This is a genomic window from Reyranella soli, assembly GCF_007992495.1.
Lineage (GTDB): Bacteria > Pseudomonadota > Alphaproteobacteria > Reyranellales > Reyranellaceae > Reyranella > Reyranella soli.
The window spans coordinates 1-44,386 of sequence record NZ_BKAJ01000118.1; the positions used below are offsets into that span (position 1 = coordinate 1).

The following is a 44,386-nucleotide window of genomic DNA, read 5'->3' on the forward strand; positions in this document are numbered from 1 at the left end:
AAGAGCCTTCCGTGCAAGCTTTCTCTTTAACGACTGGCGAAATCCCAACCATTATTTGTCAGGATGATAAGACTCGGATCATCGGCTCGCTGTTCCACCAGACCGGCGGCCACGACATCCGCCACGACCCGCTCAAGGTCGGCGCCCTTGATGCCTGTTCGCGCCCCTATAGCGCTAATGCGCCGCCACGATGTGGGATTGCGTCTGCACGCGTCGTGAAGCGCAATTACGAACTTCGTCGCCAAGGCCAGCCGGTCAAGCTTGGGCATCCCCAGTCGCTGCATCGCGACCTTAAGGGTGCAGCCCAAGGTCGCTGTACATCCGTTCGAGCAGGGCGTGATCGATGTTGGGCTGGGCAGCGCCTTCCGTCGCGTCCGTTTTGCCGCTGGTCCACGCAGCCGGGTACGACTGCAGCATCTTTCGGGTTCTCTCAATGCTGGCGTGTGCTTCTGCCACCAGTGCCTGCGGCAGGTGCTCGCCGCCGCGCGCTATATCCTCCAGCTCACGGATCAGCCAGGCGATGTGGGCGATTTGCTGGTCGGCACTCTCCCTTTCAGCAGGACCCGGGACAGCGCGCTTAGTTCGACGATGGGGCGCCGGCTCTTGGTAATCGAGGCGAGCGTTCTTGAGCTGATGATGCGCCCGGAAATCGATAATCATGGCAGTCATAAATCATGCACCCCACATGAAGTAAGTTCGAAGGTCTTATTCTTCATTGAGACGCCCTGGGGGATCGGGTTGTCACATGGCTACGAGAAGCGGCCATCTGTGACTTTCTTGTGATCCTCATTAAGTATTACTAGCGATCCCTTCGAGTCGGTTTGTCACAGAGCTACTGCTTTTTTATTGCAGCGCACATTATGCGATGCGGGAAGAAAAAGTCGCGCACCGGGATTAACTCGCCCCACTTCCACATGAATTCAGGTGGAGGAGCGCCACGCCAGTCAATCGGGGTCGCAGGCTTTGCACGGCGCCCATTTGCCCGAGCTGTCGAAGTTCCGCCGGAGGCTGCGCGCCTATCGCGGTAGTGATCAAGGGACCCTTGCGATGGTTCCGATTCCGGCGAATTTGACAGCGGTTCAAGTATGACTGGAGCTCGGATAGCAAGCGGCGGGCCCGCGGGCTCCGAGCCCGCGAACAGTGGTGTGGGTCACTGCGGTCGCACCCAAGGGAGAAACCACCCGCCTGCCCTTTGGGTGGGGCTGCAAACCTAATATCAATGTAGGAATCCGCTGAACAGATCAAAAAATGACGCAGTCGTCAATTTCTGGGTTAGGCGACCGCGATCAAATTTGGAACAGCGACCGACCCACCGCACTGGGGCTTGGCGGTGCCGAACACTGCAATAAGAACCATTGCTAGTGCGAATTGATTGGAGCGCCCGCAGGTCTTCTGGTCGCTTGGAAACTAATTGATGCATCGGCGAAGAAAGGTCTATTCCAGCCGCTTCACGTGGGGCATGTGGCGTGTGGGATGAGGCACGGGCGGGTTTGTTCCGCAGCTTACGCCTCTTGGGTGTGGGACGGTGCAGCTAGGCTGCACCGCCCTACTCTCAGATCCCAAACCACCATCCATTGATGGTCGCCGTCGGCGGAGTGAGCAGACCAGACAGGCCTTCATTGAGGCGTACCTCGACCTCGTACGAGCGAATCAAGAGCCGCCTACAGCGCAGGAGATTGCGAAGCGAGCAGGCATTTCCACGCGATCGGTGTTTGAGCGCTTCACGGGCTTGCTCACTCTCAGCCTTGCGGTTGCGATTGCGCTTTTGAGCAAGCCCTGGCGCAGGCGCGGGTGCCAAATGTCGATGCCGACTTCGATCCTCGGCTCAAGGCCCAAGTTGAAGTGCGGGCCGCCATTTGCGAGCAGTGGCTGCCGTTGTGGCGCACACTGCTGCGCTACAAAAGCCAATCGGAAAAGCTGGCAGTTCGGATCGTGCGCATTCGCGCGGCGACGATGGCGCAGCTCGCACTGGTGTACGGGCCAGAATTGTCGATGTTGCCGGAGCCTGAGCGCGCTCAGCTTCTGATTAGCTTGGACCTTCTGACTGGTTTCGAGAGCTGGGCCGGATGCGCGAAGACCACGGCCTCTCAAGCGGCTCACGAACTTTGGGCCACCTCAATTGGGCGACTACTGCCGCCGCCCCCCTTTGGCGCGTCGCCCTGCCGTGATAGCAGCCCTGGTTTACGTGCCGATGACCTGCGCACGGGTGGCCATCTATCGGGCGTGCCATACGTGACTAACCGCCTCGGGCCAGCAGCCCACACTCCGCCGGCATCCCGATCCGATCGCAATAATCTGGCAGCGGCTTGCATCGTCCGTCCCGTGACGACCCGGTGACTAGCGCGCTGTGTCTAAAGCTTCATGTTGCTGTTGGGGAGCATCGATCAAGCATCGTTGGCCGCGCGCGTGGGAACTGAAAATCAGTGCGTCTTGCCAAGCTTCGGTGCAGCACCGATCTTCTCGGCAATGTTCTTCAAATCCTCACCGAACCACCGCAGTACTTCCGGGCTTACGTTCGTACGCAAAATTACTTTCCTATCCGGCGTCACGATCGCAAGAACAGGCGAAACCATGAGTCGGGCTTCCTGTAACCGCCGGCAAATGAGTTCGTTAGCCTCTCTTAGAATTGAGCTAATTGCAGCGGTCGGATCGTTCATGTCGCGCGGCATAGTATGGGAACGTCGTCGCTTGTCTTTGTGTTGCCCGCGTTACGCGCGTGCCGCTGTGACTTCGGCGGGCTTGTAGTTCGGGAAGGCGTCAGAATTGAGCATCCCGGCAGCCAAACCGTGCGTTCGTGCAGTGATCCGAGAAATTGCTACTAGCCCTCACGGCAAATATTTCTGCGAAGGCATTAGGCTCGATTCTCGGGGTGGGCCCGCATGCCTGGGGTTGGTGAGGGTGAAGGCACCTTGGCTGACGCTATGGCGCTGTTAGAGGCCCTAGCGGGCGCGAAGGCTCTGTCTTATCGCAAGCTGTTTGATGGACGAGCCGTACGGTCCACGATGACTGGCGAGGAACTGCGGGCGGTCTGCGCCAAGATCAGGGCGTCATCAAGAGGGGCCTGTTGGGGCGGAGCGCCTAGCAAACATACTGAAGCCCTGGGCAGTGCCGAAGATGGCCCTTGCAGTGCCACCGCCGCGTGACAGTCGATTCGGCTCGCCCCTGAAGCTGTCGCGGGCGCACCGAATGCGGCCGGAGATGGTCGTTGAAGTCAGCTATCTGACATGGACGGATGACAATTTGCTGCGGCAGGCGTCTTATCAGGGTCAGCGAGAGGACAAGCCGGCGAGGCAGGTTGTGCGGTTGATTCCGCATCCGCCACGACGGAGTAAGGAGCCATCAAGATACCCTGGCGTTCCGAAGCCGAGGGAAACCGCCCACGGTGTTGCATCCGGAAAGCCATGAAGAAAGGACAGCCGCCCCTCACTTCAGAACAAGAGAGTGCTTTGCGCCGCATTAGAGACGGCGGGGAGAGCCTGCTCGGCGGCACCGTGGATGTGAGCGGGCTGCACAGACTTTTGGTACTTCATTTCATTCAGTGGGATGGTATTGGCGCTTGACGGATCTTGGGGAGGTTGTACCCGCGCATTATTCGGTGGGGACCCCTAGCACTGCCCGGCAACAGCAGCGAGCCTCGTGTGGCGTGGGATGTTAACCCACGAGCAGTACCTCGTTTGTGTTGACGTGTAGCAGACGAGAAACTGTGTGTCGTTTGTATTGCCGATCAGGCGGTGTCGATATGGAACCCGTCGACGCTCTTGACGCGGGAGCAGCTAAACCTTTTCCTGCGACAATCCACGTCGAGCAGAGCTCTAAGCCGCCGGCAGGCGTAGCGCCCGCAGGTATCGCATAGCACCCACATAGGGCCGAACGTCTTTTGCAGCGCGCGAAAGGTGTAGGGCTTGCACGGCCATGGCCCGGTCATGATCGACCGTAACGCTACGGGCCGTCTCCGGTCTCGTGCATGCACCTACTAGCAGTGTGGGGCGTGCGGGCGCGCTGCCGTGCTGTCAAAGAACGCGATTGCGAGGTGCACTGGGTGAAGCCCGATCTGGTCGTGGAAGTGACCTACCTAACCTGGATCGAAGACAATCTACTTCGCCAAGTCTCCTGCTAGGGGCAGCGCGAGGACAAGCGAGCCCGCCAAGTCGTGCGGCCGGTGCCGCATCGACTTTGAGCGAAATTTAGAGGACTAGTTGCAACACCAAGTATGCTGCGAAGAGCAACAGCGCCACCGTTATGGTGTCCAGAACCAAATACAGCCAGCCGTCCTTGGCTTCGGTCCTCCTCGGGTCGCTCATTCCCCCTTAGAGCATCTCCGCATGGACGGCTCCTGGGTGCGTTGTTGGTAGCTCTCTTGCTCCGACCGACGTTAGCTCATGCTGAGGGTACGCTTCGCTTAGCCCTCGCTGCGCCCCACGCAAGACAAAGGCGAGTGGCTAGGCCCCGCATAGACACCTCGCCCTTTGGTGCCTATGCGGGGCCGCCGATAACCTACACGAGTCCTCGCTAAGGATGGTCGATTCCGGCCGGTGCCCGGTGAACGGATCGGCCGACGGCTTCCAAAGCCCGCTGACCCGGAAGACGGCCAGCCGCTCCTCAAAGGATGGCCAGGCGCGCACGGCAATCGCCTGGGCGATGACGTTGGCGTCTCTCTCGTCCGCGCCGGCGAGCAGGGCGTCGACGTATGGCGAGCGACAGCATGTCCGGGCTCGAGCGCCGGATGACGCCGTCGACCTCGACGCAATCGGGACGATCCTGTAGCGGGAGCGGTCGACCTTGAACATGGGCGAAGGTGGAACGCCGACCTGTGCGCGGGTCTGCAGCCTGCAGTGACGGCATCGCGTCACGATTTCGGCAGTGATGATGGCGCCGACAGCAGCGTTCGGCATGCAGGGGCGCTGCAGTGCAGGCGTTGGCACACCTCACCTATTTCGACGGATGCCTTGCAGTCACCGGTGCACCGAACGTTCGAAATCGCTGGGTCTTCCCGGCGCCCATGGAATGTTCAGGTGAAGATCCGTTGGCGCGTTCCAACTCGAGCGAACAAGCTGCAGCGTAACTTTGCCTACGTCCGGAAGTAAGAAACGTTCGCGCTGTCACTCATGTTCGCGTGTCGCTTCAAGTCAGGCTGCGTGCGAGAAGTGAGCCACACATAGATCACTTTCTCCCCCTTCTCATCGAAGGCGGTGTTCGGTAGGGCTAATGAGCGACGCGGGAAATACAGCCCCCCCGAATGTCGCAACTACCGAGGACTATCGAGCGTGACGCGACGGTTGAAGGCGGTAACGCCGACGCCACCGCGACACTGAAGCCGAACATAACGTCAGCCTTTTAGAAGTGGCTGCGCGGAGTGGCACGGCATGACCGAAACTCAAAGGGGACTAACGTTTAATGGCAACTCTCAATGTCGGGGCCGGACAGGCCTATAGCACTCTCGCCGCTGCGGTCGGCGCCTCGCGTGACGGCGATACCATCGCCGTACAGGCCGGCACCTATGTGAATGACTTCGCGACAATCTCCAAGGACATCACCATCGTCGGTGTCGGTGGCACGGCGAATTTCGTCGCCACCGTGGCGCCGCCCAACGGCAAAGGCATCTTCGTCACACAGGGTGACGTGACGATCCAAAATCTTAGTTTCTCGGGTGCTGCCGTGTCCGACATGAACGGCGCGGGTATCCGCTACGAAAGCGGCAACCTGGTCATTATCGACAGCTATTTTCACGACAATCAGGACGGCCTTCTGGCGAATGCCGATCCCAACGGCACGATCCGCATCGTCGGTTCGGAATTCGCCAACAACGGAGCCGGCGACGGCTATTCGCACAACCTATATGTCAACAACATCGCCTCACTGGTTATCGACGACAGCTACTTCCACGACGCCGATGTCGGCCACCAAATCAAGAGCCGAGCGCAATCCACTACCATCACCAATTCGCGCATCTATGACGGCGACGGCACGGGCAGCTACAGCATTGACCTGCCCAATGGGGGCGTCGGCGTCATCCGTAACAACGTGATCCAGCAGGGACCGAATTCCGATAACCCCGTCATTATCCACTACGGCGGCGAAAGCGCGGCCTATGCTGGTTCCAGCCTGCTCGTCGAGGACAACGTCGTCGTCAACGACATGTCCGGCAGTTCGAGCGCGCGACTGCTGAACAATGCCACCACGGTCACCGGTATCGTAGACGACAATTCGGTTTGGGGCCTCACCGCGGGCCAGATCGCGAGTGGCAGCGCCACAGTGTCCGACACCATCTTCCTCTCCACCCACCCCACGCTCGACACCAGCCCAGGTGGCGGCGGTGGCGGTGTTGGCGGCGGCGACGATGGTGGCCCAGCGGCCGTTGGCGTGGTGACCGGCCTGAGCGAGGACACTGGCACCCTGGGGGATTTTATTACCAGCGTTGCCACTCAAACGGTCCACGGCGCTTACACGGGCACACTGGCAGCCGGCGACCTCCTACAGGTCAGTGCCAACGATTCGACATGGGTTAGTGCAACAGCCGATGCGGGTACGTGGACCGCAGAGGTTACTCTCTTACCCGGTGAGCACACGCTCTCCGTGCGGACCGTCGACGATGGCGGAAACATCGTGAACGGCACCGGTCATGCCTACAATCTCGAAAACACCGGTGGCGGTGATGGTGGTGGCGACGCCGGTGGTGGTGGCACCATCTTCGGCACCCCTGGTGCGGACATGCTCGTGGGCACGGCTGGGGCTGACACGATGTCAGGCCTAGCGGGCAATGACGAGTATGTTGTGAACCATGCCGGCGACGTGGTGATCGAGGCGAATGGCCAGGGCACTGACACGGTGTTGAGCTCGGTGAGCTATCGTTTGCCGTGGGGCCAGAGCATCGAGGACCTGACGCTTACGGGCGACGGCAACATCGACGGCAGGGGCAACAGCTTGAACAACGTGCTCGAAGGCACGACCGGCAACAACGTGTTGAGGGGCGGCGGCGGCGACGACACGTTGTCGGGTGGCCTTGGCAACGATGTCTTGGCCGGCGGCTCTGGCCGAGACATTGAGATCGGCGGCGCAGGCGCCGACCGTTTCGACTTCAATGCGTTGAATGAGAGCGGTCACACCTCCGACACTCGCGATCAGATCGTGGGGTTCGAGCAGGGCATCGACAAGATCGACTTTTCAACGATCGACGCCAACACCATAGCGCGGGGCAACCAGGCCTTTACTTTCATCGGCGATAGTGCCTTCCATGGGGCCGCCGGCGAACTCCACCAGCAGGTCATGGACGGCAACACAATCGTTTCAGGCGATATCAATGGCGATGCTGTTGCCGATTTCCAGATCCAGCTGAACGGAGCATTCACGCTAACACCAAGCGACTTTATCCTTTAGCCCGCGAGGCAAGACCGCGCGGTGAAGTGGTTGTGGGACGGCACGGTTACCGTGCCGATCCTACGCATCACGAAAAACTTGTCAGAAAAAAACCCTCTCCGAGCTGTCCGGCTTGGTGTCTTTACTGTCCTCGACGTCCTCTGAGGGCAAGCAGGCCATGACAGACGCCCAATTTGACAGGCAACGGCTGCTGAATCGACCTAAGGCGGCTTGGACGTACCACGGGCAACCGCAGCCGAGCCCCGACGTCCACAGACCATGAATAAGAGGATCAGAAGTCCTGCGGTGGCTTTTGAGGACCTGATGAACGTGTCCCAGACATAATCGGTAAACCGAGGTTTGGCGGAAAGACGCACTGACAGCCCAGCAACATCAACGCGCTTGCCGTCAGGCTACCATGCCATACCCTGGCGGAATCCAATCGGCAGGTCACCCAGCCTCAGGACGTACCCGTTCAAGCCTCGCGGGCGTCGATGCCCCATAGGCGACAGGTGACGCCGCGCTGCCCTTGTTGTGTCGCCATCGGTGATGATCCATGCCGCGCAAGGCACAGAGCTGCCGCGAGCAAAAGAAGCTTACGCATCGCAGGGCAGTCCGCCGCCTCAGCCGCCTTTAGCGGATCTGCGCTGTTTGCTACCACCCAGCGCGTCAGCATGGCTCGCCGCCCCCACGGCCTTGATCATTTCGAAGATGCGCTTGCGCACCCGGTTTTCCCGAATCTTGTGGTAGGCCCGCATCAGCTCTAGCGTCTCGCGCTTGACCAGCGGATCCTTCTCCTGCTCGAACGGCGTGCCGGCCTCGCCGAAGCCCTTGCGGCCGCGGCCCGACATCGGCCGGCCCGACAGCGCGTTGGAAGGCATCTCGTCGAAGAAGTACGACACCGGCACGTCGAGCAACTTGGCGAACTCATATAGCCGGCTCGAACCGATGCGGTTGGAGCCGCGCTCGTACTTCTGAATCTGCTGGAAGGTGAGACCGACAGCATCGCCCAACTTTGATTGCGTCATGGCAAGCAGCGTCCGCCGTTGCCGAATTCGAGTGCCAACATGCAGGTCTACAGGATGAAATTTTGCCAAGGTTTGCCTCACTGTTCTTGGCCCGAGCGTACACCTTGGTGCTGGTCGCTCAAGTAGCCGCGCCCTCGGCTGTTCAGGTCAGACAATCAAAGCACAGGCCGGCTCCCCCCACCCGCTTGCCGCTCGCTGAGTCGGTTTTCTGACTCACTGGACGGCTTTGAGGCTGGAAGAGTCCTCGGCTGCAGGACGAAGCCTAAATCGATTCCACGGGCAGAAAAACGGGGCCAGCGGCTAAGGGTGCTATTGGGGCGCGGTGTCTGGCGGATTTTGCTTGTCCTCGTAAGCCGTAAGGCCTTCCCAAGTCTCGGCCGTATCGAGCATGAGCTTGCGGGATGCAGCATCCGCGTTGGCGTCGGAACGGCACTCCTCCCGCTAGCCTGCGGTACTGTTCCGCGCGATTTGGCAGGTTTCGATACGGCATTTATCAGTTTCCGCCCTTCTTCCCGGCGTCCGGCGGCGGGTATCCGCTTCATCGACCCTCTTCTAGCCGAAGAGTTGCAAGCTTCTCCAGGAGCGCCTGGTGCGAGGCGTTGCACTTTGCAAACGACCTTTCCGCTTCAGCCGTGCGGTGCCCTTCTCTACGCAGGCCCTCGATCGCGATACGCTGCCGCGCCAAGGCTCTCGCGCCGCTTTCCACCGCCGCCTGAAGAAGCTCAATCCTGGTCGCAAATGGGCGGTGCATACAGGTTCAAATGCCCAACCGGCGCAAAATGTGACGTGACCAATCGAGGTGGCCGACAATCGCGCCCGCGGTAAGACCGCCTCGTCAGAGGGCCGACCGGCAAAGCGCCCCCGCCGGTAAGAGCGGGCTAGGTATTCGGAGATATCATGAAGATCCGAGTGCCCGCGGCGAAGCCATCTGCCGGCTCGTCGAGCTGGAATTCAATGCGAAGCGGAAGGCGCGGCGATCTATCAGCGAAAGTCCCGCCCCTGCGGTGAGGCGACCGGCAGCTTGTTCAGATGGCGGCACGACTGTTGGTGGCCCTGGAGTCCGGCCAACCTCTCTCGACGGCGTGGATTTGCTCGCGGATCACTACTGGGGCGATCTCGCGGAGGCTCATCCCGGCGTCGTCGACGCAACCCTCGACGACATGGGGTAAACTCCGTCGGCGCGCTCATGCTCGAGATGGAGCACTGGGCTGACGATAGAGCTGCAGACAATGGGCCCAGGGAATGGGAGCTTCGCGGCGCGTCACTGCCGGCGCTTGCCAGGGTTGTCCGCGGCGATCGGTCAGATGTTGGCGGGGCTAGACCCGCGCCACCGAAACCAGCTGTCGCATAATGTGGGTGAAGGGCGTGGTCGAGGGCATATGATTCGCAGCACTCAGTGGTTCAGGTTTGAGCTTCCCGACGAGTGGTGGGAAGCCGCCGGCATGAACGGCTTCGCAACGTAACGAACGGCTTACCGCCGACCGGCGAACCCCAACACGCTGATATTATCGATCGCCGAAATTGGCGTCCAACAGCGGGCGCCAGAAGCCCCTGACTTGGACAGAGACCGATTGATAAGCGTGCTCGAGGCGATTCGCTTCGAACGCCCGCTGCCGCTTATCGAGGTGACTGTCTCTCCTGGCGGAGCCCAGCCTCAGTATTGGCTTTACCATGGCAGACATCGGCTTGCTGCCTCCGTGGCTACCGGCCTCTCCCTGGTGCCAGCCGTCGTCGTAAGAACGCTCGAAGACATCAAGCGCGATGAAGGCGTGACTTGAGATCAATTGCCTGAGGTGGCGTCTATGATAGCCGGCTACTTTGCGCCTATCCAACTTTTGGTAGCAGAGCGGAGCGACGCTCGACGAGGTCGACGGCGACGAGGATCTCATGGAGTTCGCGGGTGCGCTTTCGCGGCGCGATTCAGATGACGCCGAGGACTAAGAGTCGCTCCTGCGCGTCTGCTCAGCAGTCCAAGCAAGGGCCTTAGCCCAGGCAACCCGACGGCGCCACGTCGACGCCGACGAACTGCTTGATGTACCAGCCGACCGTCGCCCACTGGAACAGCATGCAAGCACAAGGCTCGAGCCCGTTGTTCAGGTGGTAGGCCTGCCCCAGGCCTCGGTTGCTCAAGTCCTTGCACAGGCCCCAGCCGAAGATGGTGTTATCCTTCTCCGCGCCCTCGGTGACATTGCCGATCCAAATGCCGGCGCGCAGCGTCGCGGAAATCGTGTTGCTTTAGATATAGACCGGCTGTTGAGCGCGGTGTTCACGGCCTGGCCGTAGACGTCGTAATACATCACCTCGGATCGTGTAGGCTCATTTTGTCCAATTGGTCTTTCCCCCAAAGGTCGCGCATCCTACACCTCTCGAGGTTCGGCGCACCCTCTTCGATGCAACCTTACGATCCTGAGGCTGTTGGGGAAAGTATGGGCGCGTAAAGGTCGCGCTGGGCCAGTTGGAAGCCAGCACCACGGCTGGTTCACCGATTGCTTCGACACGCCGGTCCTGCAACGGGCAAAGTGTCTCCTCGACGACTCGCCCGCGCTGATCCGGCGGCCGGGATCGTTTAGCATTTGGTCAGTTCGGTGCCGGTGAAGGGTGCCTGTGCCGGCCCCCCAGCCTTGCAACGATCGGCGATTACGTTCGGGGTGTTGGCACTGAGGCGGAGAAGCTGGGCGATGAATGACGCGGCGCGCTGGAGACGGTCTCGGATCGGGATCTGCCCAGCATGGCACGGCGCTGGGATCGGCCACAAAAAGGCCCATTGCAGGCCCTCGTGGGGAGGAACTCATAAGGTACCTTTTTTGCCTCGACCGTAAATCGTTGAGCACCGCATTAATGGTACATCAGCCCTCACTGCTCACCCCAATCGCAGCCAAGGGCTAGGCCACGCATGGGAACGCCCTGTAAGCCGTGCGGGGCCGCCTCGTTACAGCGGACATTGCCCATCGGGCGATGCCGACGCCCTACAGCGGGCCGCGCGCAGCCTCGGGACCAGCGCATAGGCGTCGGTGAGGATGGGGATGCCGCCCTCATCCGGTGCGTATGACAACAGGTTCCTGATGACGTGGCGTGTGGGCATATGGACCGACGGGCTCTTGAACAGCACCTCTCGCAGGTCAATGCCGACCTCACCGTCGGAGCTCGGTACATAGAGCGACAACGCCAAATCGTGTTCCTCTTAAAGGAAGCCGATCCGCGCGCTTCTACTGCAAAGCGGTTGTTGCAAGAGGCCGAAGAAAAAATCAGGCAGTCCTCGCCGCTGAGGCGGACCGGCTTGCGAAGGAATTGGCAGCGCTGTCTTAGGTGCGCTTTATACTCAATTGCGTGAAGATCGCTGTGTAAGCCGCGTGCTCGCAGCGGCGGGCGGCCAGCCACAGCATACAGCGGCTGCGCGGCATCGAGTTGGTACAGGATCCAGGCACGCCCCCGCCACGCCGTCTCCCCTCGTCCCTGGGGACGCTCGCCTACTTGCGGCGCGCTTTTCTGGCTGAAACGCGAAGCGAGCGGTATGCGCGGGCTTTCACCTGATCTTGGGTAACGTTCTAGGTGACGCCAGATCCTATCCTGGGAGACTTGCACGCTTCTTGCATAATCGTTGCTCGGCGACCGTTATTGGTAGGACGCGACCGAACACTGTTGTCTCGTGAGGTGATCGAAGATGACAACCGCGATTGGCCTTGAGCTGGTGCACCTGCGCGCATTGGGGAACTCTGGCCGCGCTGCGGCATTGACGGCCTTGCGCCAACGGCGCGAGGCCATGCCTGCGGCAAGCAGACGAAGCAATTCGCGTCAGACCAGCGGGGCCGTTGCCGAGTTGGACGCTGTTGGCGGACGCAAGGACGAAACAGCGTCCCAATGAGGTCAAAGGCCCTATTTGCGCTCGAACGCCGCTCTCTTGTCGTTGCTTCATGCCAGGATATAGAGCACCGGCCACAGGGCCAACAGCAGCCCCACGGCGGCGCCGAACACCTCGCCTATGACCCGCGTGCTGGCTCTCGTGGCCTGCGGCGAGTTCAACGCTATGCCGTGCAGCCATATCAGCCGCCGGCCAGTAACACCTCGATGACGACGACTCCGATCAGAGTGCGTGTACGTCTCGACATGACTGCCTCCCTGATCAATGCCGCGAAGCTTGGCGGACGACTAGATAAACGATGGCGCTGCCCAATCCCCGGGACTTGGGCCAAGTCCGCTCATCGAGAAACGCTCGATTCGCCGAGCACTTTTCCGCCGGTGTGACTAACCAGCACCTGCGCTCCCACGTTTTCGACTAAGGGTTGGCCTCGCGGGAAGCAGAGGAATCGCTGTCATGTGGGTGGTTAGCTGAAGAATGGCCTTCCTTTTGGGATGGGGCGGTGCGGTTGGGGCTACACCGCTTCCAACCAGCAATCGGCGCGAATGCTAGATTTCGAACGGCGGGGACCTCGCTGGCGCCCGATCGCTCGCGCACCCGCCGCCCAAGCTCAGCGCCGCAGATCGACCTTCAGCTTGTTGGCGTGCTTGGAATGGCACCGCCGGCTATCCGACGCGCATCTGTGGGGTTGAACTATGCCGGCATCGCCGGCCGGCAACGCCGCCGCGGTCGATCTCATGGCGCGAGCCTTCGCCCACAATGTGAGAAACCGCACATCGCGCCGGCCGCGCTCGGTGTTACGTGCCGCGCCATGGTTCACGAAGACACTTTCGGCAAGTGGTCGCTTTGTGCGACACACCCGCACCGTCTCGGCGGTATCGCTGAGATATTTGCTATTGAAGCCACCGCCGATGCGCGGGCCAACCACCTCCGGTGCGTGGGCGACGTCGTTGGAACGTTCCAGTCGCGACCGGACCACTCGCAACGAGCGATGCCGGGGGCCATGGCAGCCGCCCACCCGGCTTTACTGCGCCACCGCTAGGGCGATTTATGCCGCATCCACGCCTCGTCGGCCGGTTTGTCGTGGCGCTGTACGAACGCGTGGGAGGGGCGGCCAACCCATGGCGTCGCGCCGATGACGTCGCGCGCTACGACGGATTACCAATGGGGAAGCTCGGCGAGGTGCTGGTGGCGGCAACCTCGGCTGGACTGGTTGACCGGAATGCCAATGATCCGGATCTAGTCACGCTCACGGCGGCGGGGCTATCAGCGGCTCGCGGCAAGACAGCTCGATGATCTCTGACTCAGCGGTCGCTGATGCCGCCGCGCTTGACTTAGCCCTCTGGGTTGTCACCTCGGAAATCCCACTGACAACCGCCAGTGCGGCGATTACGGTCAGAGCTGCATATACCAGCGGTTTTACACTGGGTTGCCCTCCCAATGCCAGCTAAACGCGCAACAACCCTCGCGGTTCCCCTTGCGACCCGCTGAGGCCGCCGCCCAAGCCTCGTTCGCTCCGGCGGCGAGTTGCCGGGCAGCAAGGTTGACCCACGGCGCTAGTCCAGCTCGCGACCTGACGGCTAACTAGGCTGGCCGGACTGGTCGTGCGCCCCAGGCCATGGCCGAGCAGTGGCCATCGCCCAGCCCCGGCTCGTCAGCTTGACGAGGATCGGGTCATCGGCGCGCCGCTCCACCAGTCCGGCGGTGACGACATCCGCGACAACCTGGTCGATCTGTTCGCTTGTGATACCAGTGCGCGCAGCTATAGCGCTGATTCGCCGCCACGACGCTCGGTTGCGGAGGCTGACGTCATGAAGCGCCGCGAGGAACTTTATCGCCGCGCGAGGCGGTCAAGCTTAGACATCGGCCCCAGCACAAACGCAGCGCCAGCCGACGATTCTTCTTCTACGTCGGTTTGTTGGGCTTGCCGATGGCCGCCCGGCGCCTCCCGACACTAGGCCTCCCGAGGGCGCCGTCAGAGAATTGAGGCGGCTCAGTACTCAGGGTCGCGCCAACGGTAGCCGATTTTGTGCACGTTCCTAATCGCCGAGAAGTCGGGGTCGACCGCCAGGAATTTTCTTCGGATCCGTTTCATCATCGAGCGGACATTTGTAGTGTATCCAAGAGTGCCGGTGCCAGCGACGAACCCGGGATAATGCATGACGTCGTAGATCGCGCGGTAGGTATGGATGCCCTTGCCCAATACCAGCAGCGCCACGATCTTATATTCGGTGTTGGTCAATCCGACATCCCGCTGCCGCCATAGGGCGCGCTCCGTGGAAGGATACAAAGCCAGTTCGCCCTGGCGCTCGATTTCGGGAACCGGCGCTGTGGCGCCTTGGCGATGCCCATCGAGGATCACGCGCAAGCGGTGGGCCAGCACATCTATACCCCGGGCCTTGTCGACAAAGTCGACGGCGCCGCGATCCAGCGCCTGCATCTCCCACTCAACCTTGGAGGATCCGGTCAGGAAGACGACTGGCAGTTTGATCCCGCGCTCTCTGAGAACGTCCAGGAGCTCAAATCCTGACATCTTGGGCAGGGCCAAGTCGAGCAGCGCCACTTTCGCTTCGATGCCATTGCTCAGTGCCTCGAGAAAAGTAGGCCCATCGGCAAAGCACGACACCGAAAATCCTCGGTCAACCAGGTCTGCGGACATAACCTCCCGATAGTCGTCATCGTCATCAACCAGCAAAATATCGGGCACGTGACACGTCCCCTTCAAGGCAGGCGCGCCTCGTCTCAGTGTTCGGGGGACCCAATTTCTAATGAGAAGGGTCCCAACAACCAAGCATCGGCGTTAGCGCGTTGGTGGTACCCCTGCTCGCCAGGGGCTGGCTTGGCGTGGTGAGGCGAAGAGCACAACGGCGCCTCGTGCTGCTCACCGACCGCGGCCTGACGCTGGCGGAGCGCGAGAGTCCTGAGCTGGACCCGAACGACCGAAACGTCCCACAGACACCAATCGGTCACGATTGCTAGGCAACTTTTGTCTTTGGGCGGCCGTTCCTGGAGTGCTTTTCACCTCCCCCATGAGGTGGCGTTTGCCACATGAGAAGCGCTAGCGCCGTCCGTGCCCCAAGCCGGACGGCGCTTGTATTGGTGATCGGGGCGACAACACCGGCCGCCGCCGCCACTTGAATTGGGCTAAGCGTGCATTCAATCACATTCGACCCAGCTAGGTCCTGCGGCCGTTGGGGTATCTCCAGGATGGAAGAGAGTGAAGAAATGGCGGGTCGTGTGTGGACGACCTCGCCGTCTCCGGCAGCGCGCCCAATCGGGCCGCCGCTGTCGGCACTACCAACCCTCGCGATCGTGAGCGGGCCTATGTCCAAGCCATACCCGGGCGCCATCAGCGCGCATCGGAAGTAACTCCTTACGGCGTGGGCCTGCGGCGTGCGGGCACGACATATGCTGTCGCTGCCTCTTGCTCTTTCCCCAATCGAGCACCGATGAAGGGGTAGCGGGCAGGCCCCACACCCACTGCCACGGGGTGGGCCGCTTTGTTTGCGCCCGACTGATCAGGAGCCAGGCTCTTGACTGAGTAAGGATCGCCTGATGACAGACCCCAAGATCCTCGAGGAAGTGCTTGCCGAGGCCGACGTCTTGATCCGTCGGCGGCTCAAGGAGCACGGGATCGAGTTCCCGCACCTGGTCGTCGCCGTGACCCCAGATGGCCAGGTCATCTGGCATAGCAACGTGAGTCCCGATGGCTTGCGGTCGTTCGGCAACGACCTGATAAACGTCGCCGACGGGCTGTAAGTGCCGCTCCGGGCGACACCGACGCCCAAACGCACGGGCGCGACCGGCCCGTCCGCCGGGCGGCTCTGCAGGACTAGTCTTTTTCGCTGCCGGCCCCCGGTTGGGGTTTAACCGCTTGCCAGAGTCAAATCTGACTCATTGGAGCGTTTTGTCGGGTCGGTGGGTCACCGGAAACCAGCCAGAGGCCAAAACCGCTGTACGAGTCAAAAACCGGCTTTAGCGTCGATGCTACGTCCAGGCCCCTGCCCGGTCCCTGCAACCACCTGAGAGTGGGCAGCGTAGTTGGCTGATGGTTGACCAGAACGACAGGTCCGCCCGTCTCCCGGTGCGGGCATTGTACTATGCGACAGACGGCGAACACCACTGGTGGCTGCTACCGACCGAGTTAAATGACCTAACAAAACAGGCAATCGCAGTAGCAGTCGATCGCGGCTGGATGGTGAACCGTGGCGACAGCGTCAAGCTTACGGCCGCCGGTCGGGATCTCATCAGGCGCGGCTGAAATCCATCAGCAGTCTATCGCAAGCTGCTTGCTTATGCGTCCGCCACTCGCCGCAAACCCGTGATTGCGCAGGCGTACCGCGATAGCGAGTTCAAACCGGGACAGGAGCTGTGTCCACGCCATCCGCAAGATTAGGTCTTCCGCAATAATCGCTTGTATCTCTGCGCGCCGATCTGTTCGAGCGCGTCCCAAAATATCGCCACGGCATTATTATTAAGTGCGTTCATAAGCCCGCGTGCTCGCTAAGCACTACTTACAAGCACTCGTCAATCGATCGTGAGCTTCGCGCAAGCAGCGTCCGTGCAGCGGAGCCACCGCTGCGTCATTCCAAGGCTGCCGAACTGCGGGTGCGGCCTTTCGTACACGAGCGTGAGATCGCGATTGCCGCAACGCCAGCAGCGCGGCCGATCATCCGCGCTTGCGGATGGTGGTGTATGGATCTGCATCGCCATCGGTTCCCTCCCACGGTCCGGGGGCTTTATTGTTAAATCCCCGTCGATCCGTCGATCTTACTAACTAGCGCTACTCCGAGAACGGCCGAGGAAGGCAATTGTCATCACCCAAAAGTACTACCCTTTCGGAGGCCCAGCTTCGGCGCAGCCTGCGGTGTCGAGACCACCACCTACGCTATGCCAGAAAGTGCAGTCAGCCGTGGAGGTGAGCCATGAGCGCTCCAATGCTGCTTAACGCTCGCCAGATCCGAGCGCCCGATCGGCTGAACGTCTCGGAGCGCGGTCTGCGCGATCTCTTGAAACAGGGTCTGCCTTTCCTCAAGGTCGGCAAGCGCAAGATGTTCAGTCCGGCGAGATCGAGGACTGGATCAAGGAGCGATCACGGTCATGTACAAAATCGATCGGCGCCCCGCGTCGCCGAACTGGAACGTCTCTTGCACGATTGACGGTCATCGCGTTCGACGAAGCCTTGGCACGGACGACGAAGGGGTCGCCGGGATCAAGGCGGCCGACGAGCACCGGCGCGCGCTGATCGGCGACATCACCGGCGAGAAGGAGACGATCTCGCTGGACCACGCCTTCGGGCGATACTGGATGGAGCATGGTCGCCCGCTTGCCGGCGTGGTGCCGGTCACGGCGTCTGCGACGGCTTCACGATCTTCTGGTAGCCCGTGCAGCGGCAGACATTGCCGTGCAATGCCTCGCGGATCTCGGCTTCATCGTCGGTCAGGGCCGTATTGGACCAGGTAGTGGGTCATAAGGATCGTGTCGCTGGTGCAGAAGCCGCATTGGAGGCCGTGCTTCTCGTGGAAGGCCTGCTGAATCGGGCCGAACACGCCGTCGGAGGAAAGGTCTTCGATAGTGAGAAGACTGCAGCCGTCGGCGCGTGCGACCAGGACGTTGCAAGACTTGACCGCCAGTTCATCGACCAACAGCGTGCAAGCGCCGCACTTGCCTTCATTGCAGCCCCGCTTGGCGCCAGTCAGGCCAGCCTGCTCCTGCACGAAGTCCAGGAGCAGCATCCTCGGGTCGACCTCGGCCGTGAACGGCCGACCATTGATCGTCATCGAGACGGCGAGCGCGGGCCACGGACAGCGCCAGCGCCTTCCTGACCGTCGTGGCGACGAGCGCGCTTGTATGCGACCGAGCCGAAGAGCGGATGCACCATCGGCGAGCATTCGCCCGGCGCGATCTCGGCCGCTTCGGCGACAACACGGTCGTCGGGATCCGCACGCCGAAGCCGCACCTCGGCAGACACTGCCCTGAACGGGCCGGTTCCAAGGAGAACCGAGGACGACGGCGGCCTTTTCAACGAGCGGATCGGGCCCGAGGTGAACGTTGACGGCAGCGGAAGCGATCGCGTAGTCGCCACGACGCCATGCGAACTTCTCGTGCGCCGATCCCATGCCGAACGCGGGCCGCCGAATGGCGATTGCCAGGACGACCTCATGATCCCCCAGGTTCACCTCGTAGGGACCCCAAAAAGGACCGCCTTCCCTGCCCGACGCCAACGCGCCCAACAACGATGCCGGCAGGTATTGGGCCTTCTTGCCGAGATCGGTGCTGCCTATCGAAGTCGATGAGCCTCAACGTACCTCTGGCTTTACCTCGACAATCTGAGCTTCACGGCACCGACTTTTGCCGCCGCGCATCAAGGCAATTTGGCCTCCAGGACTAGATGAGCAGGTGGTGCCGAACGACTTCCGGCGTGCGCAGCCGGTCGCGGCCGATCTCGGCGACGACAGCGCCCTTGTCAATCACGTAGCAGCGTTCGCTGATCGCCAGGATGGTGTCGAGATTCTGTTCCACGAACAGGATCGTCGTGCCCAACTGGTCCCTGACAGACTTCAGGACCTCGCAGATCATGTCGACGATCGACGGCTGGATGCCTTCGGACGGCTCGTCGAGCAGCATTAGCCGTGGATTGCCCACAAGGGCGCGGCCGATCGCGAGCTGCTGCTGCTCGCCGCCGCTCAGCGTGCCGGCCGATTGCCGCCGCCGCTGCTTGAGGATCGGAAAGTACTGATAGACTAGATCGGTCAAACGCCGATCCTTGCCGGGCGACGCCAGCAGGCTCACCGCGATGTTCTCCTCGACGGTCATACGCGGGAAGACCTGGCGGCCCTGTGGGATATAGCCGATGCCAAGCCGCGCGCGCTCGTCGGCTGGCAGCTCGGTGATCGACTGGCCCAGGAAGACGATCTGCCCCGACGTTGCGGGCAGCAGGCCGATCAGGCAGCGCATGGTCGTGGTCTTTCCCACGCCGTTGCGCCCGATCAGGCTGACGATCTCGCCTTTGGCGATCGTCATGTCGACGCCGCGCAGGACCGGCGTGCGGCCGTAGGCGGCGCACAAGTCGGCGACCTCGAGCACGGGTTCAGTGGCCATGGCCCTTGCCCAGGTAGATTTCCTCAACACGCGGATCGGCAATGATGGCGTCGATGCCGCCCTGGGCGAAGACGCGGCCAAGATGCAGCACGGTGATGCGCTGCGCGATCTGGCGCACAAAGGTCATGTCGTGCTCGACCACGAGCATCGTCATGCCCTCGGCGTTGAGGCGCTTAATCATCTCGCCGGTGCGCTCCGTCTCGAAGGGCGACATGCCAGCCGTCGGCTCGTCGAGCAGCAGGAGGGCGGGTTCGAGGGCGACCGCCATGCCGATCTCCAGCCACTGCTGCTGGCCGTGTGAGAGGATGCCAGCTGGCCTGTCGGCATCGTCCTGCAGCTGCAGGAACTCGAGCAGGCGCTGCTTCTCCCGTTCCAGTGCCCGGCCCGACGATTTGCGCTGTAGCGCGACCTCAAGGTTCTGGGCCACGGGAAGCTCGCGGAAGACACTCGGCACCTGGAGCTTGACGCTCATGCCCCGTTCGACCCTCTCGTAGGTCTTGCGCCGCGTGACATTCTCACCGCGGAACAGCACCTCGCCATCCGACGGCGCATAGGTTCCGGCCACCAGCTTGAAGAGCGTGCTCTTGCCCGCACCGTTGGGCCCGATCAGGCAATGAATCTCGCCGGCAGCGACCTCGAGGTTCACGTCGGAGACGGCCGACAGGCCGCCGAAATGCTTGCCGAGCGCGCGGGTCTGCAGAATGGCCGTCATGATGACGGACCCTCCGCCCCTGCCCTCAGCACAGGTTCCGGCCCCGGCTTGTCGCGTCGCCCGATCAGGCTCAGGGATCGGGCGATGCCGTACACGAAACCCGAGGGCACCAGCAATACCGTGAGCAGCAGCAGGAAGCCCATGAGGATGAGGGCATATTGCTGGCTGTAGACCGTGATGGTCTGGAACATCAGCAGCAGCAGGAACGTACCGACCATCGTCGCCGTGAGATCCTGGCGGCCGCTGAAGGCCACCCAAATGATCGGCATGGCGGCCGCCGGCAGGCCCATCGACGCCGGAGGGATGAACTGCCCCCACGCCGTGTAGAGGCCACCGCTCAAGGCCGCGAGCGAGCTGCCGATGACGAACGCCACGAGCTGATACTTGCGCACGTCGTAGCCCAGCAGCTCGGTGCGCAGCGGATCCTCTCGGATCGCCACGAGCACGTTGCCGAAGCGGCTGTTCACCAGCACACGCAGGCCGAGGTAGATCACGAGCAGAAGCCCGAGGACGAAGTAGTAGAGCGCATTGCCCTCAAGGACGATAACATCGCCGGACCACGGCAGCTCGAGCGGCGGCATGCCGATCATGCCGTTGAAGCCGTTGAAGCGCGCCTGACCGATCGCCCATTCCGGACCGGCGGTCTGGCCGAAGAAGGCCGCCAGAGCCAGCGTCGTGGCAAAGGTCACGATGCCGAAGAACACGCCGCTGACCCGGCCATAGATCAGGAAATACCCCAGCAGCAGGGCGAACAGCGCAGCCACGGCAATCGCGCCCAGCAGGCAGAGCAGGGTCATGGCTCCGCTGGCGGCCAGGTTGATCGAGATCACGCCGTAGCTGTAGCCCGCCACCCCGAAGAACGCCGTCTGGCCGAACGAGAACATGCCGGTGTAGCCCCACATCAGCGAGAGGCCGAGCGCCGTCAGCGTGAAGATCAGGAGGTAGGCGACGTTGCCGACGTCGTACGGATCGGACACCGCCGGATACAGGAGCGCGATGGCCAGCATCGCGACGAAGCCCGCCCAGAAGGCGCGGCTGTTGCCCATGGTCTGCGGTCCATTCAGCTTGCGCAGCATCGACATGGCGGCCTTAGCGCTCCCGGCGCGACAGCCAGCCGGAGACGCCCTCGGGCAGGATCCGGATGACAATGATGACGGTGATCAGCAGGCCGATCTGGCCGGCGATCTGGCCGTACCACGCGTTGAGCGCCGTACGCACGATCGCAAGCAGGATGCCGGCCGGCGCGGTGCCCAGGAGCACATTGGCGCCGCCGACCACCACGGTGACGAACGATTCGATGATGAAGGTGATGCCCATGGTCGGGATGAGCGTCATGGTCGGCGCGTAGAGCGCGCCGCATAGCCCGGCCAGCGCCGCACCAAGGCCGAAGCTAATCGCATACATCCGTTCGGTGCGCACGCCGAGCGCCTTGGCCATTGCAGCGTTTTGCATCGTCGCCCGCGCCATCACGCCATAGCCAGTGCGCATGAAGATGAGATAGAGCCCGGCGAGCACGCCGACGGCGGCGCCGAACAGCACCAGGCGATAGGCCGAAAAGGTGTAGTCGCCCACCTTGAAGCTGCCGAGTGGCGTGCCGATGCCCTGCCAGCTGGAGCCCAGCACGATCAGCATCCCCTGGGTAACCATCAGGCTGATGCCCCACGTCGCCAGGATGGAATCGAGCGGACGATGGTAGAGATGCCGGATGATGGTGCGCTCGAGCGCGATACCGACCAGGCCCGCCGACACCGCGCCGAGCGCCTGGGCGAGCGGCAGCGGCACGCCGTGCTGGACCGCGATCACCGTGACGTAGATGCCACAGGTGATGAACTCGCCGTGCGCCATGTTGATGATGCCCATCATCCCGAAAATGATGGCGAGCCCGGCAGCGGCGAGAATCAGGAAGGCGAAGACGTCGGCGAACTGGAACGCGATCGAGAAGGCTTCAGCGAACATGGCGCACGGAATCGATGGACGCGGACCGGCGCGCCCGAAGGCGCGCCGGCAGGTTCGGGGTGAGCACCAACACTACTTCTTCGGCAGGTTGGACGGCGAATACTGCGTCTTCGGATCGTTCTTGGTCAGGTCGCAGCCGACCTCGCCCAGCCAGTAGGGCTGTATCAGGCCGAAATCCTTGATCACCCGCACGGAGTGGTCGGGATTGACACCGATCAGCCGCATCTGATGCGAGGTGTGCTGACTTTTCGGATCGATGCAGATCTTGCCCTCCGGTGCATCGATGCAGGCCTCGCCGGTGGCGATGACCTTGCGCAGGTCGGCCTTCTTGGTCGACTTCGCCTTCTCGACGAGCGCCTTGTACATGTAGAGCGCCGTATAGGCGTTGTAGCCCATGTCGTTGATGTAGCCCTCGTTCGGGAACTTGGCGCGCCAGCGCTTCTTGAAGTCGTTGGCGGCCGGCGTGTCGATCTCCTCGAACCAGTTGGCGGTGGCATGCATCTTGGCCAGTGCCGGCGGTGGGAAGCGCTTGTGCTCGAAGCCCAGCATGACCTTGATCGAGCTGCCCATCGGATAGCTGAGCTTGGCTGCGGCTGCCTGCTCGAAGAACGAGTCCTGCGAGGCGCCGACATTGAGGGTCATGATCCAGTCGGGATTGGCCTTCTGGATGTTCTGGATGGTCTGGCCGAACTGCGAGACGCCGAGCGGGATGAACTCCTCGCCGATCACTTGGCCGCCCTGCTTCTTCATCAGGTCGCGCGTCCACTCCGCCGAAAGCTGGCCGAAGTTATAGTCGGCGGCGATCGTGTAGACCTTCTTGCCGAATGTCTCGGTCATCCACGGGATCAGCGTCGAGAACTGCTGCTCGGGCACGGCGCCGATGCTGATGGTGCTGGCGTCGCATACGCCACCTTCGTACTGGTTGGTGTAGAAGTACGGCACGTCGGTGCGATTGACGATCGGGCGGATGGCCTCGCGCGAGGCGCTGGTGATGCCACCGATCAGCACGTCGACCTTGTCACGCTGCAGCAGGCGCCGCGCGAACTCCTGGTAGCGCGCATTGTCCATCTGCGGATCGAGATGGATCAGCTCGATCTTACGGCCCATGATGCCGCCAGCGTTGTTGATCTCCTCAACTGCCAGCAGCGAGCCGTTGAGCTTGGGCTTGCCCATCAGCGCAATGTCGCCCGATACGTCCTCGAGCAGGCCGACCTTGATTGGCGGCTGCTGCGCCCCGGCCGGCGACACTGCAAGGGCTGCCGCCAGCGATGCCACGGCGGCCACGCTACAAAGCCTCGTCGTTCGTGCAGACTTGCTCATGCTCTCCTCCTTTACCCCCTCGCGGTCGATGATCGACCCGATCGCTATGCCCCTCAGGGCAGGTACTTCTTCAGGATGCCGGCGCCGACCGTGTATTTGGGATCGACGAAGTTGCCGAGCCGGACGCGGCCGCACTGGCTCAGCATCATGTAGGCATCGAACTGTTCGTAGCCGTAGTCGGCGACCATCCAGCGGATCAGCTCGCGATAGGCGATGCGCGTGGCGTCCTCGAGCGGGCGCGTGCTGCCGATCGCCATGATGAAGTCCTCGGCCTCCAGCCGCGGCCATTCGATGGTCCAGCGCTTGACGAGGTCAACGCGAATCGTCGTCGTGCTGGCGTGCTCGACGGCCACGCCGCAGACCTCGCCGTCGCCCTGGCAGGCATGGGCGTCGCCGATGAACAATCGCGCGCCGGGCACGCGGACAGGCAGGTAGGTCACCGTGCCAGGCCCCATGTCCGGCAGGTCCATGTTGCCGCCGTGATTGTCGGGCGTAAGGGAGCTGATCGAATCGATCTCCGGCGAGCAGCTCAGTGTGCCGATATGCGGCTTGTAGGGTAGCTTGACCTTGTCGCTCCAGTGGACCGTCGTCTCGTCGACCAGGACCTTGCGCACGATCTCGGGCAGCGGCTGGTTCAGCGTCGCCGTGTAGTAGGTGCCGGTCAGCGCGCCAAACTCGGGAATGAGCGCGCAGGTACCGCGGGGCTGCTCGCCGCGCGGAACCATGTCCTCGATATGGACGGCCAGCGCATCCCCGGGCTCGGCGCCTTCGATCATGATCGGGCCGTTCTGCGGATTGGCGAAAGGCAGGCGGATCTTCTCGCTGGGCTTGTCGGCCTCGGTCTTGATGCGGCCGCTGAAGGCATCGCGCGTGTCGATCACGATGCGGTCGCCAGGAGCGACACTCAGCACAGGCTTCGAATAGGGCCCGATGGTGAAATGGAACTCGGCCTGCTGCTCTTCCGTGAGCGTATGCATCTTGCCCGTCTTGCCGGCGGCACTGCCGCGGCGGTTCATGATCGATTGCGAGACCCAGTTGTTGTAGCCCATGGTCCTGCCCTGCTCCCTTTTCAGATCGGCGGGCGGCGCTTGTGCCAGTCCGTGGCGAGTTGGAACGCGTGACCGCCGCGCAGGAGTAGGTCCTCCTCGAAGGGACGCGATACCAGTTGGAAGGCGATCGGCAGGCCCTTGGCTGTGAAGCCGCCGGGCAAGGTGATGGTCGGGCTGCCGGTGACGTCGAAAGGCGAGGTGAAGCGCAGCAGCATTTCTATCGCCTTGGGATCCTCGCCCAAGGTCGCCATCGCGGCGGTGGTCGGCGCGGCAGCGTACTGGGCGGGGATCACCAGCAGGTCGACATCCTGGAAGAACGCCTCGACCTCGCCGCGGAAAGCGGCGCGTGCGATCAGGATCTTGGTCAGGTCGAGGCCCGACAGGCCGCGCCCGATTTCGATGAGGCCGCGCAGACCCGGCCCGTACTGGTCGGCGTGCTTGGGAAAAGTCGCCTCGTGGGCGACGGCGGTCTCGACGGCGCAGAGCGGCAGCCAGTCCCTCACGATGCGATCCGGCGAGGGAAACTTGGCTTCGCGGATATCGGCGCCGAGGTCACCCAAGACGGCGATCGCGTCGTCGACGACCTTGACCATGTCCTTGTCGACGCCGGTCGTGTTGAAGGCGCGGTCGACGGCGATCCTGACGCCGCGGATACCGCGCGGCAGACCGGCGAGGTAGTTGGGAACCGGGTGCTGCACGGCCGTCGGATCGTTGGGGTCTGCGCCCGCGATCACGCCCAGGACGACCGCGGCATCGGCGGCGCTGCGGGTCATCGGGCCGATGTGATCGAGCGATTCAGCGAGCGCGAAGACGCCGTAGCGGCTCACCCGCCCCCAAGTCGGCTTCAAGCCGGTCACGCCGTTGGCGGCGGACGGGAAACGGATGGAGCCTCCGGTATCGGAGCCCAGCGAGGCGAAGCAGAGGCCGGCGGCCGTCGCCACCCCCGATCCGCTCGAGGACGCGCCGGACCAGTGATCCTTGTTCCACGGATTGACCGGCGGCGGGATCGAAGGATGGTGATCGGCAAAGGCGCCTTCGGTGAGCTGCAGCTTACCCAGCAGGACGGCGCCGGCCTGGGCGAAGCGCACGACGACCGTCGAATCGCGATCGGGCTTAAAATTCTTGTGGATGGGCATGCCGGCGGCAGTGGGAATGCCCTTGGTGTAGCAGAGGTCCTTCACGGCGATCGGCACGCCGTGCAGCGGCCCCCGCCAGGCGCCGCGTTTGATCTCGGCCTCGGCTTCGCGCGCCTGGCTGCGGGCGACGTCGGCAGTGACGGTGGCGTAGCTCCTCAGGCTACCGTCGAGCTTGTCGATGCGCTGGAGCATGGCCTCGGTCAGGGCGACCGGCGAGAGCGCGCCTACCTTGATGCGCTCGGCGACGTCGACCAGGCCGAGATAATGGGGATCGTTGCTCATCGTTTCCTCGCTTCGAAGGCCGACGCGGCCTGGATCAACCGGGCTTCCTCGAAGTGGCGCCCTACCAGCATCAGGCCGACCGGCAGGCCGTCCTTCCTGCCACATGGAATGGTGAAGGCCGGATGGCCGCTCACGTCGAAGGGACAGGTGTTGGCCTGCATGTTGAGCGCGCGGTCGACATAGACCTCGCGTGCGCAGTCGGGCTCGGGAATGGGCGTGGCGGTGAAGGGAATGGTCGGCATCGCCAGCATGTCGACGTCCTTCAGCGCCTGATCGTAGGCATCGCGCAGCAGCACCCTGAGGTTCTGCGCCTTCGAGTGGTAGCGGTTGTGGTAGTGCCGATGGAGATATTCGCCCAGCAGCAGCACCAGCTTGACCGTTTCCGAGGCATCGTTGAGGCGCGAGGCCATGCCGCGCGCAAACGCCTCCTGCATCGACAGCGGATAGTAGGCGGCGACATTGTTGCCCACGCCATAGCCCTTCAGCATCATCTCCGCCGCGCCTTCGAGGATGATGCCGCTCCAGATGTGCGGACCCTCGTAGTGCATCGGGATCGAGACCTCCGAGACCGTGGCGCCGGTCGCCGCGAGCGAGTCGATGGCGGCACGGGCGATACGGTCGACCTCGGGATCGCTCTCGGGATGGCCGAAACCCTGCTTCAGCACGCCGACACGCAGACCGGACAATCCCTTGCCCAGCGCAGCGAGATAGTCGTCGGTGCGGGCGAGCTGGGTGCGCGGGTCGAGGCCGTCATGGCCAGCGATCACGGTCAACAGCCGCGCCACGTCCTCGGTCGATGCGCACATCGGGCCGCAATGATCGACCGAATAGGAGATCGGCATCGACCCTGTCGTCGGCACCAGCCCCCACGTCGGCTTCAACCCATAGATCCCACACCAGCTCGACGGCGTACGGATCGAGCCGCCCTGGTCGCCACCCAGCGCCATCGGCACGTCGCCGGCGGCGACGACCGCCGCGCTGCCACCGGAGGATCCTCCGGTACTGTGCTTGACGTTGTGCGGATTGAGGATGGGACCGGTGGCCGAGGTGTGGCTCGCGCCGGAAAAGCACAGGTCCTCGCAGGCCGCCTTGCCGGCGATCGTGCCGCCGGCTTCGAGGATGCGCGTCACCACCGTCGCATCGATCTCGGGCACGTAGCCCTCGAGCAGTTGCGAGCCGTTCATCATCGGCACCCCGGCGACGCAGATATTGTCCTTGATTGCGACCGACTTGCCCGCCAGCAGGCCCGAGGATGCGCCCTTGATCTCGGTCTTCCAGTACCAGGCGTTGTAGGGGTTCTCCTCCGACGACGGCCGGTATCCCGGTGCGCGCGGGTATTTCACAGGAAGCTTGGGCTCGACCAGCCGGTCGAGCCGCGCGCAGGACGCAATCGGCCCGCGCATCAGCTCGCGGAAGGACAGGAGGTCGTCGTCGGCGAGCGCGAGGCCAAACGTCTGCGAGATGTCCTTGAGCTGCTCGATGCTGGGAAGCCTCACCGTCATCGCCCATCGCCTCCGTGGCGCCTCGTCCGCGGCGCCAGACAAAACGCGTGCCAAAACGAAAAAAGGCCCGTCGGCTCCTCGCGGAGCCTCCAGGCCTTATTGCCGTCGAGGCTGTTCAGCCTCGATAATTTTGTGTCTCGGATGGCGTGTCCATCCGCATCGACCGTCGCGCGCCATGGTGGACGCCGTTGTCCGGCGCGCGTGCGGTGTGTGATACTCTCGTCCACTGCCATAGCTGTCAACCGCGTTCGCCGCCGCGAGCAATGCGCCTTGACGCAAGCTGCTTTGCGCTGCCACCGTCGGACGCGGAGTGACACGCACCATGGCAAAGCGTCGACGCGAAACCGTCCATCTCGGCGTGCTCTATTCGCTGACAGGACCTTACGGTCTGGTCGGTCGCGAGATGCTCAACGGCCTCACGCTCGCCGTCGAGCAGGTGAACTCCAGCACCGAGTTCGACTTCCAGTTCGCGCCCCTGGTTTTCGATCCGGGCGGCGACCTGCAGAACTACCAGGAGCATTGCGAGCTCTTGATCCGTGACAAGGGCGTGCGCCACATCGTCGGCTGCTACACCTCGGCATCGCGCAAGCAGGTGTTGCCGCTGATCGAGCGCTACGACCGCCTGCTGTGGCACTCGGCGCGCTACGAAGGCTTCGAGAACAGCGACAACGTGATCTATGTCGGCGCCGCGCCCAACCAGCATGTCGTGCCGCTGGCCCGCCACATGATCGAGAACCTGGGCACCAGCGTCTATTGCGTCGGCGCCAACTATCTGTGGACTTGGGAAACCAACCGAGTGCTGCAGGAAATCGTGACAGCGGCCGGCGGTGAAATCATCGCCAAGCGCCTGGTCGCGCTGTCAGACAGCGGGATCGATCACATCGTGCGCGAGATCATCGAGCGCCGGCCGCCCATCGTCTTCAACACCCTGGTGGGCGAGGCAAGCTATCGCTTCTATCGCGACCTGCATCGCGCCCTCTCCCGCGAGCAGGCGCGCAGCCCGGGCCTGCCGCGTCCGACCATTCTAAGCTGCAGCCTGTGCGAGCCCGAGCTGCGGCTCATCGGGGGGCGCGCCTCGGTCGGCCACATCACCTCATCGGTCTATTTCGCGAGCATCGACACGCCGGAAAACCGCAGCTTCGTACGCCGCTACCGCGAGATGTTCGGCAGCAGCAACCTGCCGTCGGTCGACGCCGAGGCCTCCTACCTGTGTGGCCTGTTGCTGGCACGCGCCATCCGCCGCGCCGGCTCGACCGACGTCCAGGCCGTGCGCGCAGCGGCCTGGCGCGACGAGCTGCAGGCGCCGCAGGGTCTGGTCCGGGTTGATGAAGAGAACAACCACTGTTACCTCACGCCGCGCCTCGCGCGGTCGCGCTCAGGCTTCAGCTTCGAGATCCTCGACACGGCACCGGCGCCCGTGAAGCCCGACCCTTACCTGACCTGGCTCGACCTCGACGACCTGGCCCGCGGCGCACGCCGCCGACCCGAGCGCGCCGCGATCGCCGGCCAGACCCTGCGGGTGATCAAGTGAATCGCCGGCACTCGCGCTCGTTCCGCGGCCTGCACGCACTCATCGAGCATCCGCCGGGCCGGGACCGCACGGTGCTGCAGACCCAGCTCGAGTTGCTGGGGCTCAAAGTTACTGTTCACGATTCGGCGGCGCCCTCGCACGACTCCATCGACATTCTGTTCTTCGACGCCGACGGCGAGCAGGCCTTCGAGTCCGAGGAGGCGCATCGCGACCTCGGCCTGCCAGCGGTGGCTCTGATCGGCTCGGAAACGCCGAGCCGACTGCAGGCCATGCTGGCGCGCCAGCCGTCGGCCTATCTGATGAAGCCGATCCGCTCGACTGGCATCTATGCATCGCTCGCCATCGCGACGCACCAGTACGCGACGCTGCAGGCGATGCGTCGCAAGCTGGCGTCGGCCGAGGAACGGCTGCGGTCGCGGCGGCTACTGCTAGCGGCCATGCTGCAGATCATGAACCAGGCGCAGGTCGGCGAGGCCGAGGCCTTCCGGATGCTGCGACGCGCAGCGATGTCCCGCCGCCAGACGGTCGAGGCGGTGAGCGCGCAGATCCTGGCCGGCGACTTTCCTGTGCCGCGTCTGCTCGCGGGGTAAAGGCCGGCACCTACATCTTCTTCCAACCCCCCACCTGCTCGAAAGCTGCCTTATAGATGGTCGGCTCGTCGAAGTGCTTGCCGACAACGCATCGACGACGCCGGTAGCGGCCAGACATGCCACTGGGCCTGAGCGCGACGAGCTTCAGCCGCCTTTGTCAGAGCAAGGGTTGCCACCAGATGGCAAGAGGGTGAGGCCCGAGAGTAGACCCCGCCCGGTTCCCGGGCGGGGCTCTGGGGGCGTCGGCTTACTCGCCGTTCTTCTTGCTGCTGCGAGACCAGATCAGGGTGTAGCTCTCGCCATCCGGATCATCGAACAGGTTGGCGAAGATCGGCGCCGTGAAGCTCGGGTCGTCGAGCTTGAGGAAGAGGTAGTCCCTGCCCTCGCTCGACTGGTTCGACCAGGCCGCCCCGATCTCGGCGCGACCGACGAAGACCCGGTGGCCGGGGGGCGTTGTCGTTGGAGCGATTGGCCTCGGGAACCATGCGGACGCCCTTGGCCTGGACGCTGAGCGTCACGATCTCACCCTGGTACTCGTTGCCGGACTTCTTGAAGGAACCGATGTTAGCCATGTCACTTCTCCTTGTTGTTTCGAACCCGCGACCATCGCGGCCTCGATGGCGTTCTGCAGGCCGGAAGCGATCGACGACGCACCCGCTCGCGGGCCGGAGCAGAGCGGAGGATAGCGGCGCTGAGACTTTCTTGCCTCGCGAGGAATGGGCGAAGCCCAGGGGAAGAAAGTCTCAGCGACGCCGTTGCGGCTCAGGCGATCGAGGCGCAGCCGTCCTCTGGCCAGATCAGCCAAAGAGAGGCCGAGGTCGCGCCGAACAGCATCCTCGGAGAAGACGCGCCTGACGTGAAAGGTCCTGCACAAGAGAGCCGGTACACCAGGCGAAGAGAAAGAGGCTGTGGCGTAGGAAAAGGACGGCATCCCGTCAGACGCCAACAAGCCCAACGACAATGCCGTCAACCGGGCCGTCGTCGGGCGTGCCGAGATCGGAGCAGCCTGGTCGAAGCAGTCGAAAAGGCCGCTCCACCAGGCGTAGGGTCCGGAGCACCTCGATAAACCCGTCTGATTGTATGAGGAGTCGAAGCTGACCGGCACGCTCATCTAAGCGGCGCAAGTACATTCCAGACCAGCACCCCGCGCCCTGAACAATGGGTGTGCGACCTGTTCGTCGTTCCTAAATAGCTAACCTCCAGTACGCAACTCCGAGGGAACCATGCCGTAGCGTCGGCGAAACGCCCGATTGAAATGGGATAGGTCCCTAAACCCCGCGTCGAGCGCTATGGTGCTGATCTTCTGGCGGGCATGGAGGGGGCTCGTCAGCAGCCGATGCGCGCGGGCAAGCCGCTGCGCCAGCACATACTCAGTAAAGGTCGTGCCTTCACTTTCAAATAACCGCTGGATCTGCCGCGCTTTGATCCGATGGCGCGCGGCGATTGTCCCCACTGACAGGTTAGCTTGGTCGAGCCGACTCGCGATGTCCTCCTTGATCACGGGCAACCGCGCCGCGCGTCCGCCGCGGGCGTTGGCAAATTCGGTTGCGTCCCGCGTTGCTCCGATAGCGAGCGCGATCAGATCGTGAATGTGCACAACAGCCTGCCGTCGAAGTTCGGGCACCGCAAAGGTTCCTGCTTCCTGGAGAATGCCAAGGTAGCGTGTCAGAAGCTGCAAAGCAGGACTATCGGCCGGTATCGGCCGACCATACGCATTGTCGAGGCCGGAAACGAGCGGCGAGAGCAGGCGCACCGGCACGCGCAGCAAGCTAACTGAATTCTGAGCGGGGCCTCCGAACGAAGCGGGCTCAGCCCCCGTCAGGACGACCGCTTCGCCGCATTTCATGTTGAGCGTGCGGCCGAGATGACGGACCTCGTAGCCGGGCGTCAGCCCGGCGATCAGGAAAACATCATCGTGCTCGATGAACTCGCGGGAGCGGCGATAGATCGCTGCCGACCGGGAAGCCTCGTACAGCGCAAGACCCGGCATTCGACGGAAGGTTACAGCTGTATGAAAGTCGTTTTCTACGAGCGGCTCGACCTGCACCTTCTGTAGGTTTCGACCGAAGACCTCGTGCAAAACCTCAAGGCGTTCGCGCGGCGCATAATCGTCAGTCGAGAACCGAACGACAGCGCAGTCGTCGTCAGGTGCAGCGATACCACTCGAAGCGCTCATGGCAGACTCCAACTCAGTATGCGTCATCTGCTCGTAGCAAAGCCTGCATTCTATAATGGTCGGCTGTTCGTTCGAATGTGCGCAATGCCACATCGACGAAAGGCCCATCAGATGGCCGTCCCAGTCCTACCTCATTGTCGCGGGAGTCCAAGATCAGGCGCGCAATGATCGCTAGAACATCCGTCAACTGCGACGATGCGAGAGATAGGCCCAGGCACCTCGCAGATTTCTGCCCCAGCAGGAAGGCAACCCGATGAGCAACCTGTCGGTCATCGACGGAATAGGCTTTGGCGCCGCTGGCCTTGTGCTTGCGACGTTCTGCATGGGCTCGATGAACGCCCTGCGTTGGGTTGCGATCGCAAGCAACGTGGCGTTCATAGCCTACGGCTATCTCGGACATCTTGCACCGGTGCTGCTGCTTCATGCGCTGCTGCTGCCGGTCAACATCTACCGATTGACGCAACTGCGCGGCGCGCACCCCCCACCCGATTTGGCCGAGTTGCAGCGAGAGGCCGGGCGCGGCTCTCAGCAACGCGCCTCTTCGGGCTTTCTGCGGGCTGCGGAACCGAAAGCTCGATGCAGATGACCTCGACGAGATGGCGGCGGTCTCATCCGAGAACTCTAGTCCAAGAAAACAGGAGCGCCTGGCCTTGTCTCGCATCGAAGAGCCCCCGCATGAGCTTTTGGACCTCATCTATGACGCTGCCGCAGATGACCACCTATGGGTGCCGGTTCTTGAGGAGATCGCCAAGTTGACCAACAGCGCCGCGGGCGTTCTGTTGTGCCAATCGATCCGGGACCGCACGATCTTCTTCGAGCACCACACCAATACGAGCGAAGAGTGCATTCGCATTCTCAAAGAGCGGCATATGGTCAATCCCTGGACCGTTCACATGTCCACTCACAGTCCGGTCGGGGTCGTGGTGCCTTCGGATACAATCCTGCCGCTGTCGAACCTGCAACGGACGGCGTTCTTCGATGAGGTCATGCGCCCCCAGGGTTTGGGTCACAGCGCCATGATCGGCCTGGCTCAGAAGCCAGACTTCGGAGTGGGGTTCAGCGTGAACCGCGGACCGCGACAAGGTCCCTACGGTGACCAGGAGCTTCGCCTTCTCGAGAAGCTGGGGCCCCATATGCTTCGGTCGGTGAGGCTCGGCCTTCGGATGGACGCCTACAAGGCATTGCAGCGCGCCGAGTGGCAAACGCTCGAGTCCCTTGCGGTCGGCGTGATCCTGCTCGACCGCAAAGCACGGGTCCTCTTCGCGAACAGAGCGGCTCGACTTCTCGGCGGCGAGCATGGACCACTGCGACTCCGCCATTCGAAAGTGGCCCACATCTCGCCGTCGCACTCGCGCCGTCTGGACGAGATCGTTCAATCGGCCCTGCGCGGCACGCCGACAGCAACGATCGCCGTACCGCACGTCGACCGTGGCAGTCCGCTCACGATTCTTGCCTCCTCCGTGCGCGCGCAGGACGTGGACAGGTTCGCCGACGCCAACCTGAAAGGCGCTGCCGTCCTGTTGTTTATCATCGACGCCACCAACAAATCCGGCGTACCTGCCAGCGTACTGATGGATGCATACGGCCTGACACCTGCCGAAGCCAGAGTCGCCCTTGCGATCGCCTCGGGCCTCAGCATCCCCGAAACAGCCAGCGCGCTCAGCCTCTCGCTCAACACGATCAAGACGCAACTGCAGGCCGTGTTCGGCAAGAGTGGCCTGAACCGACAGACAGACCTGGCGCGCATGATTGCGTCCATCGGATTGGTCAATGCGGGCAAACCCGAAACCAAGTGAACGCTTTGGCAAAACTCAGGGATTGCTTCCATGTCTGACAGCATAGGCACGCTCTCGTCCAACGTGGTCCAAGCGAATTGGCGATGACGCGGCACCGGCCTCCATGTCCACACTTGCAAGCACGACGGGAACGCGGCGCCGTTTGGCCGCCGTGAGCGCGATCACCGCCAGACAGCACAATGCATACAGGACGCTGGCTGCGCCCAGCAGAAGATCACTGAGGTTGATGATGGCGTAGAGCCCGGTGGAAAGGTGGCAACCGGTCCAAAGCGCCCACGTCGCATACGAGATGGCTGATGCGCCGTTGCGGTCGCGTACCACTTTATAGATCTGGGGAAGGTACGACACCAGGCGCAAGCCGCTGAATGCCGTGAACCCCAAAAGCGACGCTTCTGACAGTGTCATCTGGTTCCCTCACTACAGGCGATGCGCTCGGTGCCAACGGCTGTGGGATCGACCAAGAAAGTTGTCGGCGCCCAACCATTTTGAGTTGAGAAGACCACTTTAGGTCGACGTCACAACGCGCACATCACCTGACCGGGTGATGACGGAACAAGCAACTGCTCACGCCTTGACCAAGAATGGACATGGTCGAGCCGGTCCTGATGCCGCTCGTGCCGCTCCGCACTGCGCAAGGTCGAGCAACCGCAGGCACTCGGGCGCAATGGCCGCACCTAATGTGGCGCGCCATGTCGTCGAGAACCAATTCGCACATCGCCAGCCGCATGCGGTGAGCGCCGGTGAGCACCGCGGCGCGGCTAGTCGCGGTCAACGGGACTTGAGGTGCTCGGCGCCGAAGGGCTCAAACGCGACACGACGTCATCGTCACCCAGATTGCGGACGTAGAGACGGCCATCTTTGGGCTCCAACTTCATCGCCACCTTGAACCACGCCTCGTCTTCGTCGAGCACGTGGCCACGCGTGCGATGATGGGTAGATGGCTCCGGGCAACCATGTCGGGCGGCTGGCCTACCCGCCCCTCAAGCTCGACGATCCGCGCTTAACGGCGCCCATCGTGCGCAACTTGTTCGACGATGAAGATCGTTTAGACCACTATCCTCGCCCGTCGTGTGATCGCAAGTCGACAGCTGCGTGAGCCGTACCCTGCAGGGGATCATGCGAGGCTGATGGCGGGGTGACAACCGCCATGCGCGCAAGAGCAGTCACGCCAACAACAAGAGCGCCAACGGCCGCAAAGGCATGCTGCCAACTTGCGGCAGGCACGCCGATGCCGGCGAGCGCAAAGCATAGCTGATAGCCGGCGACGGCCGCGGGCACGGCATAGACCAGCCCAATGATGAGGCGGATCAACGGTGCGCGAACGGCGGTCAGGACAATCTGTCCGAGCACCAAGATCGTGACGCCGACAAGGAAACCGACGACCAGTGCGCCGATGAAGCCGGAGCCACTGTGAAAGGCAGCCAAGCCTGCGCTCAGTCCAGCGAAGAAGGGAAGTGCATAAACGGCCAGCGTGAACAGCAGCCAGCAGAAGAAGCCGAGGCCGAAAACGCTGAGAACGATACCGATGGCCATGGTGGATCTCCAGACACAGGTTGAGGACCTGCGCGTTCCACCACCACCTCGGCGCGCCAGGTGATAATCGAAGGCAAAGTTGGCCAAAAGGCGGTGCTCACGCGCCGCCCGCACCGAAGCGCCAGACGGGAATGCCGAGCTTCCTGGCCTTGTCGGCGAGGTTCTCCTGGATGCCCGAGCCCGGGAAGACGATGACGCCGATCGGCAGGATCTCCAGGATCTGGTCGTTGCGCTTGAACGGTGCCGCCTTGGCGTGGCGCGTCCAGTCGGGCTTGAACGGGATATGCGTCACCTTGCGGGTATCGGCCCAGCGGGCAGCGATGCGCTCGGCGCCTGTCGGCGATCCACCATGGATCAGGACCATGTCGGGATGCTTGGCGCGGACCTTGTCGAGGGTGCTCCAGATCAGCTGATGGTCATTGAAGTCGGCACCACCAGTGAAGGCGATCTTCGGTCCGGCGGGTACCAGCAGTTCGGTCTCGGCCCGCCGCCGTGCGGCCAGGAACTCACGGCTGTCGACCATCGCAGCGGTAAGAGCGCGGTGATTGACCATCGAACCGGTGCGCGGCCGCCAGGCGGACCCAGTGTGGGCCTCGAAGCGATCGGCAGCCTGGTCGCGGAAAAGCTCCATGGCATTGCGACGTTCGATCAACGTCAGGCCCTGGGCGATCAGACGCTCGAGCTCGACTGAGCGGACCTCCGAACCATTTTGCTCGCGCTGGCTGCGATGCTGCGTGCGCTCGTTGTCGTCGAGCGCGCGTTCGATACGTTCGACGCTGCGATGGAAAGGTTGACGGTCGACCACAGCAGGTCCTCGAGGTCGGGCTCGAGGCGCGTGTCCGTGAGTGTCGAGACGAGCACGTCGAAGATGTCGACGATGGCGCCAGTGATGGTTTGGGCTTCTGGTAGCGGCCGGGCGTCGGGTTCGTCCTCGAAGGGACGGTGGCCAAAGAGTTGGAGCTCGGTGAGGACGTGATCGGTCGGGGATGCGTCGTGCACGGGCTCGAAGTCGGGATCGTCGTTGGTCGCCATGGTGATGTCCTTTCTCGGATCGGCCGCGCCCACCGCGGCCTTCGTGGCGATCACTCAGACGGCGGGCAGTCCGGTCCTGCACCGCGCGCGGCCGGAGCGCAGCGGAGGACGGCGGGCCGAGGCTTTCTTGTCTCGCGAGGAATGCCGGCGCAGCCGGCAGGGGAAGAAAGCCGCAGGCCAGCCGTTGCGGGGCCGGGCTGACTGCCGTCCGATCGCCCTATAGAAGGCCGGGGCGAGGCCTATTCCGATCCGAAGGGCATCTAGGCGACCGACCGCGAAGCGATTGGCCGTGGCCTCGTCATCCCGTCACGGTCATGTCCGAGGTCATGAAGCGCACAACGTCCTGCGGGACGAGTTGCCGGCGCACAGACGCCCGGAAGTCTTCGATGTCTAGCCGGCTTAGATCCTCGTTAAAATCGTCCAAGCTGGGCGACAGGCCAAACGTCTCGATCCCGGCAGCCGTTGCCCGATGGTGCAGACTGGCCATGGCGGCATCGCCCGCCGGGTCGCGGTCTCGTGCGACGTATAGACGGCGCAATGTCGGTGGGAAGAACAGGGCTGCCAAGTGGTTGGCAGAGAGGGCAGCGACCATCGGCAATGCCGGCAGGATCGTACGCAGCGACAGCATGGTCTCGACGCCTTCGCCCGCGGCCATCACTTCGTCGACCACGGCAAAGCGGACGCCATGCCCCAAGAGATGGCCCATGGCCCGTCGCGGCGAAGCGATGGGTGCCTTGTCCTGGCCCGACGAGTCGAGCCAGGTGCGATGCACTCCGGTGATCTTCCCGCCGAGATCGGTGACCGCGGCGATCAGGGCTGGCCAGGTCTCGGTCGGGCTCTCCTCGTCCGCACGGTAGTAGCAGCGCGGATGGAAGCGCAACGGGTCACCGACAGACGTGGTGAGGATGCCGCGCCCGCGCAGATAGGATTCCGCAAACGTGCCCGCGATGGGTTTGGACATGGCGTAGAGACGGCGCGCGGACTCCGGCGAGCCACGCGGCGCCGGGAATCGGTCGTGCCGTTGGACTGGTCCGGGAGGCAGGGCAAGAAACGCGCGTGCCTCGTCGAGCGTGTCGCGCAGCCGGTCGAGCCCGCGGCTGAGTGCAATCAGGTCCAAAAGGTCGCCATGCTCCCCGGTGGCGGCATCTGTCCACTTGCCGGCAGCACCTTTGCCATGGTCCGGGCCGCTCAGGCGGACAAACAGGCTGCGGCCTCTCGAATTGGCGACATCGCCGACCAGCCAGTAGCGACCCTCCCGATGGCCATTGGAAAGATAGTGACGGCACACCGCCTCGGCATTGCGCGCGAGACGGCGGGCCAGGTCTGCGGCGTGTGAGGGCATGGCGGTCTCCCTACGCCGCCCGGTCGGCGACCCGGACAACCGGGTAGCGCTCCATCAACTCTGCAAGGATCCCCGACCCGTTGGCGCTGGTCGGAACGAACGGGCGCAGCTTCCAGGTGATGATCTCGGAGATCAGCCCCATCGCCTTGAGGCGGTCGACCATGCCCTCGGTGAAGCCGCAAAGCTCGACCCGGAACACGCCCATCACCTTGGCGCGGCGCAGGCTCAGCCCATCCTGCAATTCGAGGATCGTGCGACCGTCGAGAACGGCCGACCAGGCATCAGCGGGTGCGATGCCCACGCCTTCGGCACCGACCGCCTGGGCGACCCAGGCCGGCGAAACCAGCCGACCGATGACGCGTTCGCCCGGATCGGTCTGCAGGCGGTAGACCCGCATGGATTCGTTGGGCAACCGCTTCCAGATCGGCAACAGCAGTCCGGTGACGATGTGGAGATCGCTGTCCGTGAAGGGAGGTATCTCGGTGAGTTCCCGCTCCCAGGCCTCGGCGAAGGCGGCACGCTCGGCCCTTTCCCAGTGGGTGTGCGCCAACGCAGCCACGGACAGCGCTGTCCGTTCCATCGGTCGCAACAGGCGGACACGACGTTCGACCTCACCATCGTCCAGCATGACGCTCGGCGCCGGGACCTGGACGGCTGCGCGGCCGGACTGCGTGTTCACCAGGAAAGCGGCCCGCGGGTCGTCCGCGCGGTCCAATGCCTCCGAGAGGCTGAACGGCCGATTGCGCTCGCGCCGGCGGACGGTGAAGACCTGAGTCTCGGCACCGGTCTGGGGATGGACATAGACCGCACGCCGATCGATCACCGCCAGGCTCTCGGCGATCAGCGTCTCAACCCCGACATCGTAGGTGCCTGAGGCGCGCGCGCCCTCGATCTTGGCCTGGAGCAACTCCTCGAATGCGCCGAACAGCATGTTCTGCAAGTCGATGGTGAGGGCCAGCAGCCGATTGAGGAACGTCGTGATCGGCGGCAGTTCCTCGCGCAAGCTGCCATCCTGATCGGTCAGACGTAGGCCGGTGGCCGCCTGGAAAGCCTCCAGCGAACAGCCTTCGACCTTGCCGGCAAACAGCAACAGGTAGAGCTGGCGCAAGGCGGCTCGGCCATAGGGCGATTCGAGATTGTCGTTTCGGAACAGGCCCTGACCACCGGTCTGGCGCTGGCCCTTGGTGATGGCGCCCAGCGTGTCGAACCGGCGGGCGATGGTCGACAGGAAGCGCTTCTCGGCCTTCACATCGGTAGCAATCGGCCGGAACAAGGGCGGCTGCGCCTGATTGGTCCGGTTGCTGCGCCCCAGGCCCTGGATGGCCGTATCGGCCTTCCAACCCGCCTCCAGCAGATAGTGAACACGCAGGCGTTGGTTCCGGGCTAAAAGGTCGGCGTGGTAGGAGCGCCCGGTGCCGCCGGCATCGGAGAACACCAGGATGCGCTTGTCGTCGTCCATGAAGGCCTGCGCCTCCGCGAGATTGGCTGAGCCAGGACGGTTCTCGACTCAGAGCCTGTCAGCCTTGCGCACGATCCGCCGTGAACGGCCCGTCACCTCGGCCACCATGTCGGTGCCGAAACGGTGCACGATCTGGTCGAGGGCACCCTGAACAGGGGCAAGCGAGGCCAGTCGCTCGATCAGGCGGTCGCGGCGCTCCACGGCGACGCGGCACTGCACGGGCTGGCCATCGCGATAAACCGGCCTCGAGGACAGGTTGCCGTCGCCATCGGTGAAGGGCTCGAAGAGCTGCGTCGGGAAGCTGTGCGCCAGATAGTCGAGCCCGTACTCGCGCGGCGTGATGTCGATCTGGACGTCACCCCTCCTCGGTCGGGATGTCGGCAAGCCGTCGCTCCATCAGCGCCTCGCCCGTCGAGACGATCTGGACGACGGCTGGCATGACCCTCCTCAAGATCTCGCCCGATCGCCGCAATCAGCGTCGGCGTCTTCATCGAGGTGATCAGGTGCGAGAAGAATCGCTGCTTGGCGGATTCGAAGGCCGAGCGGGCTGCCGACTTGGCTTGCGCATTGAGCGTGCCACGTTCGCCGGTGACGTTGGCGGCCTGCAGGGCAGCGTCGAGGTTACTATGAATGGATTTGGAAGGCGCCGGCATAGGCATCGTAGATGCGAATCTGCTCGGTCGTGAGCGTGTGCTCGACCAGTTCGTACTCGACACCATCGTAGGATAGTGACCGGGCGGCGTAGAGGCCGAGTGCCTTGAGATCGCGGGCCAGCACCTCCATCGCGGCAACGCCACCGGCCTCGATGGCCTGCACGAACTCGGCGCGGGTGGCGAAGGGAAAGTCCTCGCCGCCCCAGAGGCCCAGCCGCTGCGCATAAGCGAGATTGTGCACAGTCGTTGCACCCGTCGCCGAGACGTAGACAATCCGCGCATTGGGAAGCGCGTGCTGCAGGCGCAAACCGGCACGGCCTTGCTGGGAAGGCGCCTGGTCGCCGCGCTCGCTCTTGCCGCCGGCCGCGTTGGCCATGGCATGGCTCTCGTCGAACACGATCACTCCGTCGAAGTCCGATCCCAGCCAATCGACGATCTGCTGGACCCGCGAAACCCTTTCCTCGCGCGCGTCGGTCCGTAGAGTGGCGTAGGTGGCGAAAAGGATGCCCTGCTCCAGGCGGATCGGGGTGCCCTGACGGAAACGGGCAAGCGGCGTGATCAGCAAGCGCTCCATGCCTAAGGCCGACCAGTCGCGCTGGGCATCCTCGATCAGCTTGTCGGACTTCGACACCCATACGGCGCGCCGGCGGCCCTGCAACCAGTTGTCGAGAAGAATGCCCGCCACCTGGCGGCCCTTGCCGGCGCCGGTACCGTCACCCAGCATCCAACCCCGCCGGAAGCGCACCGCATTCTCGGCGCCATCGGGTGCGGCCGAGACAACATCGAAGGTCTCATCGACCTGCCACGATCCAGCCAGATGGCCGCTATGGGCCTCGCCGGCATAGATGACGCTCTCCAGCTGGGCATCGGACAGCAGCCCAGCAGTGACGACGTTGGGCAGCAGGCGTGGCCGATAAGTCGGCTTGGGCGGCGCCACAGAAGCCATTGCCGAGGACTGCACAAGCGGCGTGGGATGTGGGCACGCACCTTCGATACGAACCGACGGCATGCCGTATGACTCGTACAGCGCCTCGGTCAGCAGGCCGTCCTCGGCCGGCTTCGAGCCGACAATCTCATAGGCCAGCTCGGTGCCGCTGGGTTCGAGGGCCGTCGCCGCGCTCGAGGTGGGATGTGGCGCAGATGCGGGCTTGGCGCCGACAGGAACGGCACGCGCAGGCTCCCGGACGAAGCTGATCCCATCTACGGGCAAGCGCGGTGGAAGGAGCTGCAGGACCCAGGAGAGCAGCATGGCCGCGTCAGGCGCCATGCCCGGGGAAGCTGGAAACGACCCTGGGTCGGCTGCCGGCGCCCGATCGATGACCGTCAGGCGGGTGGCGACCGCCGTTCCGTGCCGGGCATAGACACGCCCGTGGATCGCCGCCGAGAAGACGACGCGCCCGCATTCCTGGAGGCGGACGAAGGCGTCACGCCACGACGGATGATCCGGAGAGAGGCTGGCGCCCGTGATCGCGACCAGCCGTCCGCCGTCGCCTAGGCGAGCGAGTGCAGACGCCACGTGGCGTAGGGCCGCGTCCGCAACGGCGCCGTCCACATGTACTGCGACCGAGAACGGCGGGTTCATGAGCACGACGCTCGGCCGCAGCACCCCATCGAGGTGGTCGTGGATGTGAGCCGCGTCGTGCCGGGTGGTTGATACACCCGTAAAGAGCTTGTCCAGCAGCCTGGCGCGAGCGTCGGCCAGCTCATTCAAGATAAACCTGCTGCCTGCGAGCTCCCCGAAGATGGCGAGCAGCCCGGTCCCTGCAGAGGGCTCGAGCACGATATCCGCCGGTCCGAGCGCTGCCGCCGCGGCGGCAACGAAGGCAAGCTCGATGGGCGTCGAGAACTGCTGCAGAGCCTGGCTCTCCTGGGATCGACGTGTATGGGTGGGCAGAAGAGCAGCGACCTTGGCAAGCATCTGCAGCGCGCCTGCAGGAGACGCCGCTTGGGCGCAGAAGGCTGGGCCGAATTTGCGGAGGAACAAGACAGTCGCGGCCTCACAGGCGTCGTACGCTACCTTCCAGTCCCAGGCACCGGCGGCATCGGAACCACTGAAAGCCCGCTCCATGGCTGCGCGCAGCGCGATCGCGTCGATTCGCTGGCCACGTTCGAGATGACGAAGAAGCATGCGCGCGGCGTCGACGAGGCCATGAGGCACGTCGCCTCTGGGACAAGTAAGGGCGAGCAGCGGCGCATCCGCGGCTGCCGAAAGGGAAGCGACCGTCATGGAGGGGACCTCGGAGAGCGGGAACGGGTCGAGCCGCGGAGCGCTCTCTAGGCCCCAACCGACTCAAACCCGTCCCGGCCCTCCTCTTCCTCTCACTTTGGGCGCCCCAAACGACGAAGGCCGACACGCTAGTCGGGCCTTCGGGGGAGGCGTCAGAAAAGCAGCCCCGTGCGATCGACTCGCCGGATCGTCTACTCAGCGGCTGGCTGAGATTGCGCGTCCTCGCCGTCCGTAGGGAATGTTGAAATCTCAAGCCCCAACAGATCGGATCAGGATGAACCCTCCACGAGGCGCAGCCGCGCCGGCAGCCAGCCAGTATCGTTGAACAGCCGCTCAGCGGCCGATGCTAGCTCAGCCTTCCTGAGGTGGGCCAAGAGCTCGGCGGCATGGTCGCCTCTGGCCTCGGATGCCCGCATCGACCAGCGATCTCGCGCAGTCTCCCTGAACGCGAGTTCCTGCGGCTTGGCGATCAGCGACCTTGACGATGGCTCTTCCCGCTCTTTCGGCAGTTCTGGAGGCGTAGCGGTTCCGGTTCCTGTAGTCCGAAGGTACCTCCTGGCCAACGGACGCGTGGATGAGCCGTCCGTTTGGCCGAACCCTATTAGCGGAATCGATGGGCCGTTTGTTCTGGGCAGGAGGTGGGTTAGTAACGTTCGACGGATGAGCAGAAACGGCATCTGCTCCTGACGATTGCAAAGGGCCCAGGGCAGCGAACCAGTGCTGGCGATCGCTTTCCTCCCTGACAGACATGTGCTCAGTCATGTAGTGCGGGCGTTCTCCGGATGTGTTGTTTGAAGGTGCGCAGATGTCAGACGCAAAAACAGCGGCTATCGGCAAACGCAAATGGAATTTGGCTCGACCCTTCCGCCACGATGGGAGCCTGGCGTGGGTGGCAAAACTGCCACAGGAGCTGTGGGACGAGACTGACAACAATGATCATCCAGACCGATCATCCCTCCGTTTGCTAGAGGACGGCACCGAGCTTGGGCCTTCCCATGCGGTTCATGAGACCATCCGAGCTTTTGGCGACGGCCAGTATTCCTTCTGGATGAATGTCGTTTACTTCTCAAGCTGCGACGGAAGTGACCCAACTACCAATGGCCGCACTTATTCGGTGGAGCGGATTCCACCGCATCCAGATTCCAGGAGCGTCCTGCGTGCAATCGCGCCAAGTAAGGCCCTACAATGGTCGCCACTTGATCAGCCGCTTCGATGCGCGCTTGTGGGCCTCGGCAATCGTGGTCGCGCCCTTGCCCGAATTGTTGCCGGCTTTGCTGGAGTTGAAATTGCTTGGCTTATCGATACGTCAACTGACCGGCTGGCAGAGCTCTTAGCGGACGTCAGCCTTCCGAAAGCTCAAACCAGCAGCAATTTCATGGACGCACTTGAAGACCCAGCGGTCGACGTCGTGTTCATCATGCTGCCGGATCATCTTCATCGTCTCGTCACGGAACAGGCTTTTCGCGCAAACAAGCATGTCTTTCTGGAAAAACCCATCGCCACCACTATTGCTGACGGAGAGGCGATTGCTGCCGCATGGTTGGCCAGTGGCCGCATTCTTCAACTTGGCTTCGTGCTTCGCTGGGCCCCATTCTACCAAGCGATCCGCAACGTTGTTCGCCAAAAACGATTGGGACCAATTCGGGTGATCAGCCTTAGTGAGCAACTCAGCGTCGCCCACGGGGCCAGTTTCCTCAGGCGATGGCATGCCGATGCCGGTCAATCAGGCAGCTTGATCGTTCATAAATCATGCCACGACCTCGATCTGGTGTGCTGGCTACTCGATTCCCGACCTCGCATTGTCGGAAGCCTTGGGGGCTCAAGTACATTCCACAGGCCAGCCCCCTCCCCGTTCTGCTCTCAATGTGACGTAAGATCCATGTGTCCCTATGTCGATACCGGCCTTCACGAGAATCGAACCGCGGCCGAGCGCGCAAATCCCAGTGCCTATGGGCTCGATCGCTGCGTTTTCCGATTAGACGATCCGATTGTCGATAATCAGGTAGTATCGTTCGAATTGGAGAGTGGCACGCGAGGAACTTACTACCTTGCGATGCAAGGACCCAGGCGAAGCGAAAGGCGGATCACACTCATTGGCGACGCAGCACGGCTCGATGGCGTCTTCGAAGACGGCAGCTTTACGATTGCCTATACAGACCCTGACCGCGAACCGATTGTATGGTCCACAAAAGGGCGCAAGCTCAGCGGCCACGGCGGCGGTGACGTTTCCAGTGTGATGAGCTTTTTCAATGCCTGCGTCGGACGGTCCTCTCCTCCGATCAAGAAGGTCGAGGACGCCCTGGCAGGCCTCGTCTTCGCCGCCTCTGCTGAACAGTCAAGGACCGGCCACCAGATGGTGACCCTGCAAGACAATGATTTTTACCTCAATCAGGCATGACCAAAGCTGCAGTACGTCAGGCCAGTGCTAGCGAATGTGCCGTCGAGGGCCGCTTCTTTCATTGCCCTTCCGCGGCGCCGGTGACCACCGGCATCGTGCACAATCCGCAAGGCCCACCGAGAACTTTGTGCCTCCGAACCTCAGCCTGGCCGAGTTGATGAAGGTTTTGCATGGACGGCGAAAGACGACGCACGGATCAAGAAGTCGGGGCTTCTCAAGGGTGTAACCTTCGAAGAAAACAGCCAGGATCAACAGTGACCCGGAGTAACGTCGCTTGGACGGCCTTCTACGATGGTCGCGTGACGGCGCCGAGACACGACAAGGCGCTGACGGAGATTGTGCGCCTGAAGCTCA

33 protein-coding genes and 3 pseudogenes are annotated in these 44,386 nt (G+C 63.1%); 9 read left to right on the forward strand and 27 right to left on the reverse strand.

The genetic code is table 11. From position 1 onward, the window contains the following. Positions 1–26: 26 nt before the first annotated feature. Together RSO01_RS30925 and RSO01_RS30930 are read right to left on the reverse strand one after the other, a co-directional pair. Positions 27–269, reverse strand: a complete 243-nt coding sequence (locus RSO01_RS30925; protein ID WP_147154424.1) for a hypothetical protein — start codon at positions 267–269, stop codon at positions 27–29. Positions 270–291: 22 nt separating this feature from the next. Next, a complete protein-coding gene (locus tag RSO01_RS30930; protein ID WP_147154425.1) occupies positions 292–660 on the reverse strand; it encodes a hypothetical protein in 369 nt (122 codons plus the stop codon). A gap of 1,131 nt (positions 661–1,791) precedes the next feature. Here RSO01_RS30930 and RSO01_RS30935 point away from each other — a divergent pair. Next, the gene (locus RSO01_RS30935; protein WP_147154426.1) at positions 1,792–2,337 is read left to right on the forward strand and encodes a hypothetical protein; all 546 of its coding nucleotides are present in this window, start codon (positions 1,792–1,794) and stop codon (positions 2,335–2,337) included. An 83-nt stretch (positions 2,338–2,420) separates the two neighbouring features. On the opposite strand, the gene RSO01_RS30940 is transcribed toward RSO01_RS30935, so the two are convergent. Further along, complete coding sequence (locus tag RSO01_RS30940) at positions 2,421–2,657, reverse strand: hypothetical protein (RefSeq protein ID WP_147154427.1); 237 nt, start codon at positions 2,655–2,657, stop codon at positions 2,421–2,423. 349 nt (positions 2,658–3,006) lie between these two features. Here RSO01_RS30940 and RSO01_RS49980 point away from each other — a divergent pair, with 349 nt between their 5' ends. Then, positions 3,007–3,405: an ATP dependent DNA ligase gene (locus RSO01_RS49980; RefSeq protein ID WP_373867966.1), complete on the forward strand. Its 399-nt coding sequence runs from the start codon at positions 3,007–3,009 to the stop codon at positions 3,403–3,405. 1,989 nt (positions 3,406–5,394) lie between these two features. Continuing rightward, entirely contained in the window at positions 5,395–7,374 is a 1,980-nt protein-coding gene (locus RSO01_RS47685) for a M10 family metallopeptidase C-terminal domain-containing protein (RefSeq protein WP_170303493.1), read from the forward strand. A 602-nt stretch (positions 7,375–7,976) separates the two neighbouring features. On the opposite strand, the gene RSO01_RS30955 is transcribed toward RSO01_RS47685, so the two are convergent. From RSO01_RS30955 to RSO01_RS30960, 4 genes are all read right to left on the reverse strand, one after another. Further along, the gene (locus RSO01_RS30955) at positions 7,977–8,450 is read right to left on the reverse strand and encodes a helix-turn-helix domain-containing protein (RefSeq protein ID WP_246158944.1); all 474 of its coding nucleotides are present in this window, start codon (positions 8,448–8,450) and stop codon (positions 7,977–7,979) included. A gap of 1,914 nt (positions 8,451–10,364) precedes the next feature. After that, entirely contained in the window at positions 10,365–10,511 is a 147-nt protein-coding gene (locus tag RSO01_RS47690; protein WP_170303494.1) for a hypothetical protein, read from the reverse strand. A 2,336-nt stretch (positions 10,512–12,847) separates the two neighbouring features. After that, positions 12,848–13,216: a hypothetical protein gene (locus RSO01_RS47695; RefSeq protein WP_170303495.1), complete on the reverse strand. Its 369-nt coding sequence runs from the start codon at positions 13,214–13,216 to the stop codon at positions 12,848–12,850. A 1,014-nt stretch (positions 13,217–14,230) separates the two neighbouring features. Beyond that, positions 14,231–14,944, reverse strand: a complete 714-nt coding sequence (locus tag RSO01_RS30960) for a response regulator transcription factor (protein ID WP_147154428.1) — start codon at positions 14,942–14,944, stop codon at positions 14,231–14,233. Between the two features lie 848 nt (positions 14,945–15,792). Here RSO01_RS30960 and RSO01_RS30965 point away from each other — a divergent pair. Then, positions 15,793–15,996 carry a hypothetical protein gene (locus RSO01_RS30965; protein WP_147154429.1) on the forward strand — a complete coding sequence of 68 codons (204 nt, stop codon included), beginning with the start codon at positions 15,793–15,795 and terminating at the stop codon, positions 15,994–15,996. Positions 15,997–16,764: 768 nt separating this feature from the next. On the opposite strand, the gene RSO01_RS30970 is transcribed toward RSO01_RS30965, so the two are convergent. The 12 genes from RSO01_RS30970 to RSO01_RS31020 form a co-directional block, all read right to left on the reverse strand. Then, positions 16,765–16,950 carry a hypothetical protein gene (locus RSO01_RS30970; RefSeq protein WP_147154430.1) on the reverse strand — a complete coding sequence of 62 codons (186 nt, stop codon included), beginning with the start codon at positions 16,948–16,950 and terminating at the stop codon, positions 16,765–16,767. Positions 16,951–17,292: 342 nt separating this feature from the next. Then, on the reverse strand, positions 17,293–17,553 hold the full coding sequence (locus RSO01_RS30975; protein WP_147154431.1) for a hypothetical protein: 261 nt from the start codon (positions 17,551–17,553) through the stop codon (positions 17,293–17,295). A 28-nt stretch (positions 17,554–17,581) separates the two neighbouring features. Continuing rightward, entirely contained in the window at positions 17,582–17,647 is a 66-nt protein-coding gene (locus tag RSO01_RS49765; RefSeq protein ID WP_308933103.1) for a hypothetical protein, read from the reverse strand. Positions 17,648–17,666: 19 nt separating this feature from the next. Continuing rightward, positions 17,667–17,972: a (2Fe-2S)-binding protein gene (locus RSO01_RS30980; RefSeq protein WP_308933102.1), complete on the reverse strand. Its 306-nt coding sequence runs from the start codon at positions 17,970–17,972 to the stop codon at positions 17,667–17,669. Positions 17,973–18,624: 652 nt separating this feature from the next. Further along, complete coding sequence (locus RSO01_RS30985; RefSeq protein WP_174825967.1) at positions 18,625–19,338, reverse strand: ABC transporter ATP-binding protein; 714 nt, start codon at positions 19,336–19,338, stop codon at positions 18,625–18,627. Further along, positions 19,328–20,050 carry an ABC transporter ATP-binding protein gene (locus RSO01_RS30990; RefSeq protein ID WP_147154432.1) on the reverse strand — a complete coding sequence of 241 codons (723 nt, stop codon included), beginning with the start codon at positions 20,048–20,050 and terminating at the stop codon, positions 19,328–19,330. Before RSO01_RS30990 ends, RSO01_RS30985 begins: the two co-directional genes overlap by 11 nt. Beyond that, a complete protein-coding gene (locus RSO01_RS30995) occupies positions 20,047–21,126 on the reverse strand; it encodes an ABC transporter permease subunit (RefSeq protein WP_147154449.1) in 1,080 nt (359 codons plus the stop codon). The genes RSO01_RS30990 and RSO01_RS30995 overlap by 4 nt, the downstream gene beginning before the upstream one ends. A 13-nt stretch (positions 21,127–21,139) precedes the next feature. After that, a complete protein-coding gene (locus RSO01_RS31000) occupies positions 21,140–22,006 on the reverse strand; it encodes an ABC transporter permease subunit (protein ID WP_147154433.1) in 867 nt (288 codons plus the stop codon). Between the two features lie 72 nt (positions 22,007–22,078). Continuing rightward, positions 22,079–23,326 (reverse strand): urea ABC transporter substrate-binding protein, encoded by a 1,248-nt coding sequence (locus tag RSO01_RS31005; RefSeq protein ID WP_147154434.1) that lies wholly within the window; start codon positions 23,324–23,326, stop codon positions 22,079–22,081. A 53-nt stretch (positions 23,327–23,379) separates the two neighbouring features. Continuing rightward, a complete protein-coding gene (locus RSO01_RS31010; RefSeq protein WP_147154435.1) occupies positions 23,380–24,375 on the reverse strand; it encodes an acetamidase/formamidase family protein in 996 nt (331 codons plus the stop codon). A gap of 20 nt (positions 24,376–24,395) precedes the next feature. Beyond that, on the reverse strand, positions 24,396–25,793 hold the full coding sequence (locus tag RSO01_RS31015) for an amidase (RefSeq protein ID WP_147154436.1): 1,398 nt from the start codon (positions 25,791–25,793) through the stop codon (positions 24,396–24,398). Continuing rightward, a complete protein-coding gene (locus RSO01_RS31020) occupies positions 25,790–27,295 on the reverse strand; it encodes an amidase (protein WP_147154437.1) in 1,506 nt (501 codons plus the stop codon). Before RSO01_RS31020 ends, RSO01_RS31015 begins: the two co-directional genes overlap by 4 nt. Before the next feature lie 322 nt (positions 27,296–27,617). Between RSO01_RS31020 and RSO01_RS31025 the strand changes: the two genes are divergently transcribed. Beyond that, positions 27,618–28,826 carry a transporter substrate-binding domain-containing protein gene (locus tag RSO01_RS31025; RefSeq protein WP_147154438.1) on the forward strand — a complete coding sequence of 403 codons (1,209 nt, stop codon included), beginning with the start codon at positions 27,618–27,620 and terminating at the stop codon, positions 28,824–28,826. After that, positions 28,823–29,416: an ANTAR domain-containing response regulator gene (locus RSO01_RS31030; protein WP_147154439.1), complete on the forward strand. Its 594-nt coding sequence runs from the start codon at positions 28,823–28,825 to the stop codon at positions 29,414–29,416. The genes RSO01_RS31025 and RSO01_RS31030 overlap by 4 nt, the downstream gene beginning before the upstream one ends. 247 nt (positions 29,417–29,663) lie before the next feature. On the opposite strand, the pseudogene RSO01_RS31035 reads toward RSO01_RS31030, so the two are convergent. Beyond that, positions 29,664–29,988: pseudogene (locus RSO01_RS31035) on the reverse strand (DUF736 domain-containing protein). Positions 29,989–30,608: 620 nt separating this feature from the next. After that, positions 30,609–31,592 (reverse strand): AraC family transcriptional regulator, encoded by a 984-nt coding sequence (locus RSO01_RS31045; RefSeq protein ID WP_170303496.1) that lies wholly within the window; start codon positions 31,590–31,592, stop codon positions 30,609–30,611. Between the two features lie 253 nt (positions 31,593–31,845). Here RSO01_RS31045 and RSO01_RS48335 point away from each other — a divergent pair, with 253 nt between their 5' ends. Together RSO01_RS48335 and RSO01_RS31055 are read left to right on the forward strand one after the other, a co-directional pair. Further along, entirely contained in the window at positions 31,846–32,178 is a 333-nt protein-coding gene (locus RSO01_RS48335; protein ID WP_174825968.1) for a hypothetical protein, read from the forward strand. Between the two features lie 64 nt (positions 32,179–32,242). Next, complete coding sequence (locus tag RSO01_RS31055) at positions 32,243–33,388, forward strand: helix-turn-helix transcriptional regulator (protein ID WP_170303497.1); 1,146 nt, start codon at positions 32,243–32,245, stop codon at positions 33,386–33,388. 15 nt (positions 33,389–33,403) lie between these two features. Here the strand turns inward: RSO01_RS31055 and RSO01_RS31060 are convergent, their stop codons facing one another. The 6 genes and pseudogenes from RSO01_RS31060 to RSO01_RS31080 form a co-directional block, all read right to left on the reverse strand. Then, the gene (locus RSO01_RS31060; protein ID WP_147154442.1) at positions 33,404–33,793 is read right to left on the reverse strand and encodes a PQ-loop repeat-containing protein; all 390 of its coding nucleotides are present in this window, start codon (positions 33,791–33,793) and stop codon (positions 33,404–33,406) included. Between the two features lie 353 nt (positions 33,794–34,146). Beyond that, on the reverse strand, positions 34,147–34,299 hold the full coding sequence (locus tag RSO01_RS47700; RefSeq protein ID WP_170303498.1) for a hypothetical protein: 153 nt from the start codon (positions 34,297–34,299) through the stop codon (positions 34,147–34,149). A 142-nt stretch (positions 34,300–34,441) separates the two neighbouring features. After that, a complete protein-coding gene (locus RSO01_RS31065; RefSeq protein ID WP_147154443.1) occupies positions 34,442–34,921 on the reverse strand; it encodes a hypothetical protein in 480 nt (159 codons plus the stop codon). Between the two features lie 97 nt (positions 34,922–35,018). Beyond that, a pseudogene (locus tag RSO01_RS31070) lies at positions 35,019–35,953 on the reverse strand (DUF2493 domain-containing protein). 298 nt (positions 35,954–36,251) lie between these two features. Continuing rightward, complete coding sequence (locus tag RSO01_RS31075; RefSeq protein ID WP_147154444.1) at positions 36,252–37,295, reverse strand: DUF7146 domain-containing protein; 1,044 nt, start codon at positions 37,293–37,295, stop codon at positions 36,252–36,254. 10 nt (positions 37,296–37,305) lie between these two features. After that, positions 37,306–41,634 (reverse strand): annotated as a pseudogene (locus RSO01_RS31080) (strawberry notch-like NTP hydrolase domain-containing protein). 805 nt (positions 41,635–42,439) lie between these two features. Between RSO01_RS31080 and RSO01_RS31085 the strand changes: the two are divergent. After that, positions 42,440–44,032 carry a Gfo/Idh/MocA family protein gene (locus RSO01_RS31085; RefSeq protein ID WP_147154445.1) on the forward strand — a complete coding sequence of 531 codons (1,593 nt, stop codon included), beginning with the start codon at positions 42,440–42,442 and terminating at the stop codon, positions 44,030–44,032. The last annotated feature ends 354 nt before the right edge of the window (positions 44,033–44,386 follow it).

What these genes read in the sequence shown, in the direction of transcription:
- RSO01_RS30925 (WP_147154424.1), bottom strand. Translation starts at nt 269, where the DNA reads ATGCCCAAGCTTGACCGGCTGGCCTTGGCGACGAAGTTCGTAATTGCG.
- RSO01_RS30930 (WP_147154425.1), bottom strand. Translation starts at nt 660, where the DNA reads ATGATTATCGATTTCCGGGCGCATCATCAGCTCAAGAACGCTCGCCTC.
- RSO01_RS30940 (WP_147154427.1), bottom strand. Translation starts at nt 2,657, where the DNA reads ATGAACGATCCGACCGCTGCAATTAGCTCAATTCTAAGAGAGGCTAAC.
- RSO01_RS47685 (WP_170303493.1), top strand. Translation starts at nt 5,395, where the DNA reads ATGGCAACTCTCAATGTCGGGGCCGGACAGGCCTATAGCACTCTCGCC.
- RSO01_RS30965 (WP_147154429.1), top strand. Translation starts at nt 15,793, where the DNA reads ATGACAGACCCCAAGATCCTCGAGGAAGTGCTTGCCGAGGCCGACGTC.
- RSO01_RS30970 (WP_147154430.1), bottom strand. Translation starts at nt 16,950, where the DNA reads ATGGCGATGCAGATCCATACACCACCATCCGCAAGCGCGGATGATCGG.
- RSO01_RS30975 (WP_147154431.1), bottom strand. Translation starts at nt 17,553, where the DNA reads ATGCTCCATCCAGTATCGCCCGAAGGCGTGGTCCAGCGAGATCGTCTC.
- RSO01_RS30980 (WP_308933102.1), bottom strand. Translation starts at nt 17,972, where the DNA reads ATGCTGCTCCTGGACTTCGTGCAGGAGCAGGCTGGCCTGACTGGCGCC.
- RSO01_RS30985 (WP_174825967.1), bottom strand. Translation starts at nt 19,338, where the DNA reads ATGGCCACTGAACCCGTGCTCGAGGTCGCCGACTTGTGCGCCGCCTAC.
- RSO01_RS30990 (WP_147154432.1), bottom strand. Translation starts at nt 20,050, where the DNA reads ATGACGGCCATTCTGCAGACCCGCGCGCTCGGCAAGCATTTCGGCGGC.
- RSO01_RS30995 (WP_147154449.1), bottom strand. Translation starts at nt 21,126, where the DNA reads ATGCTGCGCAAGCTGAATGGACCGCAGACCATGGGCAACAGCCGCGCC.
- RSO01_RS31000 (WP_147154433.1), bottom strand. Translation starts at nt 22,006, where the DNA reads ATGTTCGCTGAAGCCTTCTCGATCGCGTTCCAGTTCGCCGACGTCTTC.
- RSO01_RS31005 (WP_147154434.1), bottom strand. Translation starts at nt 23,326, where the DNA reads ATGAGCAAGTCTGCACGAACGACGAGGCTTTGTAGCGTGGCCGCCGTG.
- RSO01_RS31010 (WP_147154435.1), bottom strand. Translation starts at nt 24,375, where the DNA reads ATGGGCTACAACAACTGGGTCTCGCAATCGATCATGAACCGCCGCGGC.
- RSO01_RS31015 (WP_147154436.1), bottom strand. Translation starts at nt 25,793, where the DNA reads ATGAGCAACGATCCCCATTATCTCGGCCTGGTCGACGTCGCCGAGCGC.
- RSO01_RS31020 (WP_147154437.1), bottom strand. Translation starts at nt 27,295, where the DNA reads ATGACGGTGAGGCTTCCCAGCATCGAGCAGCTCAAGGACATCTCGCAG.
- RSO01_RS31025 (WP_147154438.1), top strand. Translation starts at nt 27,618, where the DNA reads ATGGCAAAGCGTCGACGCGAAACCGTCCATCTCGGCGTGCTCTATTCG.
- RSO01_RS31045 (WP_170303496.1), bottom strand. Translation starts at nt 31,592, where the DNA reads ATGAGCGCTTCGAGTGGTATCGCTGCACCTGACGACGACTGCGCTGTC.
- RSO01_RS48335 (WP_174825968.1), top strand. Translation starts at nt 31,846, where the DNA reads ATGAGCAACCTGTCGGTCATCGACGGAATAGGCTTTGGCGCCGCTGGC.
- RSO01_RS31060 (WP_147154442.1), bottom strand. Translation starts at nt 33,793, where the DNA reads ATGACACTGTCAGAAGCGTCGCTTTTGGGGTTCACGGCATTCAGCGGC.
- RSO01_RS31065 (WP_147154443.1), bottom strand. Translation starts at nt 34,921, where the DNA reads ATGGCCATCGGTATCGTTCTCAGCGTTTTCGGCCTCGGCTTCTTCTGC.
- RSO01_RS31075 (WP_147154444.1), bottom strand. Translation starts at nt 37,295, where the DNA reads ATGCCCTCACACGCCGCAGACCTGGCCCGCCGTCTCGCGCGCAATGCC.
- RSO01_RS31085 (WP_147154445.1), top strand. Translation starts at nt 42,440, where the DNA reads ATGTCAGACGCAAAAACAGCGGCTATCGGCAAACGCAAATGGAATTTG.